Below are 57,671 nucleotides of genomic sequence, written 5' to 3' on the forward strand. Positions count from 1 at the left end.
ATCACCGAGATCAAGGCGTGTGACGGCAAAGTGTATGTCTCGCCCATGATCGACTGTTACGACGGCAAGATCGTCGCCTACACGAGGGGACTGCACCCGAACGCCCGATTGGCCGACACCATGCTCAGAAAGGCGATCGGAACCCTGCCCGATGATACCAGGGTGATCGTGCACTCGGATCGTGGCTGCCACTACCGGTGGCCCGAGTGGATCCGGATCTGCCAGGAGCACGGTATCATCCGCTCCATGAGCAGGAAGGGCTGCTCCCCGGACAACTCCGCCGCCGAGGGATTCTTCGGCCGCATGAAAACCGAGGCGGTCTACCCCGAATACTGGGAGAAACTGACCTGCGCGCAGGTCGTGGAACACGTCGACACGTACATGCACTGGTACAACCACCAACGCATCAAACAATCCCTGGGATGGAAAAGTCCCGTACACTATAGAATGCAACAAGGGCTAGTGGCCTAAACCATCTCCAAGAAAACGTCCGCAGCCCCTTATCTGCCTTTTTCTGCCATTGCCACGGCCTATAGACTTCTATCGATCTGGCGTCGATTGTGTGCGACCTTGTGGCGCGCGTCGATAAGCATATGCGCTGAAAATATTCAAGTCAAACTATTTAGTCATTTTAATAATAGTTTATTCATTTAATAACAATGTAATATGAGAAAGCCCGATGGGGGAAAGGTGAAAATCTCATGAGACGAGGCATCCGGCTGATGCCCGCGATCCGTCGTTCCTTCGCCGGTATTGATGGTGTCGTCGTGGTGCTGGATTTCTCCATCGTGCCGACGCTCGTCATGCGATTATCGGAATTCTGCTCTTCGCGCTCACGATTCCCGGGATTCCCGGATTGAGGGTTCTCACGGCAAGGAAGGATCCGGTCACGTCTCCGGGCATGGTCTGATCCGCAATCCCGCACGACGCGGTTTCGCCGCCCGCCTTCCGTAGCGGCCGATGCCTGTGGGGATCGGGACCACTCACAGATGTCGTGGGGTGCGATTCCATGCGATACCCACGATATCGAAGCTGCCTCCAAACCGGGAGTCATCAACGTCCGCCATCCCATGGTCGTTCATTCGCACCTCACGGGTGTTCCGTAGACGCTCACGAGTCGTGGGTCGCCGGAGGCGGCGATGGTCGCGGCGGTTCCGTTCCAGGTGACGATCCATGACGGGTCCGCGAACGGATCGTTATATGATCCGTCCAGATGGTCCCATCCGGCATCCGTCGGACGCGGCACGATGCTCCCGCTGGGAACGATGAGGAAATCGCCGCCGGATGCCCACATTCCCGTGGTGTATGTCGCGATGACGGTGCAGCCGGTGACGCTTGTCGGCGTGAGAATGTGGAAGTCGACGCCGATCGCAGTCAGTGCGTACGTGGCCGACTCGATGACGAGAACCGCTGCCGTAAGGATGGAAAGGAGGATCCGCAATGGTCTGGGCACCTGCCGCTGCGGTTTCGCGCCGCTGCGGGCGATGATCCACGCGACCCATGTGACGATAGCCGCGACCGGTATGAACCATGGGTTGATGAGCGTTCCATGGATGAGTAGGGGTCTTGGCGGGTGCAGTGGTGGCCAGACGTCCTCTCCTATGACGGCGCGTTCCGCCATGGGTGCAAGCACGAGAAGCATGGTGAGAAAGAACGCTAGTGAGAGCGTAATGCGGCGGCCGATGGCATGACGGGAACGTGGCGTTTGTTCATCGTCCGATTCTGATATGGACTCCACCATTGACCTCTTTCCCCGTTTTCTTTCCCTGCCGCCCCATGACTCGAATGCCGTCTCCGGTTTGGAACCGCCTTGGTCACCGCCGCCTGTCGCGCAGACGCAGCTCGGTGATGTTGCCGTTGCGGCGGATCTCCACCTGGCCCTGCCGTGATTCGACGAACTTCGTGAAGGTCGAGTAGCCGAGCGCGGACTCCTGGAAGGCTGGCTCCATGCGCAGGATCTGGTTCTTCACCTTCGAGGCGTTGTGCCATTCCTCCTCGGTCTTCGACGTGAAGTACGTCAGTGCACGCAGCAGCAGCTGCGTGGCGCGCGACTTCGAGACGAGCGCCGTGTTGCCGTTGTCGTCGGGAACCTTCTTCGGCGTCGCGTTCCTGGATGCCGCATCCCGCGCAGCTGAGACGGCGCCGGTCCCGGACGTCTTCCCGGCTTCGTCGGATGCGGGGGAGGGCTTCGGCCCGTTCCGGCGGGAGACATGCGAGTCGGTCGTCTCCGCGGTCGGATGCTTCGTCTCCGCGGACTTGCCCGTCATGCCCGCATGGTCGGATCGGCGCAAGTCGTGGTCCACGCACCCCGCTTTGTCGTTTTCGTCCGCCGCCGTCTCCTCGTCTTCACCGCCGTCGGTGTACAGCCCGGGCAGTTCATCGTAGTCGTAGAACTCGTCACAGGCGGCGGCGAGCAGGCGGCTGATGGATCCGGCCACGCCGATGCCGATCACCTTGCGTCCCATGCGGCGCACGCGCTGGGCGAGGGGGATGTAGTCGGAGTCGCCGGCCACGATCACCACGTCGGTGATGTCATGGAGAAGATAGAGGTCCTCGATGACGTCGATGGCGAGTCGGATGTCCGCAGCGTTCTTCACCTTGCCGGAGGTGGTGAACATCTGGATGGTGTCGACCGCCCGGCTGAGCAGGCGCTGGCGGTACGGCCAGGTCTCGGTGCGCGACCAGTCGCCGTATGCGCGGCTCGTGGCGACGATGCCGAACGACGAGCAGAAATCGATGATGGCGTCCAGATCGATGGACGGGTCCATGCCCTGATGCTCCTGCGCCTGGTTACGACGTGAGATGAGGATGTTGTCGAAATCGATGTACACGGCGACGCGATCATCGTCGGCAGGGGAGACTGAGGATTCCACGGATACCGCGGATGATGATGCACTTGTGGTCACTTCTCCAGTCTAGCCGCTATGCGTACTGAGCATACGTGCGTCCGATTCCCGTTGCTCAGGGTGCGGGCCGATCATAGATCGAGGCGTCGTCGACGGCGTCATCGCCAATTCCCGTCGTGCATACGGGAATTGGCGATGACGCGATCTGACGAAGTGTCGCGACTTTCCCGGGGTTCCGCCTGGAGTCCCGCGAAAACGCCCGGAACTTTATGAAAACGCCACGATATCTCCTGAACGTCCGAATTTTCTATCCGAATTTCCTAGAATGGATGGGGGAGCGGAGGCTCCCCGCGTGTACGCCGCAAACAAGGAGGTTTGCCATGGATGGCATTCATGTCGTCGCCAATATCGGATCGGGAACGATGGGTCATGCCACCGCCCTGCAGTTCGCCTGGTACGGGTATTCCGTGCGCATGCTCGACGTGTCGGACAAGGCGTTGAGCCATGGCATGGCATTGATCGACGCGGATCTGGCGACGTTCGTCGGCAAGGGCATCGTTGATCGGAAGGACGTCGAGGCCATCAGGTCGCGGATCGCGCCGACGACCGATTTCGGCGAGGCTCTGGGCGGCGCCGACTTCGTCGTCGAGTCGGTGCTCGAGGATCTGGAGGTCAAACGCGACGTGTGGAGGCATGCCGAGGAGTGCGCTCCCGAAGACGCCATCTTCGCCACCAACACCTCGGGGCTGAGCCCGACCTCCATCGCGCAGGTTCTGGACCACCCCGAGCGTTTTCTGGTCGCGCATTTCTACAATCCCGCGCATCTGATGCCGCTGGTGGAGGTGGTGCCCGCGCGGCAGACGGATCCGCGGATCGTGGAGCGTACCGTGGATCTGCTCGACTCCGTGGGCAAGCATGCGGTTGCCTTGGATCGGGAGGCGCCGGGGTTCGTGGGCAACCGTATTCAGGCGGCCGTCATCCGCGAGGCGCTGTACATCATCCGTCAGGGTATAGCGAGTCCGCAGGCCGTCGACGACATCGTCAAGTACAGCCTCGGACTTCGGTGGAGCGTTCTCGGGCCCGTGATCAGTGCCGATCTGGGTGGACTCGACGTGTTCGATACGCTGATGCGGTATCTGTCCCCCGAACTGAGCAGTGAGCGGGATGCCGATCCGCTGCTGGAGGAGAAGGTCCGCGACGGGAATCTGGGACTGAAGACGGGTCACGGATTCTACGACTGGACGGGCGAGAGGGGAGCCGAGATCGTGCGCGATCGCGACGAGCGGCTGCTCGACGCGATGAGCCGGGAGCTGGCCGATCGGAAGCCGCAGGACGGAGGCCGGAAGCCGGACCGGAAGCCGAAGGACGAAGGTCAGAAGCCAAAGGATGAGTCGTGATGTGCGGAACCCGTGAGATGAAGACCCCGCTGTGAGGATTCTGCGCTGTGGGGATCCTGTCGTGTGAGGATTCTGTCGTGTGAGGATTCTGCCGTGAAGGTGAGAGGACCTGGATGGATCGTCGGGCATGGCGTCGGGCGGTCCGTCCCGGGTCCTCCCTATCGGTTATCGCCAGTCTTCTTACCGGTTATCCCCATCATCCGCGCTGGTTGTAGTCCTCGGCCAGCTCGTTCATCGCATGAAGGAATTTGTACATGTAGATGAACGGGCCGATGATGATAAGCGATCCGAGAACGTTCCACAGCCAGTAGTCGGAGGCGGATAGGTTCCTTGCATGCCCGCGCCGCTCAAGCTCGTCGCCGATCCGGTTGCTGATCCTATGCCACCACACGAACCATGCGATGCCCGCCGTGATCCAGCCGACGAGGAAGAACATCAGGCAGTAGTGCATGGTCTTTTTGCCGTCATACCGGTCGGCTATCAGATTCACCGTGTTGGTCGACTCCGTCATGACCACGATGTCGTAGATGCCGAAGGTTATGAGGCCGAGGAGCAGGAATTTCAGAAGCCCTCTGTTGGTTTTGCGCTGTCCGACGGGTGCCTGGAGGGGTGGCAGCGCGGTTGATGCCGGCGGCTGGTTCTGCGTGTTCGGCTGGTTCTGCGTGTTCGATTGGTTCTGCGTGTTCGGCTGGCCCTGCGTCTGTGGATAGTATGGGAATTGTTGATTCTCCACGTTGTCCTCTTCCCCCATGGTGCGACGATGCCGTATCAGCATATCGTGCCGAGGGGACGGGGGCATCGGCGTGACGGCGGCTACGGGTGCCATGGTTCGCCGCCTCGGCCGCTGGACCGTTCGATCCGACGGCTTTCGGCCGTGCTCATCGGACGCCGGTTCGGATGGTCACGGTCCATACAACACGTGTGCGATACCATGAACGGGTCAACAACGCGGGCAACGCGGAGAGAAATCAGAGAGCAGCGAACGAAGGGTAGTGGAAGAGTGTACGACTTCACCACGGTGATCGACCGTCACGGCACGGGATCCGAGAAATGGCACCTCATCGACGAGAGCATGGGGAAGGGCAACGACGATGTGCTGGCTCTGTCCGTCGCGGATATGGAGTTCCGTCCTGCGCCGCAGATCGTGGACGCTCTGGTGGATTCATCAAGGAACGACATCTTCGGATACGACTATGTGACCGACGACTATCGCGATGCCGTCGTCTCCTGGATGTCCCGCCACCATGAATTCGAGGTCGACCCGGCGTGGATCAGCGTGTCCGACGGGGTGATGCCCGCCATCAACGTGGCGTTGCGTGCGTTCACGCATCCCGGGGACAGGGTCATCATCCAGCGTCCCGTGTACTACCCGTTCACGATGGCCGCCGAGCGCACCGGTCTGACCATCCTCGACAACGAGCTCATCCTCGGCGATGACGGACGATACGTGATGGACTTCGACGATCTTGAGCGGAAGGCGTCGGATCCGCGGTGCACGGCCATCATCGTGTGCAATCCCCACAATCCCGTCGGACGGGTGTGGACGCCCGATGAGCTGCGGCGACTGGGGGATATCGCCATCGAGAACGGTCTGACGATCCTGTGCGACGAGATCCATGCCGACTTCGCCCATCCCGGACACCGCGTGACCATGTTCTCCACCTTGGGGGAGCGGTACGCGCGGCACTGTCTCGAATTCACCGCGCCCACCAAAACCTTCAACCTCGCTGGTCTTCTGTGCTCCAACGTGATCATCCCCGATCCGGAGCTGAAGCGGGCTTTCGACGTCGCCGCCGAGAACATCGGAGGGCTGACGGTCAGCCATTTCGGACTCGTCGCATGCCGCGCCGCATACGAGTCGGCCGAGGGATGGCTTGAGCAGCTGCGGGGCGTCCTGTCGTCGAACCTCGCGATCCTGCGGGACATGGCCGGTTCATGCGACGGGCTGCGACTGATCGAACCGGAGGGAACGTACCTCGCATGGCTCGACTGCCGAGGACTGGGACTCGACGCCGACGGGCTGCGCGACCTCATGCGCGGCACCGGGCGCGTCTACCTCGACGAGGGCGTGCTGTTCGGTGCCTCCGGATCGGGGTTCGAACGCGTCAACCTGGCATGTCCGACGTCGATGATGGAACGCGCGGCGTCCGGGATACGTGACGCCGCCCTGGCTGCGTCCGTGGCCCGATGAACGGTTCGGACGGACGTCGGTCACGGTCCTTCTTCCGACTCGTATCGCGGCTGGCCTCATCGGACCGCGCGTCCGGGCTGATCATGCTCGCCTGCGCGGTCGCGGGGCTTCTTCTCGCCAATCTCCCCTGGACATCCTTGGGCTTCCGTTCCGTGGTCGACATGCAGCTGACGATGCCGAGACTTCCGTTTTTGCCGGAGTTCTCCTGGTCCATGACGGCAGGCGATGCCGTCCAGGACGGTCTGCTCACCGTGTTCTTCCTCGTGGTCGGACTGGATCTGCGCCAGGAGATGGCGACCGGCTCCCTGAACGACCCGCGCTCCGCCGCGGTCCCCATGCTTTCCGCCGTGGGGGGGATGCTGGCTCCACCGGTGGTGTTCGTCGCCGTCGTCGGCGCCTTCGCCCTGTGGGGTCCCGGGGACGTGGGGCAGGTGATCATCGAAGGGACCTCGGTCGACGTCGCCGGGGCGATGCGGGGATGGGCGGTGCCGACGGCCACCGACATAGCGTTCTCCCTCGCGGTCCTCTCCCTGTTCGCGGCATCCCTTCCGGGATCGATCCGCGCCTTCCTGATGACGCTGGCGACTGTCGATGATCTTCTCGCGATCGTGGTCATAGCGGTGTTCTTCTCGTCCCTCGGCCACTGGTGGTGGTTCCTGGGAATCGTCGCATGCGCCGCGTCATGGGCGTTCCTGGTGAGACGGCGTCGTGTTCCGTGGCCGGCCGTCGCGGTGGTCGGGATCCTCTCATGGATCATGATGGATCTGGCCGGCGTCCACCCCACTCTGGCGGGCGTCGTCGTCGGACTGTGCACTCCCGCCCGGGAGATTCACGGCGAGTCCACGCCGCGGGCGGGACGGTACAGGGATCGTCTTCAGCCGTTCTCATCGCTTCTGGCGCTGCCCGTGTTCGCCGTCGTGGCGTCCGGGGTGACGGTGGGGAACGTCACATGGACGTCGCTGTTCTCCCCGATAGTCGTGGCCCTCATCCTCGCTCTGGTCGTCGGCAAACCCCTGGGGGTGATGACGGTCGCATGGCTGTCGACCCACGTGGGCCGGCTGCGGCTTGCGCCCGGATTGCGCGTGCGCGATCTTGCTCCCATGGCCTGCGCGTGCGGCATCGGATTCACCGTCGCGCTGCTTCTGGCGTCGTTGGCGTATCCCGATGCGACGCTGTCCACGCAGGCGCGCGTCGGCGTGCTGGCGGGATCGCTGATCGCCGCCATCCTCTCCGCGGTGCTTCTGCATCGTCAGTCGGTGCGATTCACGCGGACGGCAGTGGAGGGCATGGACGCTGGTAGCGTGGAGCCCGGCGGAATCATCATCAGCATCACGGGAAGTCAGCATCACGGAAACGAAGGGACGGCATCCAATGACGGACACGACGAACGGTCACGCGGCTGACCACGCGGCCGGCCATGGCGATGATCATAGGGACGATCCCGCGGGCGATGGCCGCGAGACCGTATCGGATGGGCGCACCGTGGGCGAACCGGATGGGACGTATACGCGCGGTCCGATGATCATGCGCGGTCCCATGATTCCGCCCGACACCACGACCGGGAATCTGCTCAAACGCGGTCAGCCCGCCGAATGGCGGCATTCGGACGCGTGGCGGGTGCTGAGGATCCAGTCGGAGTTCGTGGATGGCTTCGACGCGCTCGCCGAGCTCGGTCCGGCGGTCACGGTGTTCGGATCCGCCCGGGTGGGTGAGGACGACGCCGCCTATGACGCCGCCCGTGGCATGGGGCGCGACATCGCGTCCCATGGTGTCGCGGTCGTCACCGGGGGAGGACCGGGCATCATGGAGGCCGCCAACCGTGGTGCGGCCGAGGCGGGTGGCGTCTCCGTGGGACTCGGCATCGAGCTGCCCCATGAGCAGGGACTCAACGAGTGGGTCAATCTGGGGATGACCTTCCGGTATTTCTTCGTGCGCAAGACGATGTTCGTCAAATACTCGTCCGGCGTGATCGTGTGCCCCGGAGGATTCGGAACGCTGGACGAGATGTTCGAGCTGCTGACGCTCGTGCAGACCCACAAGTCCACGTCCATGCCCATCGTCCTGTTCGATACCGCGTATTGGACGGGGCTTCTCGATTGGATCGAAACCACCCTGCGTCCGCGGAGGATGATCTCGGCGTGGGATCCCTCGCTTGTCGTCACCACCGACGATCCGCAGGAGGCCGTGCGGGTGGCGTTGCGCGATTTGCGATAGTATCCCGGGATCCCCGGATCGAAGCGTCAGCTTCGCAGACGCGCGATGAGCATTCCGGTTCCGATGGGCGCCAGAGTGCAGTCGAAGCGCTCGTCCGCACGGATGGCCTTGATCAGACCGCGCGTCTCGTCCGTCCTTGCGTCATGGTCGTCCGGATCGGGGATGCCGTGCTCGCCTCCGCTGTCGGCCATCGACATCGCGTCCGTGAGAACGATCACGCCTCCGGTCCTGAGGAGACGCGGCGCCTGATCGACGCTGCGTGAATAGTTCGATATGTCCCCACCGACGACGATGAGATCGTAGTCACCCGCGTTAAGGCGGGGGAGGAACACGCCAACCGGGGACTTCACCGCCCGAAGCGTGGTCTCGGTGGAGTCCTCGATTCCGGCGATCATCGCACGGATGGCGTTGATGCCCGCGTCCGAGGAGTCCACTGCGGTGAGCTGCCCGGTTCCATCAAGCCCATTGACAAGACGCATGATGTCCGCGACCGCGCCCGTCCCCACCGTGATCACCGACCTCGCGTGGAGCAGTCGGACGAGGAACTCCAGGAACTCCCCCTGCGCGACGCTGCCCTGACGAAGCCCGTGGGCGTTCGCGGCGGCCCTGATCTGCGACACGTCCTGCGGCTCGTGGGCTCGCGCGTCCTCCTCGACCGATGACCACATGAGGTCGATGTTGGCGTAGATGCTCGTGTTCTTCTCCATGGGTCCAACCCTAGCCTTCCCGAACCTTGGCGATGAGCTGCCACATCTCCTCGCCGACGTCTATCCCCTGCGGGCACTGGCGCGAACACGCTCTGACCGACTGGCATGAGGATATGCCGTCGTCGGTGTCGACGTCACGCTCGCGCTGCTCGGTGGCGTCGTCACGGGAGTCGTTGATGAACCGCGATGCCCAGATCAACGCGGCCGGTCCCATGAAGGCCTCGCCGCCGGCGTACACGGGGCAGCTTCCCTCGCACACGCCACATGCGATGCAGGTGGTCAGCACCTCGTAGGCGGACAGTTCCTGAGGGGTCTGTCGGTATTCCGATTCCACGCCGTCGGGGGATCCTGGATCCGATGCGGCCGTGTTGTGGATCAGATAGGGTTTGAGCCGTCTGATCTGGTCCAGCATCGGGTCGATGTCGACCACCAGGTCGCGGATGACGGGGAACCCCGGCAGCGCCGACAGTTCGATAACCGGCGGATCGTCCCGATCCGTCGGCGCGGATGCGTCTTCAACGCCGGGCTGGGGCTGCTCCGGGGCGGATCCCGTGCGGCGGAACCCGTCGGCGTTCGTCGTACGGGCCGAGTCATGGCTGGTCCATTGCGAGACCGTGGCCGAGCACAGGAGGGTGGGCGTCCCGTTCACGCATGCCGCGTCGGATCCGCACATCCCGTGTCCGCAGGAGTAGCGGAACGCCAGCGTCGGATCCTGGGTGCGTTTGATGGCAAGAAGACAGTCGAGAAGAGTGTCCTCGGGGCGTGCGGTGAGGGTGTAGTCCTGCGTCCATTGCCGTCCGCGCTGCCGTGCCCGGGGACGGGCCGGAGCGGCGCCGGATGTGCCGAAGGGGCTTGCGGACCGTCCGAAGGGGCTGGGCCGGCGTCCGCGGTCACGTTCCGGTCGGGGCGTGAATCGCGCCACGCGCAGGACCACGGTGAGGTCCGCGGTTCCGTCGCGCTCACCGGTGGCGGTCGCTGATGACGCCGATCCCGCGGATGCGGACGTCGACGGGTGTTCGGCGGATATCGTCGTCTCGGTGGTGATCGGGGTCGTCTCAGACCGCCCCGCGCGCAAGGGGTCGGTGTCGTTCATATTGTGCTCGGTCGTATCCATATGGCGATTCCGCTCCTTAGTAGTCCCGTGGCCGGGGCGGCATGTCGACGATGTGCACGGGCTGCCAGCTCGTCGCGTCATGGACGTCCGTCATTGCATGGGCCAGATAATGGTCGTCGTCCCGTCGGGGAAAGTCCCGGCGGAAAAGCGATCCTCTCGATTCGTGGCGGGCGGCTGTGGCATCCAGCATGGCGACGGCGAGCGTCAGAAGATTGCGAACCTCCCATATCGCGGTGATCTCCTGGTTGAACGCGGTGGTGGCGGTGTGCGCATGCAGGCCACGCGCGCGGGGGACGAGACCGTCGATGATGGCATGCCGGGCCTCGTCTATTCCCGCCGCGTCGCAGCTCACCGCGATGGCCCTGTCCATGATGACGCCCAAATCTCCAAGAAGCCTATAGGCATTGTCCGTGTCGTCCGTAGATTCCGTGTCGTCCGTAGCGTCGGGGTGGTCGGCGTATCCGGTGAGCATGGCTGTGATTTCAGCCGTGCGTCGCGCACAGCGCCTGTGGACGGGGTCGTCGTTGACGATCTCCTTGTCGTCGCCGGAGATTGAGGGGGACCGGAGGTCGTTGTCGTGATCCCGCGTGAGGTTCCGCTCGTAATCCTCCTCAAGATCATGGGCGATGCTCTCGCCCGCCCGCGTGCCGAAAAGGCAGGCGTCCAGAAGGGAGTTCCCGCCCAGACGGTTGGCTCCGTGAACGCTGACGCATGAGCATTCGCCGGCCGCGAAGAGGCCCTTGACGACGTTCCGCTCGGCGTTCTCCCAGCGATAGACGCGGCCTTCGGTGGTGATGGGGATTCCCCCCATCGTGTAGTGGGCCGTGGGCTTGACGGGGATCCAGTCGCGGGTGGGATCGAGACGTGCGTAACGGCGGATGGTGTCGAGGACCTGCGGAAGCGCCGTCCTCATTCGTTGCGCATCGATCGCGGTCATGTCCAGCCAGACGCAGTCGCGGGGGCCCTGCGGATCCTTGGGATCGGGAACTCCGCGTCCCGCGTCGACCTCGGACCGTATCGAACGGCTGACGATGTCCCGTGCGGCGAGATCGCCCTGCTTCGGGGCATAGCGCGACATGAAGGCCTCCCCTCGGGAGTTCCGCAGAACCCCGCCCTCGCCGCGCGCCGCCTCGGACAGAAGGATGCCGGTATGCGCCAGACCGGTGGGGTGGAATTGCATGAACTCGATGTCCTCGAGCTGCAGCCCTGCATTGAGGGACAGCGCCATGCCGTCGCCGGTGAGATCCCAGGAGTTCGATGTCGTGTGGAACAGCCGTCCCGCGCCGCCCGTGGCGAGAAGAAGATTGCCGGTGAGTATCGGATGGACGGTTCCGGACGCCTCATCGAAGGCAACAAGACCTTCGACCGTGGATCTGTCATCGGAGAGGACGATGTCGGTGACGTACCATTCCTCGGCGAAATCGACGCCTTGGGCCACGCACTGCTGCCAGAGCGAATGGAGGATCTGATGCCCGATCCTGTCGGCGGCGTAGGCGGCGCGTTTCACGGGAGCTTCGCCGAAATCGCGAGTGTGCCCTCCGAATCGCCGTTGTGCGATAAGCCCCTCCGCCGTTCTGGAGAACGCCACGCCGTCATGTTCCAATCCGATGACGGTGTCCCGCGCGTTCTTGGCCAGAATGGCGATCGCGTCCTGATCCCCCAGCCAGTCTCCGCCTTTGATGGTGTCGTAATAGTGCCAGGACCAGTCGTCGTGGTCCTCGTTCCCCAGGCTTGCAGCGATTCCCCCCTCCGCGGATCCGGTGTGGGATCTCAGGGGTTGGAGCTTGGACACCACCAGTATCGAGGGTTTGCGCCCGTCATGTTCCGCCATGTGATCCATTGCGGGGGATCGCAGAAGTCCCAGCGCCGCCGAGAGTCCCGCGGCCCCGGCTCCCACTATCACTGCGTCGTAGTGATCGTCCAATTCCTTCGAGCTCATACCGTCAATAATCCCACATGGGCGGACGTGCGGCATGGCTGGACGTGTGACGGGATCGGACGTGTGACGGGATCGGGCATGTGACGGGATCGGGCACGCGATGCAGGGGCGATGGACGATCACGCGGCATACTGGTGGTCATGAGTGATGAGTCCTTCGCCGAGGCAGTTTTCGATGTGGTCCGTCATATTCCGCGTGGCTTTGTGGCGACGTATGGTCAGGTGGCCGAATTGGCCGGACGTCCGCGTGCCGCCCGTGCCGTCGGGCGCATCCTTCACGGCAATCCTGAGCCGGGCGTCATACCGTGCCATAGGGTCGTTTTCCATGATGGTTCGCTGGCGCCCGGGTTCGCCTTCGGAGGCCCGGCTCGCCAGTATTCGCTTCTGTGCGCCGAGGGCGTGACGTTCCGCCCGCATCCGTCTGTGGATGTATCCCGTGGACATCCCGATGGCGGCGGCATCAATGGCGCTCCCGACGTTCGCGGCGGCGGGATTCCGGATCGCGTCGATCTGACCGCGAGCCAGTGGAGGCGGTGACGACGCCGGAATGGAACGTCACCATCCCCATCGCCTCCAGTCCGCCGATGACGGAAAGCAGCCGCCCCGTGTCGAGCGTCGTCCCCGAATTCCGGCGCAGGTGATGGCGTATCACGTCGACGCTGGCGGGGACATGGTCATGCGCGCATCCTGCAATCGCCTCCAATACCAGCATGGCATGGTCGTTCAGCCGTCGTTCCGGTGGGACGGTGGTCCCGGCGTCTTCCGATGCCGGTCCCGTTTTGGACGCGGCCAGGCGCGATGGCGTTGTCGGGTCGTGGCATTCGCCGCGCATATCCGGTCCGTTATGGCGGTCAGGGGCGTTATAGATGCTATGGACGGCGTGAGTGCCATGGACGTCGCGGACGAGCTCGTCGAGTTCCCTCGTCGAATGAAGAAGGATGGCCTGTCCGTTACGGATGAGCTGATGGCAACCCCCGTTTCTCGGGGAGTCTATCCGGCCCGGGACCGCATAGACGGGGCGCCCCAGCTCATTTCCCCATCCCGCGGTGTTGAGCGCTCCCGAACGTATCCGCGCCTGTGCGACCACGATGCTGGAGGAGAGGGCGGCGATGAGTCGGTTGCGTAGAAGGAACCGTCGGGCGACGGGTATCGTGCCCGGGGCGAGTTCGCTGATGAGGGCCCCATGCGCGTCGATGATCCGTCGGAACAGCGAGGTGTTGCATTGCGGACCCGCGTGGTCAAGACCTCCGGCGAATATCGCCACGGTACGCCCGGGAGAAGGCTGCGTCGCGTCGTCCGAGCGCGCTCTGATCGATCCCCAGTGGGCGGCGGCGTCGGTTCCCATCGCTCCACCGGATATGACGACATGGCCATCGGAAGCCAGAGTCTGCGCGATGGTCGTCGCGGTGGTTCTTCCGTAGTCGTCGCACCCACGGGAGCCGACCAGCGCGACGGGGTTCGCGCATGCCGTCAGACACGTCGGGTCACCCTGACCCCAGAGGCACAGCGGCGTGGCCCAGTCCCTGCGCCGTGAAAGGTCGTTCATCTGCGTCGGCCACAGAGGGTGTTTCGCGGTGATGATCCACTGCGTCCCATTGTGGGTGAGAAGCCGGCGCAATCCGTCGGGATCGTCCCGTGGAAGACCCCGCATGCGATCGCTCCAGCGGGCGAGGGAACGGTGGAACGAGCGGAATCCCGCGTCCGTCGGTTCCGCACCCCAGGACGTGACGCCGTGGGCGAACGCCTCGTCCAGACGCGTCAGGACGCGTGAGTCCTTCGAGGGCATGCGTCCATGGTCATGAATGATCCAGAGGTCCTCCACGACGGCGGATGCGTCCGATGCTCCGCCCAGAAGCGCCTGCATCAGCGCGTCGGGACCATCCGCGCACCATGCCAGAGTGGCGATGCCCAGGGTCTCCTCGTCCGGATCGTCGACGGCCGCGCGCGTCGTTGCGGTGGTGCTCATGTTTCCGCTGTGCTCCCTTCATCTACCGTGTTATTCACCTCAGCGTGCCGTTCAGCGTGCCGTTCACCACATGCGCCGCGGTTCACCGTGTTCTTGTGCGCAGCATCAAACCCTGCAGGACGTCGTCGTCATTGGGAGAGTCTCGCCCCTCGAGGTCGGCCAGTGTCCATGCCACCCTGAGGGCGCGGTCGGCGCCCCGGAGACTCAGCCTCTGGTCCTGCACGGCCTGGGCCACCGGCCGTCGCGCCTTCGCGGGAGTGTGCTCGCGCAGCCATCCTCCTGATGCCTGGGCATTGCGGTCCCAGCCCCAGGCGCGGAACCGCCGCGAGGCCGCGTCCCGGGCCATGATCACCTTCTCGCGCATATGGGCGCTTGCCGTTCGGGCATCGTCCTCATCAGGGGAGAGCCGTCTTGCGGGGCCCATGTCGAGTTGGATGTCGATGCGGTCCAGAAGAGGGCCGGACAATCTGGCGAAATAGCGGACCCGATCGCGTTCGCGGCACACGCACCGCTCACCGGTCCCGTAGTCGTATCCGCAGGGGCAGGGGTTGGCGGCCATCACCAGTTGGAAGCGTGCGGGATATCGCGTGAGCGCTTTGGCGCGCGACAGGCTGACCGAACCTGATTCCAGCGGTTCCCGCAGCGTTTGAAGCGCCCGTGGTGAGAACTCGGGGGCCTCGTCCATGAACAGCACGCCATGGTGCGCGCGCGTCACGGACCCGGGTTTGGCGGTTCCCGACCCGCCGCCGATGAGGGCCGCCGTGGATGCCGTGTGGTGCGGCGCCTCGAATGGAGGAACGTCGCTGACTCCATGGTCCGACAACGTCCCGCAGATCGATCGTATGGAGGCGACCTCCAGTTGCTGGTCGGCGTTCAGAGGAGCCATAATCGAGGGCAGCCGGGATGCGAGCATGGTCTTCCCGGCTCCTGGAGGACCGGTCATGAGCAGATGGTGGCCTCCGGCGGCCGCGACCATCAACGCGTGCTTCGCATGGCTCTGACCGAGGACCTCGTTCATGTCGCCAGGCCTCGTCCCCTCCGCAACGGCCTCGGTGGAGTGCCGGTGCCCGATGGAGGACATGGCCGGTCGCGGATGGCGTTTCGCTCGTCCGCCCATAAGGTCGATCAGTTCGCTGACATGGGAGACCGTGGTCGTTTCGAGACCGGGGACGAGGCGGGACTCGGACACGTTGTCTTCGGGAATGACGACATGCGTGATGCCCTGTCCCCGCGCATGCAGCAGCATGGGCAGCAGACCGGTGATGGGCAGCACCGAGCCGTCGAGATTGACCTCTCCGAGAACGACCGTCCGTGCCAGCCGGTCATGTCCGATCTCACCCGACGCGCTCAGGACGCTTGCCGCGATGGCAAGGTCATGCGAGGATCCCCGTTTGGGGAGTGAGGCGGGTGAAAGGTTCACTGTCACCCGCGTCTGGGGCCAAGAGAATCCGGTCGCCTGACACGCGGATCTGACCCGTTCCCTGGCCTCGCTGAGCGAGGCGTCGGGAAGTCCGATAATCGAGAAGTAGGGAAGCCCGGGGGAGACGAAGGACTGTATGTCGATAATGAAGGCCTTGAGTCCCAGAAGGCCTACGGACAGGGCGTTGCCTATGGCCATCAGAACGCCCCCCGCAGAAGCGTCGCGCGGGGGAGCCCACCGCTCACCGTGATGGACATGACGTCGAACCGGATCCCATGGTGATGCGTTCGACCGAGTCGCCCCTCCGCCAGCCATTCGCATGACGCCAGACGCAGATGCCGTTGCTTTCGTGGCGTGACCGCCTCCGCGGGAGTGCCGAAGCGGGTGGAGCGTCGTGTTTTGACCTCGACGAAAACCAGATACCCGTCGTCGTCGAGGGCGATGATATCCAGTTCGCCGTGGCGGGATCTCCAGTTACGCTCGATCACCCGCCATCCACGGTCGACGAGCAGATCGCAGGCCAGACTCTCCCCAAGAATCCCCAGATCGCGCCTTCCGAGGCGGGGATCGGCGAAACCCGTTCCGGGGCTTGTGGATGCGCCCGCACCGTCAGCGGGGGCGTCGGCTCCCGGACGGTTTGGATCACGTCGTATGGCCGCCCGGAAGCCGTCGGATGATTCGGATGATTCGGATGAGAAAGACATATCCCCACCACACCACGATCGGATGCTCGTGACGAGGTGGGGAGGGAATGTGGTCGAACGCCCGTGTCACCGCACCAATGAGGTCAGATCGGCGAGATCAAGCTCGAAGTTGACTCCGCGCTCCTCGAAGTTGGGCTGATTGCGGGTGTGCTCCATCGCGTGGCGCACGAACTCGCCCGCGATGCGCGCGGATTCGGCCAGACCGCGTCCGGCGAGCACGGCGCCGCACAACGCCGAGGCGAAGGCGTCCCCGGTGCCGTGGATCATATAGGGCAGCTTCACATGGCTGAGCTCGACCTTCCCCGCGCCGCCGGATTGGGTGGTGGCGACGTAGTTGCGCAGCGTCCCGTCGTCGCGGTCGATGCCTTTGAGGACAACGCTCATGGCTCCCAGGGCCAGCAGAGAGTCGAGGATCTCCGTCACCGTCGCGTCGTCGATGTTCTGTCCGGGATAGTCGCGTTTGGTGAGGATGCTCGCCTCCGTGAGATTGGGCATCAGCACGTCGGCGCCATCCGTGAGCGCGGCCATGGCATCGCAGAGTTCCGTCGTGTATGTGGGGTACATGGCTCCGCCGTCGCCCATGACCGGATCCACCAGACGCAGGGCGTGGGGGTATTCGCGGTACAGACGCTGGATGATCGCGACCTGATCGGCCGAGCCGAGGAATCCGCTGTAGACGCCGTCAAGATCGACGTTCTCCTTCTGCCACGCGTCGAGATAGCCGGAGAGGATGTCCGTGGTGTCGTGGAAGGTGAACACCTTGTATTTCGTATGAGCGGAGAACAGTGCGGTGGGGACGGGGCACACGTCGCATCCCGCCGCCGAGAGGATCGGGATGGCTGCGGTCAGTGAGCATTTGCCGTATCCGCACATGTCGTGCACCGCGGCCACTCGGGGTATGTACTGCGGATCTCGCTGGTAAAGAGCTGCATCGCTGGACATGGCTGTTGTGACATCCTTTCGACGGGATTGCGCCAGGGAACGTGATGGGAAGCGCACGACGCGCAGGATTCGCGTCCCGTGATGGCGGTCGGAGACTGTGGAACGATACCGACTCTAATACGTCGCTGTGTCAAAGGTGCATCGGACGGCTCTGCGTGGACGACCATGATCGTGAACCGGCCCACATGGCGGAACACCCGTTTCCATGGCGATGAGAGCGGGCTATAGATAACCCCGATAACATGACGGTGGCATCATGGGACGATTGCCGCTACTGTCTCAATCAGCACCACGGATTGCGGCGGTTGGATGGGCGGCGATCATGGAGGCCAAGGCGCCCAGGAGGCGTCACATGAACCCAGAAGGAGACATCATGACGGACAATTCCCACAAGTATCGTTTCGAGACGCTGCAGCTCCACGTCGGTCAGGAGGAGGCGGATCCGGCGACGGATTCCCGGGCCGTCCCGATCTACGCGACCACGAGCTACGTCTTCCATGACTTCGATCATGCGGAGGCGCGCTTTGGTCTCGCCGACCCCGGCAACATCTACGGCCGCCTGACCAACTCCACGCAGGGCGTGTTCGAGAACCGCATCGCCGCCCTCGAAGGCGGCACCGCAGGCCTCGCGGTGGCCTCGGGCGCCGCGGCCGTCGAATACTCGGTGCGCAACATCACCCAGTCCGGGGATCACATCGTCGCCTCCAAGAACATCTACGGCGGAACCTACAACCTGCTGCGTCACACGCTGCCGCGCGACGGCGTCACCACGACCTTCGTCGACCCCGAGGTCCCGCGGAACTTCGAGGACGCGATCCAGGACAACACGAAGCTCGTCTATTTCGAGACCTTCGGCAATCCGAACGCCGACCTTCCCGACTTCGAGGCCATCGCCGAGATCGCGCACCGTCACCATCTGCCGGTGATCGTCGACAATACCTTCGCCACCCCGTACCTGTTCCGTCCGCTGGAGCACGGCGCCGACGTCGTCGTGGAGTCCGCCACCAAGTTCATCGGCGGCCACGGCACCACGCTGGGCGGCGTCCTCGTCGAGGGCGGCAAATTCGACTGGAACCAGGTTCCGGGCAAGTTCCCGACCCTCACCGAGCCGGATCCCTCCTACCACGGCCTGAACTTCTACGAGGCCCTCGGCCCCGTGGCCTTCGTCACCCGCGCCCGCGCCATCCTGCTGCGCGACACCGGCGCCACCATCAGCCCCTTCGCCGCGTTCCTGCTGCTGCAGGGCACCGAGACCCTGTCGCTGCGCGTCGAGCGCCACGTGGAGAACGCCCTGAAGGTCGTCGAGTATCTGCAGACCGTTCCCGAGGTGGAGTCCGTCTCGCACCCGTCCATTCCCGGACGCCGCGACCACGAACTCTACAAGAAGTACTTCCCGAAGGGCGCCGGTTCGATCTTCACCTTCGACATCAAGGGAGGCAAGGACGCGGCCCGCGTCTTCGTCAACAACCTCCACCTGTTCAGCCTGCTGGCGAACGTGGCGGACGTCAAGAGCCTCGTCATCCATCCCGGTTCCACAACCCATTCCCAGGAGTCCCCGGAGGAGCTCGAGGACCAGGGCATCCACGCCGGAACCATCCGCCTGTCGATCGGCACCGAGAACATCGAGGACATCCTCGACGACCTCAAGGGCGCCTTCGCCGCGGTCAAGGAGTCCGGTCTGGCCAAGTAGCGCTGATCATGCGCGCTTCGGCGTAGTCCCTTCCCGTTTCACCATCCCCTCTCGTCCTCAAGGATGAGAGGGGATTTCCATCGTGGGCATGATGTCCGTGGAACCCCCGCGCACATAAGCTGAGGGTATCCGTCGGGCATGGTGCGCGACGCGTCGTGAAGTGGAAGGGAAGACCTATGACGGCTCAGGCTCAGGCTCAGAACAGTCCCGTGGCGGTGGAGGCCATCGATCTGGTGAAGGATTACGGCGAGGCCGACAATGTGGTCCACGCGCTGCGTGGGGTTAACGTCAGTTTCGAGCGGGGTCGCTTCACCGCCATCATGGGTCCCTCCGGATCGGGCAAGTCGACGTTGATGCACACCCTCGCGGGGCTGGACAGCGCCACCTCGGGCCGGATCCTCCTCGACGGAGCCGACATCACCACGATGAACGACAAGCAGCTGACGCTTCTGCGCCGCCATCGCATCGGCTTCATCTTCCAGAGCTTCAATCTGCTGCCGATGTTCACCGCCGAACAGAACATCGTCATGCCTCTGACCCTCGCCGGCGAGAAGCCCGACAGGAAATGGTTCGCCCTGCTCGTCGACACGCTTGGTCTGCGCGACCGGCTCAACCATCGTCCCTCCGAGATGTCCGGAGGCCAGCAGCAGCGCGTAGCCATTGCCCGCGCGCTGATCTCCAAGCCCGCCGTCGTGTTCGCCGACGAGCCCACCGGCAATCTCGATTCCTCGTCCAGCGCCGAGGTCCTCGAGTTCCTCCGACGGTCCGTCCGCGACCTCGGCCAGACGATCATCATGGTCACCCATGACGCGGTCGCCGCCTCGTACGCGGATCGGGCCATCGTCTTTGCGGATGGCCGCATCGTCGCCGACGAGACGTCTCCCAGCGCCGAGCGCATGAACGATCTCCTGACGTCGCAGCGCCGTCGTTCGGCGGCCATGGCGCCCGCTCCGACGATGGCCCAGCTGATGGACGTCCCCGTTCCTCCCCAAGGAGCCCCGGCCCGCCATATGCGTCAAAACGACCGCTGAGACGGCCATAAGGAAACGGAGGAAACCATGTGGGCAATAACCCGTAAACTCATGGCGCGAAGCTCGAGGATGCTCATCCCCGCAGGCATCGCCATTCTCATCGGCACGGCGTTCATCGCGTGCACGCTTTTGTTCGGCAACACGATGAACGATTCGCTGCGCACCCAGATGACCGCGCAGTTCGGCGACGCCGATTACGTCGCCACGGTGGACTCGTCGAAGGACGCGACCGTCGGCTCGCTCAACATGGACGAGCTGTCCGGCGTCGACGGCGTCACCGGCGTCCGCGCCGATGTCACCGAGTCCGTGCGTCTGGTCTCGGATGAGGGCGGCGTGTCGGGCGTGATGGTGTCGACCGCGACGCAGTCGTCGCTGCTTCCGGTGACCATCATCTCCGGATCGCAGCCCACCGGTGACGGCCAGATCGCCGTTCCCGATTCCGTGGCACGCCAGCTGAAGCTCAAGGTCGGATCCAGCGTTTCCGTCGATCTGGCCTATACGGGTTCGGGGTCCTCCTCCAAGTCGGTCAAGGTCACCGGCATAACGAAGGACAATGCGGGAGCCTTCACCTACTACGGCGGGGCCTCGGTCGCTTCCGACGACGTCATCGCTGCTGTCGGCGGATTCGCCGGCGTCGACGAGGTGCCGTCCTCCGCCGTCTATCTCACCGTGGATTCCTCGAAGGCGGATTCCGCCATCGCCTCGGTGAAGAAGATCCTGCCCTCGGGGACGACGATCACCACTCGTCAGGCCGCGGCCGACAAAGCCGTGGACTCACTCAGCTCATCCGGCGTCAACGTCACCACGATGTTCCTCATGTGCTTCGGCATACTCGCGATGGTCGTGGCGGCCCTCGTCATCGCCAACACCTTCCAGGTTCTGGTGGCCCAGCGCCGTCGCACGCTCGCCCTGCTGCGCACCATAGGCGCGACGACCGGGCAGCTGTACAGATCCGTCCTCGTCGAGGCGTTCACGCTCGGACTCATCGCATCTGCGCTTGGAATCGGAGCCGGAATCGGCATCATGGCCATCGTGTGCGGCACGGGCGCGCTGAGCTCGATGGGGTTGACCGCCCGATTCGTGTTGTCCCCGTCCGCGATCATCGTTCCGATCCTGTTCGGCGTGATCATGACCGTACTGGCGTCCATAGGGTCGGCGCGCTCGGCGACCGCGGTGACGCCACTGGAGGCGCTGCGTCCTATAGAGCTCACCGAAACCCGTAAGTCCGGTCGTGGCCGCAAGGTCGTGGGACTGCTCAGTCTGTTCCTCGGTCTGGCTCTGGCGGTCTGGGGATTCTGGAGCGTGTGGCGTTCCGTCAATGGCGGCTCCGAGCTCGACCAGAACATGTATAGCGTCGTCCTGCTTTCCGCGATCGCCGGATGCGCGTTCACCTTCCTCGGACTCGCGGTTCTCGCGATCTCGTGGATGCCCCAGGCCATGAGGCTTGGCGGATGGATCGCCTCGGCCTTCGGACCTTCCGGCAAGATCGCCGCGGCGAACATCCGTCGTAATCCCCGCCGTGTCGCCGCCACTGGCACCGCGCTGCTTATCGGCGTCACTCTGGTCTCCTGCATCGCCACCGGCGCCCAGAGCTCGAAGGCCACCATGGCCGAACGTCTGGACTCCGGATACAGCGTCGATGTGGTCGCCGAAGGCGGCAGCATCAGCGATGCGGCCAGAAGCAAGGTCGACGCGGTCGATGGCGTCAAGACCAGCGTGCTCGCGCCCACGGCGGTGGCCACGATTCCCTCGATGAAGCAGGCGGGGACGGATGCCGACTTCCAGGTCCTTCTTGTCGGCGTCAAGGACTCCGGGACGCTGTCGTCGGTGATTCACTCGAATCTCAAGGGAGCGACCATATCGGATGGGATGTCGCTTGTTCCCCAGTACTCCGGGTGGACGGGCAAGGAGCTGTCCTTCCCGAAGATCATGTCGGTGAATCCGGAAGGGTCGTCCACATCCATCAAACTCGCCACCCAGCGTGTCGACTACCGTCAGGTGTCCTCCAACTATCCTGCGGTCGTCTTCGTGGACTCGGCGCTGTTCGACAACGGATCCCTGACTAAGTCGGGCAATCTCCTTATGGTCAGGCTCAACGCGTCCCAGGATGCGCTGTCGACTACTCTGGAGGGCATTCAGAAGGCCCTGGGATCGCAGTCCGGAGTCAGCGTCACGGGTCCGGTGGCCGAACGGCATCAGTGGGAGACCACCATCAACTCCATGATGGCCATTCTGGTGGGTCTGCTCGCCGTCGCCGTGCTCATCGCCCTGATCGGCGTGGCCAACACCCTGAGCCTGTCGGTGATCGAAAGGACGCGTGAATCCGCCACCCTGCGCGCCATCGGCATGACGCGGGGGCAGCTCAGACGTTCGCTCGCGGTCGAAGCCCTCGTCATATCCCTCGTATCCGGCGTCGCCGGGGTGCTGCTGGGCATGGTATTCGGATGGCTGGGGACCTATATGGTCTTCGCGACGATATCCACTCCGGTGATGAGCGTGGACTGGACGATGACGATCACCGTCCTTCTGGTGGCCGCCCTCGCGGCGGTGCTCGCCAGCGTCATCCCCGCACGCCGCGCGGTGTCCACTCCACCGGTGCGTGCCCTCGCCGAGGCCTGACGATCATCCCGCGCCGTTCCGCCGACCGCATCACGCGGGGGCGGGACGGCACAACAGGACAAGACGCCCGTCGGCTTCCCTTCGATCACACTGAGGGGAAGCCCGATGGGCGTCTTGATGACTGGAGGTGATGATTGGAGGATGCCATGGTTCCGGGGATCAGTGACTCCGAGATCGAGCGGCACGACGGCATATGTAGCGTATGTCAGATGTATGCCATGTGCGCGGCCCCGTCACGTCGTCAGGGCGTCACAAGCGCGTTGTCATAGGCGAAGACCACGGCCTGCACCCTGTCGCGGGCGTGTATTTTGGCGAGGATATGCGCCACATGCGTTTTGACGGTGGGCAGGCTGATGAACAGCTTGTCGGCTATCTCCTGATTGGATAGTCCGTGGGCGATCTCGACCAGAACCTCACGCTCGCGTTCCGTCAGGTCGTTCAGCTCCGGATCGGTGTACGTGCCGGACGCGCCTTTGCCCTGATCCGAGGAGCGCTCGCCGGAATGGGGCGTGTACCCATCCTCGAGCATCTTCTCGATGAGTCGTTTTGTGGCGCTGGGCGCGATGATGGCGTTCCCCTGATCCACCGTGCGTATCGAGGTGAGCAGGGTCTCAGTCTCCGTGTCCTTGAGCAGGAAGCCGGAGGCGCCGGCGTTGATGGCCGACATCACGTATTCGTCCAGATCGAAGGTCGTGAGGATGATGACGCGGGTGCTATGCCCGGTTCCCGCGCACGGGGGGTCTTCGGTCCCGGATCCCGGCGACGTCCTGCCGACGCGTGATCCGTCGCCTGACCCCGTGATGATTCCCGTCGCCTCGATGCCGTCCATCCCCGGCATGCGCACGTCCATAAGGACGACATCCGGATGGAACTGTCGGCTGAGCCTGACGGCCTCCGCACCGTCGCGGGCCTGGCCGACCACGGTCATATCGTGTTGGGAGTTGATGACCATCGAGAATCCAGCCCGGACGAGGTCCTGATCATCCGCGATGATCACGCGGATACGTTCCTGATTCATGGTCACCACTGTAGTGGACGGTGGGGCAGAGACATCGGATGCCGTCCTCGCGGGGTCGGACGGCATCCTTGCGAGAAGGTCACGATTCCTTTCTGAGCTGGTCGTCGAGCGGCGCGGCGGGGGAGAGCCTTGGTCCGGTCTCGGTCCGGCCTTGCGTGGACGCGCCACCCGTGTCGCGCAGCACGCCCAGCAGCTTTCTCATCTGGGACAGGGCCTTACGCCCGCGCTCGCCGATGGCCGAGAAGGACCGCTCGATCAGCTGGGGATCGGGATCCGTATGCGCGCGACGGGCCTCATCCAGCAGGTCGATGCCATGGTCGGCCTCGTCTATCACCCCCGTGAGCGCCTCGCGTATCTGCGATCTGATGGACGAGCCTATGCGCTCGCGCTCGATGTTGGCGGCCAGAATCCGCTGCTCGCGCCTTTCGATTTCCAACGCCTCCTGACGGGCGCTCAGAACCAGCGCGTTGGTTCCGCTCGATCGCGACCAACGGGCCATCGCGATGGTGGCGAGGCACGCCATCATCACCGTCACGAAGGATGTGATGAGACTCGCCATCACGCCCGTAAGGCTCAATGATGTGGTCGTCGTGTTCCGGTTCAGAATGATCAGATCGATGATGGTCGAATATCCCATGGATCCCGCCGTGGCCTTGACCGCGAACAGGACCGCGTTGATGATGGCCGCCACGGACGTCCACCGCCAGGCCTTGTCCCGGCCATAGAGATTCGCCGAATACAGGGACAGCAGGGCGATGATGTTGAAGAAGAGGACGTGCGGGAACACGATCAGCTGGAGGGCGCACACGGTGGCGATGATCGCGGCGCTTGTCTCCGGGAAGCGGCGCCGAACGCAGAGGGGAAGAAGAAGCGTCGTCACCATCAGGGAATCGGCTCCGTCTCCTTGCGTGGACGCGAAGTCCATCGCGTACCCCGATCCCATGAGCACATATCCGGAAGGTGGAAGGAAACCGATGAGGACAATCGCCGCCAGCGTTCCCAGCATGTCCATGAACCAGTAATGGCGCTGGGTCCATCGTGAAAGTCTCTCCACGCCGTTGGCGCGGATCCGGCCGCGGGGATCATCAGTGGTGCCATCTGGTCTTGGGACGGAATCGGACCTGGCGGTGCTGTCACGCTCGGAGATGCCGTGGGGGTCGTCGAGAGCCATGACGTTGCGTTTGGCGTCGATGGCGCCACGCGTGAGGCGGGTGAGGAGGGAGTGCGCGCGATTCAGCGGCGAACGTAGAGGTGTCATCGACGTTCCGTCCGCGGAGGAATGGCCGCCGTCGGATGCGCCGGGACCGTCGTGGTGGGTGAGCGGCATGGCCGCGGAGTAGGGGACGGAGGCTTGGACCTCGAATCCTCCCTGATTCCGGGGGCCCGCGTCAACGGTTCCATGCACTGCCTCGATCCGCTCGCGCATGCCCATCAGACCGTATCCGGGTTTGTGGCCATCCCGCGAGGACGAGGTGCCCCTTCCGTCGTCGATGATGTCCACGCGCAATCCATCGTCCGTCCAGGTCTCCCGTATGGTCACGCGCACATCCGGACCCGCGTATTTGCGGACGTTCGTCAGCGCCTCCTGGACCACCCGGTACATCGCCGTGCTCGCCGTCGGGTCAAGCCGCTCCGTGGCGGGTGTTCCCTCGACGATTCTGCCGATCGTCAGGCTTCCGGCGGACGCCTGACGCGCCTGCTCGATCACGTCCGCGACATGCGTGTAGTCGCAGTCGTGGGACCCGCCGAACACGCCGAGGAGGATGGTCATATCATGCAGGGCGCGGCGCGATTCGTGCCGTATGTTCTCCATGGACTCCCGTGCCAAGGCCGGATCGTGCACGCCGGCGTAGCGTCCCCCGTCAGCCTGGACGATGATGATCGACAGCGTATGGGCGACCACGTCATGCATATCGCGGGCGATCCGGGCCCTTTCGGCGCTGGCGGCGTTGCGGCTGCTCTCCTCCTCGCTGGCGGCCAGAGCGTCATTGCGTTCGGCGATCATGCGTGCCGTCTGAAGGCGCGCGCGTTGCCAGTAGGCGAGGGTGACCGCGGAGAGCAGGCAGACCGCGATGACGCCGTACCCCCACAGGAGGTTCAGGCCTAGCGTCCGGGCGCATCCTGCGTCGATCGACATCGACCATGCCGTGGGGCACTGCTGGACCGCGGCGACGTCGAGATCGGTGAGCACGGGCCATGCGGATCCCGCGATGTTCGTCCATGAGGTCACGACTATGGCGAGGAAGCCCATGATGAACGCCGTGAGGATGAAGCGGCGCGTGTGCCGTGGACTCCCATAGACGATCACCGAGTACAGCATCACCAGCGACAGGGAGTCCGTGAGGGTCAGGGACGGGCCCAGGATGAGCTGGAGGATGGCGATGACGATGAAGGCCACGGCGGCCTGATCGGGGCTGCGGCGGCGCCAGATGGCGGGGAGGATGACGGCCCCGGACCACAGCGACATCCAGAGGAAGGATGAGTACGAGAACAGCAGTCCGTTGCTTTGCGCGTTCATGGCAAGTGAGAGCAGCAAAACGGCGATGGCCAGGGCTCCGTCCGCGATGATGGTGTGCGAGTGCAGCCATCCAGCCGATCGTCCTATCGTTCCCATGCCGTCTAGGCTAGCGTCAATGCGTCCGCGTTCCCCGCAGTGGGTGTTGGCGGGTGTCGGGGGTGTCGAGGGTGTTGTCTGAGGTGGGCGGTGGCCGAGGAGGCGACGAGGCGACGAGGTGCGGGGTCGGCGGGACGCGGGACGTCAGGGATGCGGGGTGCTGCGTGATGTCCGCGCCGGAGGCTGTCATGGGAATGCCGTGTGCGCCGTTGGCGCCCGGATGCGATTCCTCGTGGAAAGGCAAGGATCTATGACTCGTCTCGCGCACTATTACATTCCTGGTGTGGACGTGGAGGACCATCGGATCGAGGTCCCTCTGGACTGGCGGGGGAACGTTCCGGGACGGGGTTTCTCGGGAGAAAGCATCGGTCTGTTCTATCGCGTGCTGACCGCTCCGGACAGGATCAATGACGATCTGCCGCTTCTGGTGTTCCTCCAAGGGGGGCCCGGTGGCTCATGCCCGCGTCCGACGTCGCCGTCCAGCGATGGATGGATCGCCGAGGCCATCCGCCATTTCCGTGTCGTTCTTCCGGACCAGCGAGGAACCGGTAGATCAAGCCGGATCGACTCGCATGTGATGGCGCGTCTGGGATCCGCGGATCGTCAGGCGGAGTATCTGAAACGATTCCTCGCGGATTCCATCGTGCGGGACGTGGAGCATCTGCGGCTGACCGGGTTCGGGGGGCGCCGGTGGGTCTCGCTGGGGCAGAGCTATGGCGGGTTCCTCACGCTGACCTATCTGTCCCTGTTCCCCGAGGGACTCGCCGCGTGCTTCACAACCGGGGGGATCCCGCATGTGCCGTCCGACGCCGAGGACCTCTACCGGCACACGTTCCCCAAGATGGTGTCCAAAACGCGGCAGTACTACGCCCGCTATCCGCAGGACGTGGATCGTGTCGCCGCAGTGGCCGATCATGTAGCGTCCGAGGATGTCCGGATGCCCAACGGGGATCGTCTCACCGTCGAACGGCTGCAGACGCTGGGATCGGATTTCGGGATGAAACCGAGCTTCGAGCGCCTGCACTGGCTTATGGACGAGGCCTTCGTGGATGGTGCCGGCGAGGCGACGGCGCGTGGTGATCTGTCGGACGAGTTCCTCGATGGCGTGATGCGGGCGACGTCCTCGCGTCCTTTGTACTGGCCCCTTCAGGAGTTCATATACGCCGACGGCGAGCTGGACCGTCCGCTGCGTTGGGCAGCCGACAGGGTTCGTCGGTCCATGCCCGTCTTCTCGCCGGACGGTCGCCCGCTGATGTTCACGGGGGAGGCGGTTTTCCCCTGGATGTTCGAGCAGGAGTCGGCTCTTCGTCCCTTTGCTGCGGCCGTCGGCATGCTGATGGAGGATACGCGCTTCGGGAGGCTTTACGATCCCGAGAGGCTTCGTGGCAATGAGGTCCCGCTTCAGTCCGCGGTGTACGTCGACGACATGTATGTGCCGAGCGATCTGCAGCTTGACACGCTTTCACGCGTCGGCAACTCCCATTATTGGGCGACCAACGAGTTCGAGCATGATGGCGTGCATGGCGACGCGGTGTTCCGCCGCCTCTATCAGGAGGCTCGTGGACAGGGGGGATCTCGCCGGAGTCCTGTAGCGGGTGGCCCGTAGCGGATGGACGGTGGCCATGCCTCGTGGGGACGTTTCGATGTGGGCGTCTGGTCTACGATGGAGGCGGTCGTGACGTCGGTGGCGAGGTATGGAGCCGCCGCGGCATGGCGGGTATCGTGATGGTGCAGTATCGAGGCTCCGGTTGATGCGTCGGTGGATTGTCAGAATGAATCGTCGGAATCGCCGGATTGTTGACGGAAGGCGGGATGGGTCTTATGGCGGAGGACGTCACCATCGGTTTCATCGGATATGGGAACATGGCCCAGGGCGTGGCCCAGGGCCTGGTGGATCAGGGGGTTGTGGATGGAGGACGCATCGTCGCGTGCGCCGTCCATCCCGACAAGCTGCGCGAGTCGACGGCGCGGATCGGGGCGAGGGCTCTCGCCAATGCCGAGGAGGTCGTCGCGGCCGCGGACGTGGTCGTCGTCGCGGTGAAGCCCACGGTGGTGGCTTCGGCGATTGACGGCGTCGAATCCGCATTGTCGGATCCGGATCGCATGGTCGTGTCCATCGTCAGCGGCTGGCGTCTTGACGATTATCGGAAGGTGCTGGGCGCGGATGCGCATGTGCAGTGCGCGATTCCCAACACCCCCATAGCCGTGGGGCAGGGCGTGCTCATCGCCGAGACCGCGAACACGCTGACGGACGCGCAGTCCGGGCTGTTCGAGCGGCTGTTCTCTCCGGTGGCCCTGATCGAGCGCGTCGATTCCGACCATCTCGACGTCGCGACGGTTCTTGCGGGATGCGCTCCCGCCTTCGCCGAGATGTTCCTCGAGGCTCTGGCCGACGGCGGAGTCGAGTTCGGGCTTCCCCGTGCGACCTCGTATCGTCTGGCCGCGAAGATGATGGAGGGGACGGGCGCCCTGCACATAGCCACCGGTCAGCATCCCGGGGCCATGAAGGACGCCGTGTGCTCGCCGGGAGGAACCACCATCCGGGGCGTGTCGGCGTTGGAGAAGGCCGGGTTCCGGGGCGCGATCATATCCGCCGTGGAGGCCATCCAGGGCTGAACGATTCCGGAATACGGCTGGAATACGATCCCACGGCTGATCGGTGCCGCGCCGGGGCGTCGGGCGGTCGGATTCCGATGGGCGGTCGGCACGGCGGCGGACCCAAGGATGGACTCAGATCGGCATCATCCCGAGGAACTGAATGATCAGATGAAGGCCGTAGGCCATCATCACCGCGGCGCATGCCACGTTGAGGATGGTGGTGGCGGTGCCGCTGATGCGGTCTCCGACAAGCATCATGGACACGGTCAGGACGCTGAACCACAGACATGACGCCAGCATGATGCCGAGAAGGAAAGCCGGGGCCTGAGACGCGACAACGTCGAGCGGAAGGCTCCAAGCATAAGGTCCCGTCGATGATGGCCTGCGGATTGCACCAGGTGACGGCGAATCCGGCCGCGACGGTCGACGCCATCCATGAGGCGCGCGGATGGCGTTTCGCCCACGCGGAGGAGGTGGCCGTCGCAGGCCTGCCCGACCGCCATGACCACCGTCGGGACGTCGGAGCGGTTGCCGGCGAGATGGAGTCCGTGTCCGCGCCGTCTTCTGAGGCGACGCATTCCACGGCAGTGCTCCGACGGTCCGCATGACGGTGAGGGCCGCGGTTTCGTGGTGCGCGGAGGCTGCTGCATGCCAGGACCACGCCCATGACGATCACCAGAAGACCACCGAGAAGTCTGACGGCTGCCTCCAGCCCGCTGTGCCGCTCGAGGACCACGCCCATTCCCCAGAAGGCCGATGCGGAGAGGGAAAGGTCGAAGAGCAGGACGACGACCATTGCGGCGAAAGCCCTGCGTCGCGACTGCCGCAGCGCCGAATTTGCGAGGTACATGTTCTCCACGCCGATGGGCGCCACGTATGCCAGGCCCATGCCAAGCCCCTGCGCGAGGGGGAGAATGATGATCGGATCCATGTCTGTCTCTTGTCCCTGTTCCTTGCCCGTTTCCTACGTTCCTGCGTCCGTCGTTCTTGGCCGGGACGACGCTGACGCGCCTCGCAGATGGGCCGTCCTCCAATTCCGCGCATATCCGTGAGTCCGTCGTGCGCTCGTGCTCCCGCGCCTCGCAGATGGGCCGTCCTCCAATTCCGCGCATATCCGTGAGTCCGTCGTGCGCTCGTGCTCCCGCGCCTTACGGGCTGTCGCCCGAACGCGCCTCCGCGTGGTCGAGGTCCCTGCATGGCCGGCCATCCGCATAAGTGGAAACCAGCCAAAACGACGCCTTCTGACATGCGTCCGGCATCGCAGAAACATCAGCGAGAAGGACGTTTCCGCGATATCTGATGTATTCTCTGTGAAGAGAGTCTATGAGAATCACGACGATCCGCATCCAGCCAAAAACCGTGTGGGAGCCATCCAAGACCGCGAACCAGGGTGGAGGCGGAGGACCAGCGCGAAGATCCAGTACGGAACTCAGACCATGCTGGAGATCATGCATGACGTGCCATCCACCGTTCCGTGGACGCGTTGCGGACACGCTTCGGCGGTGGGGCGTGGCGGTCGGCGGCCGTGCCATCGTGTGGTGTGGTGTTGGCCGCGCGTCGTTTCGCGTGCCGTGTCGTACGTCGAGGAGGCGATGATGCCATATTCCGATGGGCCGGCGGATGAGGACTGGGCGTCCTGGACGCCCGACCGATCGTCATCCGTGCCCCTGACCGAGCAGGTCGTGGACATGGTGCGTTCGCGCGTCGCCCAGGGGCGGTGGGGCATAGGGACCACTCTTCCCTCGCAGCGGGAGATGGCCCGCCGCTTCAACCTCAACCGCAGCACCATAGGCCAGGCGATGAGGGATCTCGCGGCTTTGGGAATCGTGGATGGACGACGTGGGGGCGGAACCACCGTCGTCGGGAACACCTGGTCCACCCTTCTGCCGCGGTCGTTGGACTGGACGGGATACGTCTCCTCCGGGTCGTTCCGTGCCAACAGCTCCGTGATCCAGCGCATCAACAGTCTCGAATTCGAGTCCGGCATGATCCGTCTGGGAACCGGTGAGCCCGATCCACGCCTGTTCCCCCGTGATATGTGGACGGCGGCCTCGGCGTCGGTTATGGAGCGCATCCCGTCCCTGGGATATCCCGAGCCAAGAGGACTGCTGGGGTTGCGCGAGGCGCTGTGCGCGAGACTGGTCGACGTCGGGATCGACGCCACGCCATCGCGCATGCTCATCACATCGGGGGCGCTGCAGGCGCTGCAGCTCGTATCCGTGTGCCTGCTCAAACCGGGGTCGTTCGTGTATACGGAGGAGCCGTCATACGTCAAATCGCTTCAGGTGTTTCCCTCTGCTGGCATGACGCTGCGGGGGATCCCGATGGACGCCGACGGACTCGACGTGAGGGCGCTGGAGCGTATCCTGTCGTCCCAAAGCAGGCCGTCGATCCTGTATACGATCCCCACCAATCACAATCCCACCGGCGTGACCATGACCGCGCGCCGCAGAGCCGACCTCATGGAGCTGTGCTCGCGGTATCGGCTGCCGATCATCGAGGACGCGGCCTATGAGGAGCTGTGCGACGGGCCCCGCCCGCGATCCCTCAAATCCCTGGACAGCACCGACAGCGTGATCTACGTGGGAACGGCGTCGAAGTCCCTGGCGCCGGGACTGCGCGTGGGATGGGTCGTGGCGCCCGAGGCGATCGTCGCGAGGCTGGGTGACGTCAAGATGCAGATGGACTATGGCGCGAGCGCCGTGTCTCAATGGCTGCTGGCGGAACTGCTGCGCGACGGGTCGTACGACCGGTGGCTCGGCGTTCTGACCCGTGAGCTGCATAGGCGCAGGATGGCGGCGCTGGAGGTTCTCAGACGGCGGTGCCGGAGTCTGGCGACGTGGAATCTTCCGCACGGCGGATTCTACATCTGGATGACGCTCAACCATCAGCTCGACATGACCGAGCTCTTCCATCGCGCCGCCGACGCCGGGGTGCTGCTCAATCCCGGTGACCTGTATGACTACCGGTCCACGCGCAGTCTGAGGATGTCCTTCGCGTATGCGAAGCCGGAGGAGTTCGACCTGGGAGTGGCCAGAATCGTCGACATAGTACGGGACATGGCCGCGACGGATGACGGGCGGAGATCATCTCGTCCCGGTCGGCCGTAGACTGGAGGGCATGTCCCTCACCATCGGAATCGTTGGGCTGCCCAATGTCGGCAAGTCCACCATGTTTAACGCATTGACCAGAAACAACGTCCTCGCGGAGAACTATCCCTTCGCCACCATCGAGCCGAACACCGGCGTGGTTCCGCTTCCCGACGACCGGCTTCCCGTGCTCGCCGAGCTGGTGCATACGGAGAAGATCGTTCCCGCCACCGTGACGTTCGTCGACATCGCGGGAATCGTCAAGGGCGCGTCGCAGGGGGAGGGGCTGGGGAACAAGTTCCTCGCCAACATCCGCGAGGCCGACGCCATCTGCGAGGTCGTGAGGGCCTTCGACGACGACGACATCGTGCACGTCAACGGCCATGTCGACCCGGCCGACGACGTGGACACCATCAACACCGAGCTCATCCTCGCCGACCTGCAGACGATCGAGGGCGCCCTTCCCAAACTGGAGAAGGACCTTCGCGGAGGAAAGATCACGGCCGGCCATCTGGACGCCGTCGGCAGGGCCAGGACGATTCTGGAGTCCGGCGAGACGATCGACCACGCCGCCGCCGAGGGGAGGATAGACAAGACCGAACTAGCCGACCTCCATCTCATGACCGCCAAGCCGTTCATCTACGTCTTCAACGTCGACGACTCGCAGCTCACCGACGATGGCCTCAAGGCGCGTCTCAGCGAATCCGTCGCGCCCGCTCCCGCCATCTTCCTCAACGCGCAGTTCGAATCGGATCTCACCGACCTCGACGAGGCCGACGCCCGCGAGATGCTGCAGGACGCGGGGCTTGCGGAGTCGGGACTCGACCAGCTGGCGCGCGTGGGATTCGACGTCCTAGGTCTGCAGACCTTCCTGACGGCCGGTCCCAAGGAGGTGCGCGCCTGGCAGATCCATCAGGGGTGGACGGCTCCGCAGGCGGCGGGCGTGATCCACACGGACTTCGAGAAGGGCTTCATCAAGGCGGAGGTCGTGTCGTACGACGACTTCGTCGCGGCCAAGGGGTCCATGGCGGCGATCAAGGAGCAGGGACGGCTGCGCCTCGAGGGACGCGACTACGTCATGCAGCCCGGCGACATCGTGGAGTTTAGGTTCAACGTTTAGCGTCGCCGGGCCGGAAAAGGGAGATTTCGCCGCCGATGCCGCGCATCGCGCCAGCCGCGTCGAACCCCAGCACGCCGATTCCCTTGGGAGGGGAGGAACGTCGCACCTTCACATCCACCGGGTTCACCGACACCGCTCCGACCGCGACAAGGAGGACGCGCGGCGGACGTCCTCCGCCGTCCGTCGTGGCCGTGAGGCATCGTGGTCTCGACGGATGTCTCCGACGAAAGGACCGCAGATGAACGACGCGCGAACCGTCATACTCCATGCCTCGCAGAACCCGCATGACGTGACGAGGGCGGTGAATTCGGCGCGGCATCTGCACGCCGCGCATCCTGAGCTTGACGTGCGCGTCATCGTCAACGGCTCGGCGCTTGATGGTCTTCTCGCGTCCGGCGCCCCATCCGCGCCTGACGGCGTGCGCGTGCAGGCCTGCGCCGTGGGGCTCGGAAAGCGCGGAGCGGACGCCGACGCACTGCCGCGAGGGGTGGAGACCGTCCCGGGGGCGATCACCACCATCGTCGAGGCGGAGCTTGCCGGAGCGGTCTACGTCCGCATCTGAGGCGTCCACGCGCGATTCTCGCCGGAGGGTGTCTTCCGGGAAGCGGACGACCGCCTATGCGGTTCCCCGCCGCCCGTCGCCGCTGGGCGGGCGGCGGCCGACGAAGGACGACATCGATTCCCTGAGACGGGACCCGCGGGGCGGGGTGGATGACGTCCTGCCCGCGGACGGCTCCTCTCCTCGGCTGCTCATCGTCGGCATCAATCCCGGCCTGTGGACCGCGGCCGTCAACGCGCCCTTCGCCCATCCCGGCAACCGCTTCTGGCTGTCCCTTGACCGCGCCGGCATCACTGACGGACTCGTCGACGTCTCCCGTGGGATGAGCCCGGAGCAGGCCGATATGCTCGTGCGGCGCGGCGTCGCCATGACGAATCTCGTGGCCCGGCCGACCGCCCGCGCCGACGAGCTGGGCCGCGAGGACCTGCGGACCGGGGGAGAACGGCTTGTGCGGCGCGTCGCGGCCATGCGGCCACGGACCGTCGCCATCGTCGGGATCACCGCCTTCCGCACGGCGTTCCGCCGTCCGCATGCCCGTCTGGGGCTTCAGGGGACGGACGGAATCGCCGGTTGGCCTCCGGACGTCGCCCTCTGGGTCGTTCCCCAGCCCAGCGGGCTTAACGCCCATGAGACGGTGGACTCGCTGGCGGCGAAATGGCGTGAGGTGTGGGGGATGACCCGGACGGATTCCGCACGGAGGAGCCAGCGCACCGGGGCATGACATCCGTGTTCTCCTGCGTCAAGCGAAACGAGGGATGTGACGTGGTGGACATGCCGTCGGCATCGTCTATGGTTGACCCATGCAGTTGATGACGCGAGACGACATCGTCGGAGATCTCCGCGCGCTGGGCGTCCGAGAGGGCATGGTACTGCTCGTGCATGTATCGATGTCCCGTATCGGTCCCGTGGTCGGCGGTGAGCAGACCATGGCCGAGGCCCTGCTTGAGGCGGTCGGTGAGACGGGGACGCTGGTCATGCCTTCGCAGTCATGGCAGCTGTGCGATCCCGCCTATCTCGCGGATTCGTCGGTATCGTCAGCTCAGTGGCCGACGATCCGCGGGAACCTGCCGGCCTACGACCCGGCCGTCACGCCGACGCGCACGATGGGGAGAACGGCCGAACTGTTCCGCACCATGCCGGAAGTGCTGAGAAGCTCTCATCCCCATCGCTCCTTCGCCGCTCGAGGGCCTTTGGCCGAACGCGTCCTCGCCGTGCACGATCTGGACGATCCGGTCGGTGAGAGATCGCCGCTCAGCGCCATCGAGGCGTGCAACGGATGGTCGCTTCTCATCGGGGTGGGATACGAGAAATGCACCATGCTCCATCTCGCCGAGCATCGCAGCGGGACCCTTCGCCGGGTCGTTCGCAACGGGGCTCCGCTGCTGGTCGATGGGCGACGTCGATGGGTGGCGTTCGATGAACACATCGTCCATGACGAGGACTTCCCCGATGTCGGGCGTGCCTTCGCGCAGGAGACGGGGCTTGAGCGCTCGGGGCACGTCGGGTCGGCGGTCTCCCGACTCGTTCCCGATTCCGAGCTTGTCCGTTTCGCGTCGGCATGGTTTCGCAGGCACAGGATGCCTTCCGCGGGCGCGTACCAATGAGATTCGTTCGCCGTGGGGTTCACCCCGTGTTCACCATGATGGTCGTCGTCCGACATGCGTCCGACATCCGCGGGTAACGGCGTGCGTCTAGCCTCGCTGTGGTCATGCGGAGGAGAAGGAATCCCCCGCCCGGCGGGAAGGCGGAGGCATATGGCACGCGTCGCGGGGCTTACGCAGGGGCAGCGGCTCACCGAGGAGCAGCGCAGAATACTCGACAATCCACGGGTCCGCCGCGTGGCCGGCGTCCTCGCCGACGAGCGGGTCGTCGGTCCGATCATCGCTCTGCACGAGTCGGCACGCACCGCCGCGGAGGCCGCCGCGGCCTGTAGCTGTGACATCGGCGCCATCGCCAATAGCCTCATCTTCCGATGCGATGACCGGCCGCTGCTCATCCTCACCTCCGGTGCGCATCGTGTCGACGTGAAGAAGGTGCAGAGGCAGCTCGGCCGCGGGCATCTTCATCGGGCCGACGCCGACTACGTCCTTCAGGTCACCGGGCAGGTGATCGGGGGAGTGGCCCCCGTCGGCCATCCCGACCACATCGAGACGATCGTGGACACGGCGCTCGCGGGCTATCCCGCGATATGGGCCGATGCGGGCCATCCGCATGCGCTGTTCCCCACGACATACGAGGAGCTGATCCGCATCACGTCGGGAACGCCCATGCAGGTCGCGTGACCGGTGCCGTTACGGGATCCGTGACGCGCAGCCCGACCTTTCACTCACCTTTCACTCACGGCAAAACGTCGGAATATGCGTCCTCCCGATCTGTTGCTCCAAGTGACGGGACGACGGAAGGCCCGGGGGAGGGCCGTCCGGGGCGCGGCGCGTCAGACTGGCGCGTGTGACGCCGTGGCGTTCCGATGGTTTTCAAGGAGTGTGCATGATGGCTATGTTTCCCGCTGTGATGAATGACTCGATGTTCGCGGATCTGTTCGACGATCCCTTCTTCTCCGGACTGCGCAGCGTCGCATCCAGTGAGTCCTCGTCGCCTACAAGCATGATGAGCACTGACGTCCGCGAGACGGACGGATCGTATGAGGTCGCCATCGATATGCCGGGGTTCAACAAGGATGACATCGCCGTGGAGCTGCATGACGGCTATCTGAGCGTGTCCGCGCATAAGGACGAGAAGCGCGACGACAAGGACAAGGACGGACGGTGGCTTCGTCGCGAACGCTATGTCGGTTCGTGTAGCCGCAGCTTCTACGTCGGTGACGACGTGAAGGATTCGGACGTGAAGGCGTCCTACAAGGACGGGACCCTGTCTCTCAGCGTCGCGAAGGTGACGCCGAAGGCGCAGGTGGAGAACCGTCAGCGCATCGCCATCGAGGGATGACCATGTGACGCATGGTTTCTCGGGCGGCCGGTCTCTCGCGGGATGCCGGTCGGTTGCGGGGTTCGATGTCGGGGGCGTCGCGGAATGGCGACGCCCCCGACATTTTCCTGTTTCCGGATCCGCCGTTTTCCGGATCCGCACCGTTCCCTGATCCGACGACGGTTTCGTGGTTCGGACGGATCGGCCCCGCATGGATGCGCTCTAGTGATGCGGGATGGTGATGACCTCGATGGCCTTTCCGTTCCTTCCCGTGATGGTCACGGTCCCTGGTGAGGGGCTTGACCATGTCAGGGAGAAGGACTTTCTGCCCCCCGGGAAGTTCTCGGTCGTGGTGAGCGTCTTGTCGTCATGGAAGACGGCGGAAGCCGACACGCCCACTCCGAGAACCGACAGAGACACCTTCCATGTGCCCACGGGGGAGCCGTCGCCTTGCGATTTGGGCAGCGTTATGGTCGGCTGCGCTGATCCCAGGATCACTTTGAGTTGGGATGCGGATATCCCCAGAGACGGCATGGTGGCCAGCAGGTTGGTTGCGGTGTCGCCGGTCATGGTGATGTCCGACGCGATGAACGACACCCCATCGCTGGGTCCGGCGGTTTTGCTGAGTGTGGCCGTGATCTTCCCCTCATGACCGGGGAATTCGATGGCGATGGCTCCCTTGGACAGGACCGCCCGGGCCAGAGGACCGTCGCTGCCGGCCATCCGAACGGTGTATGTTCCCTGGACGTCGGCGTCGGCATGCAGATGACGAAGGCGAGGAACTATCAGAATCGCCGCGACGACGAGAGCCGCGACGACGATCAGTGCCAGCGTTGCGGTGAGGATGGGATGGCGTCTTCCCTTGTGCGGCCGATGGTCGGTCCCGGGTTCCCGGGTCGTCTGGGCGCCCACGTCGTCGGTTGTTATGTCTTCGGTTGTTATGTCGCCGGCTGTTGCGTTCGACGCATCGGCGACGGAAGCCGTGTCCATGGCCGTGCCTGCGACCGGTGATGATTCTCCATGGGGGCTGGTCTGGGGGCTGGTCGATGGTGTCATGGTCTCTCTCCTCGCTGCTTTTGTCGTGGATGGCGTTACGGCGTCGTGGCGTTACGGCGTCGTGGCGTCATAACGCCACGATGGCCGCGTACGGTCGGTGGTTCCGACGTGGCTCCGCCGGGTTTCGCGACCTGCCTCGAAACCGGCGTCGACGACCCTTCCTGATGCGGGGGGCTGCTCTCCCCATGCCACGTCTTGCTCTCAACCGCCACGTCTTGCTCTCAACCGCCACGTCTTACTCTCAACCGTGGAGACCGTCAACTGCCATGGAAACCGCCAACTCGCCCATCCTATCCACGATGCCGTCCTTTTCACGATGCCCTCTTTCCCGAGCCCGATTGACGGCCGCGTCCATCGCGCTCCGGCGGCGATGACGGGAAGCGGATCGAGGCACGCGTCATGGTAGCGTCGATGGCGGTTGTCGGCTGGCGGATCGCCGTGAGGGCGGCGCTCGCCGGCGAGAGGAGATGCGACCATGGGTATGCCTTTGAACATGTACGTCATCCGGCACGGCGAGTCGGAGGCGAACGTCATCGTCAAGGCCGGCGAACGCGGCGACGACTCGCTGTTCACGCAGGACAACGTCACGGTTCCCGATCGTTCCTGGAGGCTGACGGCGACGGGTCGAAAGCAGGCCGATTGCATCGGGAGGTGGCTAGTCGCCCAGCAGCAGCTCTTCGACCGCTATCTGGTGTCGCCGTATGTCCGCACGCGTGAGACCGCGGCCACCATGGCGCTTCCCAAGGCCAAATGGGAGGAGACGCGCGTCCTCCGGGAACGGTCGTGGGGCGAGATCAGCACCATCACCCAGCAGGAGTTCCGGACGAACTACGGACGCAACTGGATGTTCAAGCGTACCGACCCGCTGTACTGGCGACCGCCGGCGGGCGAATCCATCGCCGATGTGGCGGAGGATCGCGTGCATAACCTGCTCACGTCGCTCAACCGTCGCGCCGAGGCGGAATCCGTGGTCATCGTCTCCCACGGCGATTTCATGCAGGCTCTGATGCTGACGTTGGAGGATCTGTCGGACGAGGAGTTCCTCCGCCGTGCGGACAGTCCCGACTGGACCATCACCAATTGCACGTGTCTGCACTATTCCCGCATGGATCCGGTGACGGGCCGCACCTCCCGGCGTCTGCGGTGGGAAAGGACCGCCCGGCCGGTTCTGGACGCGGCGACGGGGAAGTGGGAGGTCAGGGTGGAGCCGTGGCGTGAGTTCCAGCGTCCGATGCTGTCCAACGGGGATCTGGTGGACGTCGTCCAATCCGTGGACCCCCATCTTCGGGACTACACCCGCTGAGCGCGGCCCGTCGTTCTTCCGGCCGTGTCGGGCTGATCATGATCCCCGGGCGCGCCGGGCGAGGCCATGGCCGCCGGGCGCTGCGCATGCCCGATACATGGGCTGTGGGGAAACCCGGTACAATGTCCTGCGGCGCGGTGGCGTTGGTCCTCCGCGGAGTTCCAGAAGGAGAAGACGGATGAACGATCTGTTCACGTGGAAACTGCATGGTGATGGCAAGACTTTGAGACCAGGGGAGGTGGTGGAGCCCGATGAGCGTCTCACCTGGGGGCGGACGGCGGGCATAGGAGCCCAGCACGTCATAGCCATGTTCGGCGCGACGTTCCTCGTGCCGATCCTGACGGGGTTCGACCCGTCGACGACATTGTTCTTCACGGCGATGTCGACGGCATTGTTCCTCCTCATCAACAAGAACAAGCTTCCCAGTTATCTGGGAAGCTCTTTTGGTTTTATAGCACCGATCCTTGCGGTGACCACGGCGCATAAGGGCATCGCGGTGGCCAGCTTCGGCATCATGGTCACGGGAATCCTTCTGGCGCTTGTGGGTCTGCTGGTCCATTACGCCGGCGCCAAGTGGATCGACATTATCATGCCGCCGGTGGTCAACGGCGCGATCGTGGGCATCATCGGATTCAACCTTGCGCCGTCCGTGTGGACGAACTTCAAGGCGGCGCCCGACACGGCTCTGGTGACGCTGCTGGCCGTTCTTCTGATCGCCATGCTGTTCCGGGGGCTGCTTGGGCGGCTGAACATCCTTCTGGGCGTTCTGGTCGGATACGCGTATGCCTGCGTTCGTGGCCAGGTCGACTTCGGCGCGGTGTCGAAGGCCGCGTGGATCGGTCTGCCGCAGTTCCATCTTCCCCAGCCGGACTTCTCGATTCTCGGGATGTTCATCCCCGTGGTTCTCGTGCTGGTCGCGGAGAACGTGGGCCATGTCAAGTCGGTGGCGCAGATGACCGGACGCGATTATGACGATCAGATCGGCACGGCCCTGATGGCGGACGGCATCGGCACGGCTTTCGCGGGATTCGGCGGCGGATCGGGAACTACGACCTATGGGGAGAACATCGGGGTCATGGCCTCGACGAAGGTCTATTCGACCGCGGCGTATTGGTGCGCCGCCGGCTTCGCGTTGGTACTCAGCCTCTGCCCGAAGTTCGGCGCCATCATCAACACGATTCCCGCGGGCGTCCTCGGCGGCGTGACGACCCTTCTGTACGGCATGATCGGCATGATCGGCGTGCGCATCTGGGTGGAGAACAAGGTCGATTTCGACAAGCCTCTCAATGTGATGACGGCCGCCGTGGTCATGATCATCGGCATCGCCAACTTCACCTTCGCCTTCTCGGGGATTCAGTTCAACGGCATCGCCATCGGCACCATCGTGGTGCTCGTCATGTACCACGGGCTGCGGGCGATCGGACGGGCCACCGGGGTGGTCTCGAAGGACGACTGATCGCCGCATCGCGTGCCCCCGTGCGGTCGACTCCATGAGCAATGGGGCCGGCCGCCGTCGTTATGGCCGCAGGTTATGGCCGCGGCGGGAATCGGGATCCTCGGGACGGATAGGAGTTCGTGGGTGCCCGATAGGCTGAGTGCATGGCCAGTGACGATTTGTGGAAGATGCTCATCGACAGCTTCGGGGACGGTGCCGGACGAGGACGTCATGGGGGGGATGATCCCATCGTGACGGATGTGCATGTGGATGGTGACGCCGGCGACGCCCGATCGGGCGTCCACGGCGGGGGCTCTCGTCCTCCTCGTGGGGGCGGAAAGTCGCGATCCCCGAGGAAGCCGCACTCGTCGCGGATAACGAAGGTGGTTATGGCGGTCGTCGCCATCCTTGCCGTGGCCATCGGGCTTCTTTTCGGTCTGACGCGTTTCATCACCGATCTCATGTGGTTCGGCCAGCTTGGCTTCGCCAGCGTGGTATGGACCCAGCTATGGACCAAGGTCGGTCTATGGGTCATCTACGCCCTTCTTATGGTCGCCGTTAGCTACGGCGCCGCATGGCTGGCCATCCGGGCTCGTCCCGATTCGTCCGACGGATCGACGATACGCGTTCGCGGCGACGTCATCGAGGTCGGACGTGGAATAAGCTCGCGGTCGGCACGGCGCACGACGATAATCGTCTCCCTTGTCGTTGGCGTGCTTTTCGGATCACGCTTCAATGCGCACTGGGCTCAGATCCTTCTGATGACCCACGCGCAGTCGTTCGGGACCAGGGATCCACAATTCGGTCTGGATACCGGATTCTACGTCTTCGTCCTCCCCGGATTGCGGCTTGTGGCCTCGGCCGTCTTTCTGCTTCTCATCGTCGGTCTGGTGTTCTCCGTCATCATGCACGTGCTCATGGGCGGAATCCGTCTGACGATGCCCACCCGCGGCCGTGGTATCTTCGTCATGACCGGACGCGCCCGTCGGCAGATCGCCATCTGGATTCTCCTCATGATGCTGACGTGGTCGGCCACCCAGGTCCTTCGCGTCTTCGGCACGCTGACCCAGAAGGGGGACAGGATCACCGGGGCGACCTACACCACCGTCCATGCGACCATCCCCCTGAGTTTCGTCATGGCCGGGCTCACCGCCGTGCTGGGTGTCGTCCTTGCCGTATGGCTGATGAGATCGCATCGGATCGACGGCCCGGCTCCGATGGGCGTCCGGGCCGTGGCCACGGCACGGGCGTGGCGAACGCCTGTCGTGGCGTTGGCGGCGTTCCTCGCCATCAGCGTGCTGCTCACCAATCTCTGGCCCGCGCTTCTTCAGCGATTCCGCGTGGATCCCAACGCCCAGGAAGCCGAATCCTCCTACATCCAACGCAATATCAGCGCCACCAAGCAGGCCTACGGACTGACGAACGTCGTGACCGAGCAGTACAAGGCCACGACGACGGGTAAGTCGGGGGCCTTGTCGCAGGACGCGGAAAGCACCGCGCAGATCCGTCTGCTCGACCCCCAGGTCGTGTCGTCGACGTTCAAGCAGCTTCAGCAGTCCAAGCAGTACTACACGTTCGCGGACACCCTTGCGGTGGACAAATACGATGTCGACGGCGTCAGCCAGGACACGGTGATCGCCGCGCGCGAGCTCAATCTCGCCGGAAACGACAACCGCAACTGGGTGAACGACCATACCGTGTACACCCATGGGTACGGAGTCGTCGCGGCCTATGGCAACAAGGTGACATCCGACGGGCAGCCGGAGTTCTTCGAATCGGGGATCCCCACCCAGGGCAGACTCACCCAGTCCGAGAAATACGAGCCCCGCATCTATTTCTCGCCCAATGCGCCGGAGTATTCCATCGTCGGCGCGCCGACGGGCACGACGTCATGGGAGTTCGACTATCCCACGGGTTCGGATGGCGCGACGACGACGTTCTCGGGCAAGGGGGGACCGAAGATTGGCAATCTCTTCACCCGCCTCCTGTATTCGATCCGTTTCGGATCGGATCAGATACTCTTCTCCGACCGCGTCAACTCGGATTCCCAGATACTCTATGACCGCAACCCCAAGGAGCGCGTGGCCAAGGTCGCCCCGTACCTGACGCTGGACGGCAGAGTGTATCCCGCAGTGGTCGACGGGCGCGTCAAATGGATCGTGGACGGGTACACCACCTCCGACGCGTATCCCTATTCCCAGATGACCGATCTGGGATCGGTGACGGAGGATTCCACGACGAAGTCCTCCAGCACCGTTTCCGGACTCAAATCCGAGAGCGCGAACTATATCCGCAACTCGGTGAAGGCCACGGTGGACGCCTATGACGGCTCGGTGACCCTCTACGCATGGGACACCTCGGATCCCATCCTCAAGGCGTGGGAGAGCATATTCCCGGGGCAGTATCACCCGATCTCGGAGATATCGGGCGATCTGATGAGCCATCTGCGTTATCCCGAAAGCCTGTTCAAGGTTCAGCGCGAGCTGCTTTCCCAGTACCACGTCTCCAACGCCAGCCAGTTCTTCTCCGGCGAGGATTTCTGGCAGGTTCCCGTCGACCCGACGGAATCAAGCCAGGAGCAGAGCGAGGACGTCCTCCAGCCCCCCTACTATCTCACCCTCAAGACGGGAGGCGCCAGCAAGCCCGTGTTCTCCCTGACGTCCTCGTACATCCCGGCCGGCACCTCGACGCGCGAGATACTCACGGGATTCCTTTCGGTGGATTCCGACGCGGGCTCCACCGCGGGCGTGAAGGGCAAGAACTACGGGACCCTGAGGCTGCAGGAGCTTCCCAAGGACTCGAACGTCCCCGGCCCCGGGCAGGCGCAGAACAACTTCAACGCCAACGCCGACGTGTCCAAGGAGCTCAACCTCCTCGAGTCCGGGTCGACGAAGGTCACCCGCGGCAATCTCCTCACGCTGCCACTGGGAGGAGGGCTGGTGTACGTCCAGCCCGTGTACGTGCAATCCAGCGGGTCCACGCGGTTCCCCCTTCTCAAGAAGGTTCTTGTCGCGTTCGGCGATCAGGTCGGTTTCGCGGACACTCTTGACGAGGCGTTGGATCAGGTGTTCGGCGGTGATTCCGGGGCGTCCGCCGGAGACGCGGAGAACAGCTCGGCATCCTCCGCCGCGGGGAAGAGCTCGGATGATGATTCGGACTCGTCGCAGGGATCCGGCTCCTCGACCGGAGGCGCCACTGGGAACACGGAGAATCAGGAACAGCTCAGGAAGCTTCTTCAGGAGGCAAGCCAGGCCATGAAGGACTCGCAGTCGGCCATGAAATCGGGGGATTGGACCGCTTACGGGCAGGCCCAGTCCCAGTTGGACGAGGCCCTGAGCAAGGCCATGGAGCTCGAGCAGGAGTAGCAGGAGTAGAGGGTGGCGCATCGCCGCGAACAGGTCCACGTCGGTCTCGTTCGCTAGCATGTGCGGCTGGAAGCCGGGTCGATGTGTGGATTCCTCCATGCACCGACCCGTTGGTCCGATGGCCATACCTGATGGCCATATGAGTGGAGAACCGAGAGCGGAGAGGGAAGAAATCGGATGGTTTCGGAGTTCTGGCTGATCGTGGGGTTGGGAAATCCCGGAAGGACCTATGACGGAACACGTCACAACATGGGATTCATGACCGCCGATGAGCTCGCCCGGCGTTGGGCGGTCTCGTTCTCCGACCATAAGGGACTGGCCGAGGTGGGGCGGGGAATCATGCGTCTGAACGGCGGAAGCGTCAAATTCCTGCTCGCCAAGCCCCTGACGTTCATGAACGATTCCGGCGATGCCGTCTCATCCATCGCCACCTACTACTCCATCGCCGTCAACCGGATCGTGGTCATCCACGACGACATGGATCTCGATTTCGGCCGCATCAAGGTCAAGGCCGGTGGTTCCAGCGGCGGTCACAACGGCATCAAGTCGATCGACCGGTCCCTGGGGTCCAATGCGTACGCGCGCGTCAGAATGGGCGTCGGCCACGCCGATCGTGGGTCGCATGCGCGCGACAACGTCGTCGGATGGGTTCTGGGAGGATTCGACGCCGATCAGCGCAAACGGCTTCCCGACTATCTTGCCGACGGCGCCGATGCGGCGGAGACGATAGTGATGGATGGTCTGGCTCAGGCACAGGAGAAGTTCAATGGCCGGTGACGCGCGGAGGAATATGGCGCGGTCAGGGGATTCGACGTCGCATCGTCAGGATTCCCCGGCATCCCATGGATCCCATGAATCCCATGAATCGCTGGAGGGATCGCTGGAGGGATCGCTGTCGCGGTTGCTGGCGGCTCTTGAGAAGGATCCCACGATCCGCGGTCTCGTCGCGACGACGGAATACGACGATGAGAATCTGGTGATTCAGGCGGTCGAGGGTATCCGCCCGGCGTTGGCCGCAGGCGCCGCGTCGCGGCTGCCCATCGTTCTGGTCGTCCCCTCGGACCGTCAGGCGCAGGACATGGTCGTGGCGCTGCGCTCATGGTATGGAGGCGACCCCCATAACATCGCGTCGCTGCCTTCGTGGGAGACGCTTCCCCACGAGCGCCTCTCCCCGCGGGCCGACACCGTGGCCACGCGCATGGAGGTTTTCCGGCGGTTGCGTCATCCGAAGGACGGCGATCCTCTTTTCGGCCCCATCCGCGTCCTCGTCCTCCCGGTGAGGTCTCTGATACAGCCGGTTGTCCGAGGTCTGGGGGACGTCGAACCGCTGCTGTTCTCACGCGGGCAGACGATCGCCTTGGAGGATGCGCAGCGGCGTCTGGTCGAGAACTCGTACACCCGCGTCGATCTGGTCATGGACAGGGGGGAGTTCGCCGTCCGAGGCGGGATACTCGATGTCTTTCCTCCGACGTCCGCGTTCCCCGTCCGCGTGGAGTTCTTCGGCGATGATGTGGAGTCCATCCGCGAGTTCCATGCGGCGGACCAGCGGACCTTCAGGGATGCCGATCCGGTCGTCTGGGCGACGCCATGCCGCGAGCTGCAGCTGACCGAGGCCGTGCGTCGCAGGGCGAGCTCGCTGGTGGGGTCGATCGCGAACGCCGACGACATGCTGGAATCGATCGCGGATGCCATTCCCGTCGAGGGCATGGAATCTCTCCTGCCCGTTCTGGTCGATGATATGGAGCCCGTATCATCCCTTCTGCCGCCGAATGCGGTGGTCATGTTGTCCGATCCCGAGAGGCTGAGACGCGCCGCGTCGGATCTGAGCGCCACCGCCAATGAGTTCCTGGCCGCGAGCTGGCACGTAGCCGCCAGCGGGCACGGAGCCGGAGCCCCCCTGAGCTTCGACCAGGCCAGTTTTCTGGATGTCGACGAGGTCGTGTCCGCTTTGGAGCTGTCCCGTCATCCGGTGTGGAGAATAACCGATTTCGGGGTCGATCCCCAGATTCCGGGGCATCTTGTCGTGGACGCCCATCAGCCCGAGGAGTTCCGTGGCGACGAGAAGCGCGCCACCACGGGTCTGAGCGGACTCATCGACGAGGGCTATGACGTGACTCTGACGGCCGCCGCTCAAGGCACGCTGAGTCGATTGTCGCGGGTGATGTCCGTCACCGTGTCGTCGCGATTTTCCGCGATCCGCTCGCAGGCGACCGACGGGTTCGTCGATCCCACCGCCCATGTGGCCCTGCTCACCGAACGCGACATCACGGGACGCAGCGGTGTGGCGGGAAAGGTCTCGGCCCCCAAGCGCAGGCGTCATGCGATCGACCTCATGGAGCTGAAGCCCGGCGACTACGTGGTGCATGAGCAGCATGGCATCGGCAGATTCGTCGGGATGAGGCAGCGCGCCGCGGGATCGTCGTCATCCACCGCCACGCGGGAGTACCTGGTCATCGAATACGCGCCATCCAAGCGCAACGCCCCGGCGGACAAGCTGTTCATTCCGACGGACCAGCTCGATCAGGTCAGCAAGTACATCGGTTCGGACGCCCCCAAGCTCAATCGTCTGGGGGGATCGGACTGGGCGGCCACCAAGGCCAAGGCGCGCAAGCATGTCCATGAGATAGCCCAGGATCTGGTTCGCCTGTATTCCGCCAGACAGCGTACGCAGGGATTCGCCTTCAGTCCCGATACCCCCTGGCAGCGGGAGCTGGAGGACGCGTTCCCCTATCAGGAGACGCCCGATCAGCTGACCACGATCGACGAGGTCAAGGCGGATATGGAGAGGCCGATGCCCATGGACCGTCTCATCTGCGGTGATGTGGGGTTCGGGAAAACGGAGATCGCGGTCCGTGCGGCGTTCAAGGCCGTCCAGGACGGCAAGCAGGTCGCGGTTCTCGTCCCCACGACGCTGCTCGTCCAGCAGCATATGGAGACGTTCGGGGAACGCTTCGAGGGATTCCCCGTCACGGTCGCAGCCCTGAGCAGATTCCAGACGCCCGCCCAGATACGCGAGACCGTCGCCGGGCTGAAGGAGGGATCGGTGGATGTCGTCATCGGCACCCACAAACTCCTGTCGCCGAAGATCGCGTTCAAGGATCTGGGGCTGCTCATCATCGACGAGGAGCAGCGCTTCGGTGTCGAGCACAAGGAGAGCCTCAAGGCGCTGCGGACCAACGTGGATGTGCTGTCCCTCTCCGCCACGCCCATTCCCCGGACCCTGGAGATGGCGGTGACCGGCATCCGCGAGATGTCGACGCTCGCCACGCCTCCCGAGGACAGGCTTCCCGTCCTGACCTACGTGGGTGGATACGAGGACGCGCAGGTCACGGCGGCCGTCCGCCGTGAGATGCTGCGTGGAGGGCAGGTCTTCTACGTGCACAACCGCGTCGAGGACATCTCCGCGGTGGCTGCGAAGATCATGGCGCTGGTCCCCGGCGCCCGGGTGGGGATCGCCCACGGAAAGATGGGGGAGAAGCAGCTGGATCAGATCATCCGGGACTTCTGGCACCGTGACATCGACGTGCTCGTGTGCACGACCATCATCGAGACCGGTCTGGATATATCCAATGCCAATACGCTGATCGTGGACAACGCCGACCGATTCGGACTCAGTCAGCTGCACCAGCTCCGTGGCCGTGTGGGACGTGGCCGGGAGAGGGCGTACGCCTATTTCCTGTACGATCCCGCCCGTCCGATGACGCAGCAGGCGCACGATAGGCTGGCGACCATCGCCCAGCACACCGCGTTGGGATCGGGGTATGACGTGGCGATGAAGGATCTTGAGCTGCGCGGCACCGGAAACCTTCTGGGCGACGAGCAGAGCGGCCATATCGAGGGCGTGGGGTTCGATCTGTATGTCCGTATGGTGTCGCAGGCGGTCGAGGAGTACAAGAACCCCGGCAGGGTCGAGCCGGTTTCCGTCAGCGTGGATCTTCCCGTCGAGGCGTCGATCCCCGTGGACTACATCGATTCGGACAAGCTCCGGCTCGAGGCGTACCGAAAGCTGGCGTCCGCCCGCACCGAGGACGATCTCGCCGACCTGCGCGAGGAGCTTGCGGACCGTTACGGGCCACCGCCGCACGAGTTCGAGGATCTTTTCGCCATAGCCCGCGTCAGGGCCCGGGCGCGCGATCTGGGAATCGAGGAGATATCGACCCAGGGGACGCGCGTGCGTGTCCGTCCCGTGGACGTTCCGGACTCGGTGAGAATGAGGATCGAGCGCATATACCATGGCGCGCAGTATCGTCCCGTCACTCGGACGCTTCTCGTTCCCGCGCCTTTCGGCGGATCGTTCGGATCGAAGCCGATGGACTCGGCGTCCGTGATCCATTGGGTCGACGTGCTGATGGATGATCTGATGTGGAAGCCCGCGCCACGGTCCTGAAGGTCTGGACCCGATGCGGACAGGCAGTGGCGGGTATTCTGGCGGGGAATCCAGAGGAGGGGAATATGGCCGATGGCGATGACAATGACGCCGGGGATGACGCCGGGGATGACGCAGTGAGGGGAGACGATATCGGTGCGGTCATCCGACCGTGGCATCGGACGACGGCCCCGACGGCCCCGACGTCCGCGACGGGGTCGGCGCCCGCGTCCGACCGTCCGGTGGGCCATGCGCTGGTGATGCCGGGAATCGGATACACGGTGGATCGCCCGCTGCTGTACTGGGCCGCCCGCGCGCTGTCCTGGCGTGGATGGCAGGTGGACAGGCTGTGGCTTGATCTCCCGGCAACCGTTGATTTTCCCAGGACGATCGCGCGGATGAACGCGATGGTCGATTCGTGGCTTGGTTCCCTGGACGATTCCGCGGCGTCGGGTGGCGGAGGGAATGATCGTCGCGTCCCCCGCATGGCGGTGACGAAATCCCTTTCCACGCTGACCTACCCGCATCTCGCCGAATCGGGCATGGCCGCGGTTCTGCTTACGCCGGTCCTCAACCCGCCTCCGTGCGATCCCGCGCGGTCGGTGATCGAGACTCCCGTGCGTCGTGGCGCGTCCGCGTCCCCCATGCCCCTCATATGCGCGGGCGACGCCGATCCGTATTTTGATGCGGGCAGGGCCCGGATGCTGACGGATCGCGTCACCGTGTGCTCCGGCGCCAACCATTCCGTCGAGGTGGTTGGCGATTACTCGGCGTCGATTCGGCATCTTGCCGATGTGACGTCCGCGATCGTGCGTTATGCCGACGACGTGGCCGGATGCCGTGTGGATGACGAGGAGAGGGAGTGCCGGTGATGGTGGATGCCGATTCGGTTCAGGAGCGTGCGGAGCGCAATCGCGACGTGGTCAGGCGGTATCTGGCGTCGGGCCATGGCGATGCGCTGCTTGACCGTCATAGGTTGTTCACCCGGGACGGGGTGTCGGGCCTGTGGACCTCAGATTCCGGTGAGCCCGTCTTCGTGGAGGGCAGGGATCTGATCGCGCGCTACGACCTGTGGTCTAGCAGGCATTTTCCCGATTGGACGTGGAGGAACGTGCGCGTGTGGACCACGGACGATCCCGACTGGCTGTGGGCTGAGGCCGACGGCGGCGGGACCCTGATCCTTCCCGGTCATGATCCCGTGACGTATGACAACCATTTTCTGTATTCGTTCGAGATGCGCGGCGGCCTCATAGCCAGGGAGAGGGAGTTCATGAATCCGGTGGTGGAGATGCGGGCTCTGGGACTGCGCGTGCCCCGGATCGATCTGGGAGATTTTCCGGAATGACGGATGATGGCGGTGATCGTCCGATGACGGCGACAATGAGTGCAGTGGATGGAGGAGTGCGGAGATGACGGTTCTGGCGGGATACGGGATCGGTCGCATCGGTCTGGGAACGATGGCGCTTGCCGTTGAAGGGCGTCCGTCGCGCGACGTGGCGGTCGATGTCATTCATGCGGCCCTTGATGCCGGGGTCCGGTATCTCGACACGGCGTGGTCCTATTATCGCCCGTCGGTTCCCGGATGCGGTCTGGCGCGGGATCTGGGGTACGGCGAGCTGCTCGTCCGCGATGCGTTGTCGACGTGGGACGGTCCCCGTGACGAGGTGCTTGTCGCGACGAAGACGGGATGGCGGCGGACGCTCGACGAATCGGGCCATTATGGATGGCTCGCCGATGCACGGCCCGAGACCATGATGGCGGACGTGCGCCAGTCGCTGCGGAGATTGGGCGTGGATTCCATTGCGCTGCTGTATTCGCATTGCGATGATCCGCAGCTCCCCTATGAGGATCAGATGACCGCCCTGCGCTCCCTGGTGGACGAGGGCCTGGTGCGTTATGTCGGCATCTCCCGCGTGGGCGTGGAGGACATCGATATCGCTCGATCCGTCCTGGGGGATCGTCTGGTCGCGGTGCAGAACCAGTTCTCTCCCATATGCCCGGATCCGGAGGGGACGATGTCCCGCGTGTGCGACATGGGGCGTCGATTCGTGTGCTTCTCGCCTCTGGGCGGCTTTCTTGATCCGATCGACGTCTCACGTCTGGAGCCCTTCCACCGCGTCGCGCGGAGAAGGGGATGCTCATATCAGCGCGTGGTTCTCGCGTGGGAGCTCGCCAGGGATCCCGGTGTGGTCGTCATCCCCAGCGCGCGCACCGTCGATGAGGTTCGTGACGATGTGGCCGCGGCCTCCCTGCGGCTCGACGCGGCGGAGCTCGCATATCTGGACGAAATGGCATTGTGAGCGTTCACGAACCGCCGCGACGGCGAACGGTCTAGTCCATAAAGCCCGGTATCCTTAGAACCGTTATCGCAACCTACGTTGTAAGGAGCAGTTGTGGCAGCTATTGAAAGCGTCTATGCGCGCGAGATTCTTGATTCCCGTGGCAACCCCACTGTCGAGGTCTTTCTGGAGACCGAGGATGGCGCGGCCGGTCATGGACTTGTTCCGTCCGGTGCGTCCACTGGTGAGGCCGAGGCGTGGGAGCGCCGCGATGGCGACAAGTCCCGCTATATGGGCAAGGGCGTCCTTGATGCGGTGAAGGCGGTCAACGAGGTTATCGCGCCGAAGGTCATCGGCATGGACGCGAGCGACCAGCGCGCGCTCGATGACGTCATGATCGAGCTCGATGGAACGGCCAACAAGGGCAAGCTTGGCGCCAACGCCATCCTGGGCGTCTCTCTCGCCGCTCTGTACGCGGCGGCCCAGTCGGCCGAACTGCCGCTGTATCGGTACATCGGCGGAACCAACGGACACATCCTTCCCGTCCCGAACATGAACATCATGAACGGCGGCGCACATGCCGACTTCGCGACCGACATCCAGGAGTACATGATCTCCCCGTACGGATTCGATTCCTACAGCGAGGCCCTCCGCGCCGGCGTCGAGGTCTACCACACCCTGAAGAACGTTCTGAAGAAGGACGGACTGGCCACGGGCCTTGGCGATGAGGGCGGCTTCGCCCCCAAGATGAAGTCCAACGAGGACTCCCTCAAGTACATCGTCGACGCGATCTCCGCCGCCGGCTACGAGCCCGGGCGTCAGATCGGCATCTGCCTCGATGTCGCGTCCTCGGAGTTCTACAGCAAGGAGACGGGCAAGTACCGCTTCGATGGCGCCGATCGCGACGCCGAGTACATGCTCGACTACTACGAGAAGCTCATCAACGAGTATCCCATCGTCTCCATCGAGGATCCCTTCCAGGAGGAGGGCTGGGATGACTGGGCGGCCATCACCAAGCGTCTGGGAGATCGTCTTCAGTTCGTCGGCGACGACCTGCTGGTGACCAACCCCAAGCGCCTGCGCAAGGCCATCGACATGGGTGCGGCGAACTCGCTGCTCGTCAAGCTCAACCAGATCGGCACCGTCACCGAAACCCTCGACGCCATCGAGCTGGCCACGGCCAACGGCTACACCTCGATGGTCTCCCATCGTTCGGGAGAAACCCCCGACACCACGATCTCGGATCTCGCGGTCGCCAAGAACACCCGGCAGATCAAGACCGGGGCCCCGGCCCGCGGCGAGCGCATCGCGAAGTACAACCGCCTGCTCGAGATCGAGGAGGAGCTTGGCTCGACGGCGGAGTATGCCGGATACGCGGCCTTCAAGGCGTGCGCCCAGTATGTGAAGTAATCCGTAATCTGCAGTGACGGTGACGGTACCCGCCGCGTTCGCAAGTCGAATGCGGCGGGTACCGTCGTTTGCATGAGAAGTTCCCGACGCTCCCGATCCACGACGCCGCCGCGCCGTCAGTCCCGCGGCTCAGGGCCTCTGGCCTTTTTCGTGTCGGTGATCATTCTCGCCTTGGGGGCCATCCAGCTGGTGTCCGCCTTCCACACATACGCGCTGAATCTTGCCGAGCTCAACGGGTTGCGCCGTCAGGAGGCCGCGCTTGTCGCGAAGAAGCAGTCCCTGGAGAACGAGATCTCGCGCTGGGATGACAAGGCCTATGTCACTGCGCAGGCACGGGAACGGCTGGGATTCGTGTTTCCCGGAGAGGTGTCAGTGCACGTGAAGAACTCGCAGGCCGTGACCGGCGAGGACTCCGACGCCCAATCGCTCGACGAGGATGAGTCGTCCGTCTCGACGGCGTCCGTGCCGTGGTACAGCGAACTGGCCTATGGCATTCGCAAGGCCGATGAGCCGTCGAAGAAGGCGACGAAGACGGCGGTCGATTCGGGTACGGGAACCACCGGGACCGACGCTTCGACGCCGTCGGGGTCCTCCACGGCGACCACCAACGGCGATGCCGACGGCACGGATGGCGATCAATGACCCGGCGAACCGCGGAGGACACCGTTATGGACGCTCATGATCCGACCGAGGAGGAAGCGGGCGTCGTGGTCGGTCTGGCCCATCGTCTGCTGTCCCACGAGCTGTCGCAGAACGACGTGGACGTCGTCCACCGGCAGCTGGGTCGTTTTCCCCGTGGCATGCTGGCCGTGGGCGCCCGGTGCGTGTGCGGACGGCCCGTGGCCGTGATCACCAGGCCGCTGCTTCCTGGCGGGATTCCCTTTCCCACGACCTGCTATCTGACGGGTCCATCGGCGGTGAAGGCCGCCTCGCATCGTGAGGCCGCCGGGGATATGCGTGAGCTGACCACGCGCCTTGAGACGGATGAGGATCTTCGCGTGGGATACGAGCGCGCCGATCGCCTCTACAAGGCCTTCCGGCATGAGATAGCCCTGATGGTCGGCGACGGGGAGGACCACGTCGCGGCGGTCAGTGCCGGGGGGATGCCCACGAGGGTGAAATGCTTCATGCTCTGGTGGCCCAGAGTCTGGTGATGGGTCCCGGAGTCAATCCCATCGGTGATCTGGCGTTGGAGTCGATGCGCGACGAGTTCGATCCGACGGTATGCCGGTGCCCGCGGCTTGCGGAAGATTGAGCGCCGTCCGAGCGCGCCGTCCGATGCATGTCGCATGATGACGTGTCGCGTGGTCTCATGTCGTGGTGAAGTCGTGGTGAAAGGAAGAAGATGGTGTCCGACTCGGTGACGGTGGCGGGGATTGACTGTGGAACGAACTCGATCCGGCTCAAAGTGGCCAGAGTCCACCCGGATGGCCGTATGGACGATGTCGTTCCGCGGATGCTGCGCGTCGTGCGTTTGGGGCAGGGGGTGGACCGCACGCATCGGTTCGCGCCGGAGGCGCTGGAGCGCACGTATGCCGCGTCCCGCGAGTTCGCCGCCGTTCTGGCCGGCTGCCGGATCGACGGTCTGCGCTTCGTGGCGACCTCGGCGACGCGTGACGCCGACAACAGGGACGAGTTCGAGGATGGGGTGGAATCCATCCTTGGCGTTCGGCCCGAGGTCATATCCGGGACCGAGGAAGCGGATCTGAGCTTCCTTGCGGCGACGGGCATAGTGCGCAGATCCGAGCTCAGGCCGCCGTATCTCGTCATCGATCTGGGCGGGGGGGTCGACCGAGATGGTTATGGGCGGCGATGGCGTCGCATCGCCGTCCACGAAAGTCAGCCAGGCTTTTTCCATGGACGTCGGCTCGGTGAGGATGACCGAGCGCCATCTTCTGTCGGATCCCCCCACGGAGGATCAGATCGGATCCGCCCGAAGGGATGTGGACGAGCACATCGATGAGGCCTTCGAGCATGTCGAGGCGGCGCGCGCACGCAGCATCATCGGCGTGTCGGGGACGGTCACCACGATGGCCGCGCTGGCGTTGGGACTGAGGGAATACGACCATGCTGCCGTCGACGGCCGATGCATTCCGCTGACGACGGCCTTCAGTGTCAACGATCGCTTTCTGCGGATGACACGCGCCGAAAGAGCCACGTACAAAACCATTCATCCCGGGCGCGTCGACGTCGTCGGCGGCGGCGCCCTGGTGTGGAGCCGTGTGCTCGAGCGTGTCTCCCAGGCGGCGCTTGAGGACCATGGCGAGGCCATAACCTCGTTCATGGCCAGTGAGCACGGTCTTCTTGACGGCATCGTCCTCGATTATGGCAGACGGCTTCTGGCGCGGACGGTGTAGGTGACGCCCCGAACCGAACCGACCGCCGTGGGCCACCGCGTCCGGCGGCGTGACGACATTCTGGATGCGCCGGGGCATACCAGTGCGGTACAGTGACAACGTCAGGCCGTTGGCCATGGCTTATCCGCCCCCTTGGCGGAACTGGTAGACGCTGCGGACTTAAAATCCGCCGCCGCAAGGCATGCGGGTTCGATTCCCGCAGGGGGCACGGGATCGGGTTGTAGGGGAGTCGGTGGTCCGTGTCCCCGGACGGCCGTGCCGACGTGGGTGACGTATGGCGTTGCCGACGGCTGGCCCGTCACGATAGGCCTTCGCATCCATCGGACGCATGGTGTGTTGCGGGTGGCACGACGTGTGCGAGGGTGGAGCGGTGTCGTGGATAGCATATGTTATGGATGGCGCAACGAAAGGATCATCATGTCGTCTCGCATCGAGGAGCCTCGGCCGACGGGGGAATCCGCCCCGGTGATGGTCGCCCAGAACGTCATCGCCGCGGCCGTGCTCTGCATCGGTGAGGTCATCGCGGCGCCGCTGTACATGATCATGGTGCACGGCGGCATCGCGCTGGTGCCATGGATGATGGTGGCGTGCATGCTCGCCGTCGCCTTCTGCGCCACGGCGGGTTTCGCCCTGCTCTGGCTCGCCCAGTCCCTTGTCTCCCGGATGTCGGGAGTTCATGCGGTCGTCGTGTACGCCGTGACGGGCTTCGTGGGATTCGGACTGTGGGGTTTTCTGGTGGTCGTATCGTTGATCGACTCGTTGACGGTGGCGCAGGGGCTGGCGGCCTTGGTGGCGGGGCAGGCCCTGTCGGTCGCGTTCAACAGCGCGGTGTGGGGTTTTCTCGGATATGGAGGGGCGCAGGCCGTCGGGGAGCGTTTCGCGCGCCATCGCCGTGCCGTGTATGTGACGGGCGCCGTTCTGGTCATCGTGGCCGCCGTCGGCCTGTTCTATGCCGTCAGCATGTTCTCGGTCGTCTACTGACGGGCGTCGGGCGCGCGGGACGCATTCGGCGGTTCGTGGTTCGTGCCATGCACTTCGCGAGGGATGCTCGAATATATGGTGATATTCTGGTGGGCATTGTCCGAAAGGAGACACGATGGAAAAAACCATGCCTGAGGTGAACGCCGAATTCGGTGCGGCCCCTGTTGTCGCTTTCCCGGGTGAACAACCTCCCGCGGGACTGCGGGTCGTCGAACTTGTCGAAGGCGATGGCCCCGTCGTCCGTCCCGGGGACACCGTCACCGTCAACTACCATGGGGTGGTGTGGGGCGGATCCACGCCGTTCGACTCGAGTTTCGACCGTCACAGCCCCGCGAGCTTCGGCATCGGCGTCGGCCAGGTCATCAAGGGATGGGATCGTACCGTTCCCGGACATAACGTGGGCTCGCGCCTCGTGGTGTCCATCCCCCCTGAATATGGGTATGGTTCACGTGGCGTTCCCCAGGCGGGAATCGGCGGAACGGATACGCTGGTCTTCGTCATCGACATAGTCTCGACCCGGTGATCCGACGCGGGGCGAACCGTTGTGGTGTCCCGTCCCCGGACGGCCTTCCGCCGGACGGGATCGAGTGGACGGAACCGATGACGTGGTGCGTGCGCGTCGCGGGCATCGATGCGACCGCGAACGTCGTCGCACGTATGTGTCATTGAATGATTAGGAGGTTTGTCATCATGGCTGATGAGAAGGTTGTGTTTCTGACCCAGAAGGCATACGACACCCTGAAGGATGAGCTGGCCCATCGGGAGGGTGAGTACCGTGAGGAGATCACCGAGCGTATAGCCGCCGCACGCGCGGAGGGGGATCTGTCGGAGAACGGCGGATACCAGGCTGCCCGTGAGGAGCAGGGCAAGAACGAGGGCAGGATCAACGAACTGATCGTCAAGCTCCGCAACGCCAAGATTCTCCATGCGCCCGCCGCCGGGACGGTGGGAAACGGCTCCGTCGTCGTTCTGGAACTCGCGGGACGCGAGATGACGTATGTTCTGGGATCCCGCGACATATCGGTGGCCACGGACTATGACGTCGTGAGCACGGATTCACCGATGGGTGCGGCCATCGTCGGAGCCCATACCGGGGATACCGTCACCTACAAGGCTCCCAACGGTCGTGACATCTCCGTGCGCATCAAGGACGCGCGGCCGCTCGAATAGGGTTTTCGCCGGATGTCGGTCCGGTAGGTTGTCGGTCGGCCGGATGCCGTATCCGGCTACCCCATATGACATGGCGTGTGCATGACGGTTCCGACGATGGTGATCGCACCTCCGATGGGGGGGCGGATGCCGTCGCCGGAACTCTTTTCTTTCCCTGTTTCGGGGTCGGAAACGGTATTCTGGCGTGGCCGCCCCGTCCGATCCTCTTGTTTCCTTACTTTTCCTACTGCAGTTGTCGTACTGCGGTTGTCGTTTCCTTACTGCAGCTGGATGATCACCATATAGATGGCCACCATATGACAGGCGAATCCGGCGACCGTGCCGAGATGGAAGATCTCATGGAACCCGAATACGCGCGGCCAGGGGTCGGGCCTGCGAAGCGCGTAGACGATCGCGCCGGCGATGTAGCACAGGCCTCCGGAGGCGATCAGGACGACCACCGCGGGTCCTGCGGCGGGGGACACCCAGAACATCCCCATGAAGGCTACGCCTGAGACGCCGAAGATGATGTACACCAGCACATACAGCCATCGCGGGGCGGTGATCCATATCACATGGATGATGAGGGCCACCAGGGTGCACGACCACATTCCCGTGATGATTCCCTCACGCCACGGCCGTGGCAGCGCGAACGCCACGGGGGTGTAGGTTCCGGCTATGAGAAGGAAGATGTTGACGTGGTCGATCCGACGCAGGATTCCCGTGGTCCTGGGAGACCAGTCTCCCAGATGATAGGCGGCCGAGTTGCCGAAGAGGATAAGCGACGAGGTCATGAACACCGCGCATGCCCATTTGAGTCCGGCGCCTTGGGCGATGCAGATCAGGACGATCCCCGCGGCCAGCGCCAGCGGCGCGGTCCCCGCATGTATCCAGCCGCGTAGGAGCGGTTTGGGGCGGCCATGCACGTCAAGACGTATTTTCCGTGGTGCCTTCGCTGCGTCGGGGTTGGCGACGCGATTCGCCTTGGCGTCGTACTTCGCGAGAATCCGTGCGACGCGGAGCCGCGATTTGCGTGTCACCTTGTCGGCCTTGAGCCTGCCCTGGGCCCGAATCTCGTCGGCCTTTCTGCGGCGGGAATCGACAAGCGCGCGCTGGACGTCGATCATGGTCCCGTCCGCTGCGGGATTCGTTGTGGGACTGGGCCGATTCGTCGGCGGAATGTCCGATTTCCCGTCGGGGGCCTGCCGGTCCTCCGCGACCGATGCCGGGGTGTTGCCGTGGGAGGTCATGACGCCGTCGGATGACGGTGT

47 protein-coding genes, 1 tRNA gene and 3 pseudogenes are annotated in these 57,671 nt (G+C 64.3%); 35 read left to right on the forward strand and 16 right to left on the reverse strand.

Annotated elements, in window-relative coordinates:
- Both BMIN_RS02180 and BMIN_RS08520 read left to right on the forward strand, forming a co-directional pair.
- Positions 1–471: IS3 family transposase (locus tag BMIN_RS02180; protein ID WP_156097295.1), on the forward strand; the 471-nt coding region annotated here is incomplete at its 5' end.
- A 230-nt stretch (positions 472–701) separates the two neighbouring features.
- A complete protein-coding gene (locus BMIN_RS08520; protein ID WP_022861309.1) occupies positions 702–860 on the forward strand; it encodes a hypothetical protein in 159 nt (52 codons plus the stop codon).
- Positions 861–1,078: 218 nt separating this feature from the next.
- Here the strand turns inward: BMIN_RS08520 and BMIN_RS02185 are convergent, their stop codons facing one another.
- Complete coding sequence (locus tag BMIN_RS02185) at positions 1,079–1,642, reverse strand: hypothetical protein (RefSeq protein ID WP_162138762.1); 564 nt, start codon at positions 1,640–1,642, stop codon at positions 1,079–1,081.
- A 172-nt stretch (positions 1,643–1,814) separates the two neighbouring features.
- On the reverse strand, positions 1,815–2,906 hold the full coding sequence (locus tag BMIN_RS02190; RefSeq protein WP_051126345.1) for an NYN domain-containing protein: 1,092 nt from the start codon (positions 2,904–2,906) through the stop codon (positions 1,815–1,817).
- A 320-nt stretch (positions 2,907–3,226) separates the two neighbouring features.
- Between BMIN_RS02190 and BMIN_RS02195 the strand changes: the two genes are divergently transcribed.
- Complete coding sequence (locus BMIN_RS02195; RefSeq protein WP_022861313.1) at positions 3,227–4,243, forward strand: 3-hydroxyacyl-CoA dehydrogenase family protein; 1,017 nt, start codon at positions 3,227–3,229, stop codon at positions 4,241–4,243.
- Positions 4,244–4,439: 196 nt separating this feature from the next.
- Here the strand turns inward: BMIN_RS02195 and BMIN_RS02200 are convergent, their stop codons facing one another.
- Positions 4,440–5,069, reverse strand: coding sequence for a DUF4234 domain-containing protein (locus BMIN_RS02200; protein ID WP_022861314.1), 630 nt, complete (start codon positions 5,067–5,069; stop codon positions 4,440–4,442).
- A gap of 174 nt (positions 5,070–5,243) precedes the next feature.
- Between BMIN_RS02200 and BMIN_RS02205 the strand changes: the two genes are divergently transcribed.
- The 3 genes from BMIN_RS02205 to BMIN_RS02215 are packed head-to-tail and all read left to right on the forward strand — an operon-like array spanning position 5,244 to position 8,648.
- Positions 5,244–6,434: a MalY/PatB family protein gene (locus BMIN_RS02205; protein WP_022861315.1), complete on the forward strand. Its 1,191-nt coding sequence runs from the start codon at positions 5,244–5,246 to the stop codon at positions 6,432–6,434.
- A complete protein-coding gene (locus BMIN_RS02210) occupies positions 6,431–7,837 on the forward strand; it encodes a Na+/H+ antiporter NhaA (RefSeq protein WP_022861316.1) in 1,407 nt (468 codons plus the stop codon). Before BMIN_RS02205 ends, BMIN_RS02210 begins: the two co-directional genes overlap by 4 nt.
- On the forward strand, positions 7,806–8,648 hold the full coding sequence (locus tag BMIN_RS02215; protein WP_022861317.1) for an LOG family protein: 843 nt from the start codon (positions 7,806–7,808) through the stop codon (positions 8,646–8,648). Before BMIN_RS02210 ends, BMIN_RS02215 begins: the two co-directional genes overlap by 32 nt.
- Positions 8,649–8,674: 26 nt before the next feature.
- Here BMIN_RS02215 and BMIN_RS02220 read toward each other — a convergent pair whose 3' ends face one another.
- Genes BMIN_RS02220 through BMIN_RS02230 form a run of 3 tightly spaced genes read right to left on the reverse strand, consistent with a single transcriptional unit; the run spans position 8,675 to position 12,408 of the window.
- Positions 8,675–9,355, reverse strand: coding sequence for an O-methyltransferase (locus tag BMIN_RS02220; protein WP_022861318.1), 681 nt, complete (start codon positions 9,353–9,355; stop codon positions 8,675–8,677).
- A 10-nt stretch (positions 9,356–9,365) separates the two neighbouring features.
- Positions 9,366–10,469, reverse strand: coding sequence for a succinate dehydrogenase/fumarate reductase iron-sulfur subunit (locus tag BMIN_RS02225; RefSeq protein ID WP_022861319.1), 1,104 nt, complete (start codon positions 10,467–10,469; stop codon positions 9,366–9,368).
- 16 nt (positions 10,470–10,485) lie between these two features.
- Entirely contained in the window at positions 10,486–12,408 is a 1,923-nt protein-coding gene (locus BMIN_RS02230) for an FAD-binding protein (protein WP_022861320.1), read from the reverse strand.
- Positions 12,409–12,548: 140 nt separating this feature from the next.
- Here BMIN_RS02230 and BMIN_RS08305 point away from each other — a divergent pair, with 140 nt between their 5' ends.
- Positions 12,549–12,944: an MGMT family protein gene (locus tag BMIN_RS08305; RefSeq protein ID WP_081648033.1), complete on the forward strand. Its 396-nt coding sequence runs from the start codon at positions 12,549–12,551 to the stop codon at positions 12,942–12,944.
- Here BMIN_RS08305 and BMIN_RS02240 read toward each other — a convergent pair.
- The 4 genes from BMIN_RS02240 to BMIN_RS02255 all read right to left on the reverse strand — a co-directional run bounded on the left by BMIN_RS02240 (position 12,868) and on the right by BMIN_RS02255 (position 17,439).
- On the reverse strand, positions 12,868–14,373 hold the full coding sequence (locus BMIN_RS02240) for a DNA-processing protein DprA (RefSeq protein ID WP_022861322.1): 1,506 nt from the start codon (positions 14,371–14,373) through the stop codon (positions 12,868–12,870). The two genes, BMIN_RS08305 and BMIN_RS02240, sit on opposite strands and share 77 nt — an antisense overlap.
- A gap of 82 nt (positions 14,374–14,455) precedes the next feature.
- Positions 14,456–15,991, reverse strand: a complete 1,536-nt coding sequence (locus BMIN_RS02245) for a YifB family Mg chelatase-like AAA ATPase (RefSeq protein WP_022861323.1) — start codon at positions 15,989–15,991, stop codon at positions 14,456–14,458.
- A complete protein-coding gene (locus BMIN_RS02250; RefSeq protein ID WP_022861324.1) occupies positions 15,991–16,497 on the reverse strand; it encodes a YraN family protein in 507 nt (168 codons plus the stop codon). The genes BMIN_RS02245 and BMIN_RS02250 overlap by 1 nt, the downstream gene beginning before the upstream one ends.
- A gap of 66 nt (positions 16,498–16,563) precedes the next feature.
- Positions 16,564–17,439, reverse strand: coding sequence for a pyridoxamine kinase (locus BMIN_RS02255; protein WP_022861325.1), 876 nt, complete (start codon positions 17,437–17,439; stop codon positions 16,564–16,566).
- 373 nt (positions 17,440–17,812) lie between these two features.
- Between BMIN_RS02255 and BMIN_RS02260 the strand changes: the two genes are divergently transcribed.
- The 3 genes from BMIN_RS02260 (at position 17,813) to BMIN_RS02270 (ending at position 22,779) form a co-directional block, all read left to right on the forward strand.
- A complete protein-coding gene (locus BMIN_RS02260; protein ID WP_022861326.1) occupies positions 17,813–19,129 on the forward strand; it encodes an O-acetylhomoserine aminocarboxypropyltransferase/cysteine synthase family protein in 1,317 nt (438 codons plus the stop codon).
- A 176-nt stretch (positions 19,130–19,305) separates the two neighbouring features.
- Positions 19,306–20,160 (forward strand): ABC transporter ATP-binding protein, encoded by an 855-nt coding sequence (locus BMIN_RS02265; protein WP_022861327.1) that lies wholly within the window; start codon positions 19,306–19,308, stop codon positions 20,158–20,160.
- A gap of 27 nt (positions 20,161–20,187) precedes the next feature.
- Positions 20,188–22,779, forward strand: coding sequence for an ABC transporter permease (locus BMIN_RS02270; RefSeq protein WP_022861328.1), 2,592 nt, complete (start codon positions 20,188–20,190; stop codon positions 22,777–22,779).
- A gap of 241 nt (positions 22,780–23,020) precedes the next feature.
- On the opposite strand, the gene BMIN_RS02275 is transcribed toward BMIN_RS02270, so the two are convergent.
- Together BMIN_RS02275 and BMIN_RS02280 are read right to left on the reverse strand one after the other, a co-directional pair.
- A complete protein-coding gene (locus BMIN_RS02275) occupies positions 23,021–23,797 on the reverse strand; it encodes a response regulator (RefSeq protein WP_026647499.1) in 777 nt (258 codons plus the stop codon).
- A gap of 79 nt (positions 23,798–23,876) precedes the next feature.
- Positions 23,877–26,411, reverse strand: a complete 2,535-nt coding sequence (locus BMIN_RS02280) for a sensor histidine kinase (protein ID WP_022861330.1) — start codon at positions 26,409–26,411, stop codon at positions 23,877–23,879.
- A 250-nt stretch (positions 26,412–26,661) separates the two neighbouring features.
- Here BMIN_RS02280 and BMIN_RS02285 point away from each other — a divergent pair, with 250 nt between their 5' ends.
- Entirely contained in the window at positions 26,662–28,017 is a 1,356-nt protein-coding gene (locus BMIN_RS02285; RefSeq protein ID WP_051913484.1) for an alpha/beta fold hydrolase, read from the forward strand.
- A gap of 215 nt (positions 28,018–28,232) precedes the next feature.
- Positions 28,233–29,027 carry a pyrroline-5-carboxylate reductase gene (gene proC, locus BMIN_RS02290; RefSeq protein ID WP_026647500.1) on the forward strand — a complete coding sequence of 265 codons (795 nt, stop codon included), beginning with the start codon at positions 28,233–28,235 and terminating at the stop codon, positions 29,025–29,027.
- Positions 29,028–29,141: 114 nt separating this feature from the next.
- Here proC and BMIN_RS08870 read toward each other — a convergent pair whose 3' ends face one another.
- Both BMIN_RS08870 and BMIN_RS09160 read right to left on the reverse strand, forming a co-directional pair.
- Positions 29,142–29,309 (reverse strand): hypothetical protein, encoded by a 168-nt coding sequence (locus BMIN_RS08870; RefSeq protein ID WP_238565587.1) that lies wholly within the window; start codon positions 29,307–29,309, stop codon positions 29,142–29,144.
- A gap of 130 nt (positions 29,310–29,439) precedes the next feature.
- Positions 29,440–29,940, reverse strand: a pseudogene (locus tag BMIN_RS09160) (LysE family transporter); the annotation flags it as partial.
- Positions 29,941–30,604: 664 nt separating this feature from the next.
- Here BMIN_RS09160 and BMIN_RS02300 point away from each other — a divergent pair.
- The 7 genes from BMIN_RS02300 to BMIN_RS02335 all read left to right on the forward strand — a co-directional run bounded on the left by BMIN_RS02300 (position 30,605) and on the right by BMIN_RS02335 (position 36,720).
- Positions 30,605–32,119, forward strand: coding sequence for an aminotransferase-like domain-containing protein (locus tag BMIN_RS02300; RefSeq protein ID WP_022861335.1), 1,515 nt, complete (start codon positions 30,605–30,607; stop codon positions 32,117–32,119).
- Positions 32,120–32,129: 10 nt separating this feature from the next.
- Positions 32,130–33,218, forward strand: coding sequence for a redox-regulated ATPase YchF (ychF, locus tag BMIN_RS02305; RefSeq protein ID WP_026647501.1), 1,089 nt, complete (start codon positions 32,130–32,132; stop codon positions 33,216–33,218).
- A 238-nt stretch (positions 33,219–33,456) separates the two neighbouring features.
- Positions 33,457–33,780 (forward strand): DsrE family protein, encoded by a 324-nt coding sequence (locus BMIN_RS08785; RefSeq protein WP_022861338.1) that lies wholly within the window; start codon positions 33,457–33,459, stop codon positions 33,778–33,780.
- A gap of 28 nt (positions 33,781–33,808) precedes the next feature.
- Entirely contained in the window at positions 33,809–34,498 is a 690-nt protein-coding gene (locus BMIN_RS02320; protein WP_022861339.1) for a mismatch-specific DNA-glycosylase, read from the forward strand.
- A gap of 79 nt (positions 34,499–34,577) precedes the next feature.
- Positions 34,578–35,381: an AAC(3) family N-acetyltransferase gene (locus BMIN_RS02325; RefSeq protein WP_022861340.1), complete on the forward strand. Its 804-nt coding sequence runs from the start codon at positions 34,578–34,580 to the stop codon at positions 35,379–35,381.
- A 150-nt stretch (positions 35,382–35,531) separates the two neighbouring features.
- A complete protein-coding gene (locus tag BMIN_RS02330) occupies positions 35,532–36,059 on the forward strand; it encodes a YbaK/EbsC family protein (protein WP_022861341.1) in 528 nt (175 codons plus the stop codon).
- 208 nt (positions 36,060–36,267) lie between these two features.
- Positions 36,268–36,720, forward strand: coding sequence for an Hsp20/alpha crystallin family protein (locus tag BMIN_RS02335; RefSeq protein ID WP_026647503.1), 453 nt, complete (start codon positions 36,268–36,270; stop codon positions 36,718–36,720).
- A 201-nt stretch (positions 36,721–36,921) separates the two neighbouring features.
- Here the strand turns inward: BMIN_RS02335 and BMIN_RS02340 are convergent, their stop codons facing one another.
- The gene (locus BMIN_RS02340; protein WP_152595198.1) at positions 36,922–37,755 is read right to left on the reverse strand and encodes a hypothetical protein; all 834 of its coding nucleotides are present in this window, start codon (positions 37,753–37,755) and stop codon (positions 36,922–36,924) included.
- Between the two features lie 475 nt (positions 37,756–38,230).
- Here BMIN_RS02340 and BMIN_RS02345 point away from each other — a divergent pair, with 475 nt between their 5' ends.
- From BMIN_RS02345 to BMIN_RS02420, 16 genes and pseudogenes are all read left to right on the forward strand, one after another.
- Positions 38,231–39,058: a histidine phosphatase family protein gene (locus BMIN_RS02345; protein ID WP_022861345.1), complete on the forward strand. Its 828-nt coding sequence runs from the start codon at positions 38,231–38,233 to the stop codon at positions 39,056–39,058.
- Positions 39,059–39,236: 178 nt separating this feature from the next.
- Positions 39,237–40,514, forward strand: a complete 1,278-nt coding sequence (locus tag BMIN_RS02350) for a uracil-xanthine permease family protein (RefSeq protein ID WP_022861346.1) — start codon at positions 39,237–39,239, stop codon at positions 40,512–40,514.
- A 143-nt stretch (positions 40,515–40,657) separates the two neighbouring features.
- A complete protein-coding gene (locus BMIN_RS02355) occupies positions 40,658–43,858 on the forward strand; it encodes a UPF0182 family membrane protein (RefSeq protein WP_022861347.1) in 3,201 nt (1,066 codons plus the stop codon).
- A gap of 177 nt (positions 43,859–44,035) precedes the next feature.
- The gene (pth, locus tag BMIN_RS02360) at positions 44,036–44,635 is read left to right on the forward strand and encodes an aminoacyl-tRNA hydrolase (protein ID WP_022861348.1); all 600 of its coding nucleotides are present in this window, start codon (positions 44,036–44,038) and stop codon (positions 44,633–44,635) included.
- Positions 44,636–44,648: 13 nt separating this feature from the next.
- Positions 44,649–48,245: a transcription-repair coupling factor gene (mfd, locus tag BMIN_RS02365; RefSeq protein ID WP_081648034.1), complete on the forward strand. Its 3,597-nt coding sequence runs from the start codon at positions 44,649–44,651 to the stop codon at positions 48,243–48,245.
- A gap of 65 nt (positions 48,246–48,310) precedes the next feature.
- The gene (locus BMIN_RS02370) at positions 48,311–49,096 is read left to right on the forward strand and encodes a hypothetical protein (protein WP_152595200.1); all 786 of its coding nucleotides are present in this window, start codon (positions 48,311–48,313) and stop codon (positions 49,094–49,096) included.
- A complete protein-coding gene (locus BMIN_RS02375; RefSeq protein ID WP_026647505.1) occupies positions 49,096–49,569 on the forward strand; it encodes a PhzA/PhzB family protein in 474 nt (157 codons plus the stop codon). Before BMIN_RS02370 ends, BMIN_RS02375 begins: the two co-directional genes overlap by 1 nt.
- 64 nt (positions 49,570–49,633) lie before the next feature.
- A complete protein-coding gene (locus BMIN_RS02380) occupies positions 49,634–50,524 on the forward strand; it encodes an aldo/keto reductase (protein WP_022861352.1) in 891 nt (296 codons plus the stop codon).
- A gap of 93 nt (positions 50,525–50,617) precedes the next feature.
- Positions 50,618–51,913: a phosphopyruvate hydratase gene (gene eno / locus BMIN_RS02385; RefSeq protein ID WP_022861353.1), complete on the forward strand. Its 1,296-nt coding sequence runs from the start codon at positions 50,618–50,620 to the stop codon at positions 51,911–51,913.
- 72 nt (positions 51,914–51,985) lie between these two features.
- Positions 51,986–52,555, forward strand: coding sequence for an FtsB family cell division protein (locus BMIN_RS02390; protein WP_022861354.1), 570 nt, complete (start codon positions 51,986–51,988; stop codon positions 52,553–52,555).
- A gap of 26 nt (positions 52,556–52,581) precedes the next feature.
- Positions 52,582–53,168: pseudogene (locus tag BMIN_RS02395) on the forward strand (DUF501 domain-containing protein).
- A 90-nt stretch (positions 53,169–53,258) separates the two neighbouring features.
- A pseudogene (locus tag BMIN_RS02400) lies at positions 53,259–54,270 on the forward strand (Ppx/GppA phosphatase family protein).
- A 126-nt stretch (positions 54,271–54,396) separates the two neighbouring features.
- Positions 54,397–54,478, forward strand: a tRNA-Leu gene (locus BMIN_RS02405).
- Between the two features lie 209 nt (positions 54,479–54,687).
- The gene (locus BMIN_RS02410) at positions 54,688–55,251 is read left to right on the forward strand and encodes a hypothetical protein (protein WP_152595201.1); all 564 of its coding nucleotides are present in this window, start codon (positions 54,688–54,690) and stop codon (positions 55,249–55,251) included.
- A 115-nt stretch (positions 55,252–55,366) separates the two neighbouring features.
- Positions 55,367–55,774, forward strand: coding sequence for an FKBP-type peptidyl-prolyl cis-trans isomerase (locus BMIN_RS02415; protein WP_022861356.1), 408 nt, complete (start codon positions 55,367–55,369; stop codon positions 55,772–55,774).
- 167 nt (positions 55,775–55,941) lie between these two features.
- Positions 55,942–56,421, forward strand: a complete 480-nt coding sequence (locus BMIN_RS02420; protein ID WP_022861357.1) for a GreA/GreB family elongation factor — start codon at positions 55,942–55,944, stop codon at positions 56,419–56,421.
- Between the two features lie 257 nt (positions 56,422–56,678).
- Here BMIN_RS02420 and trhA read toward each other — a convergent pair whose 3' ends face one another.
- Positions 56,679–57,527, reverse strand: coding sequence for a PAQR family membrane homeostasis protein TrhA (trhA, locus tag BMIN_RS02425; RefSeq protein WP_026647508.1), 849 nt, complete (start codon positions 57,525–57,527; stop codon positions 56,679–56,681).
- Between the last annotated feature and the right edge of the window lie 144 nt (positions 57,528–57,671).

The sequence above is a fragment of the Bifidobacterium minimum genome (genome assembly GCF_000741645.1).
Taxonomy (GTDB): Bacteria; Actinomycetota; Actinomycetes; order Actinomycetales; family Bifidobacteriaceae; genus Bifidobacterium; species Bifidobacterium minimum.

Bases quoted from the DNA above. Each gene is read 5' to 3' on its own strand.
- BMIN_RS08520 (WP_022861309.1), top strand. From the start codon at position 702: ATGAGACGAGGCATCCGGCTGATGCCCGCGATCCGTCGTTCCTTCGCC.
- BMIN_RS02185 (WP_162138762.1), bottom strand. From the start codon at position 1,642: ATGCTTCTCGTGCTTGCACCCATGGCGGAACGCGCCGTCATAGGAGAG.
- BMIN_RS02195 (WP_022861313.1), top strand. From the start codon at position 3,227: ATGGATGGCATTCATGTCGTCGCCAATATCGGATCGGGAACGATGGGT.
- BMIN_RS02200 (WP_022861314.1), bottom strand. From the start codon at position 5,069: ATGGCACCCGTAGCCGCCGTCACGCCGATGCCCCCGTCCCCTCGGCAC.
- BMIN_RS02210 (WP_022861316.1), top strand. From the start codon at position 6,431: ATGAACGGTTCGGACGGACGTCGGTCACGGTCCTTCTTCCGACTCGTA.
- BMIN_RS02215 (WP_022861317.1), top strand. From the start codon at position 7,806: ATGACGGACACGACGAACGGTCACGCGGCTGACCACGCGGCCGGCCAT.
- BMIN_RS02220 (WP_022861318.1), bottom strand. From the start codon at position 9,355: ATGGAGAAGAACACGAGCATCTACGCCAACATCGACCTCATGTGGTCA.
- BMIN_RS02225 (WP_022861319.1), bottom strand. From the start codon at position 10,469: ATGGATACGACCGAGCACAATATGAACGACACCGACCCCTTGCGCGCG.
- BMIN_RS02230 (WP_022861320.1), bottom strand. From the start codon at position 12,408: ATGAGCTCGAAGGAATTGGACGATCACTACGACGCAGTGATAGTGGGA.
- BMIN_RS08305 (WP_081648033.1), top strand. From the start codon at position 12,549: ATGAGTGATGAGTCCTTCGCCGAGGCAGTTTTCGATGTGGTCCGTCAT.
- BMIN_RS02240 (WP_022861322.1), bottom strand. From the start codon at position 14,373: ATGAGCACCACCGCAACGACGCGCGCGGCCGTCGACGATCCGGACGAG.
- BMIN_RS02245 (WP_022861323.1), bottom strand. From the start codon at position 15,991: ATGGCCATAGGCAACGCCCTGTCCGTAGGCCTTCTGGGACTCAAGGCC.
- BMIN_RS02250 (WP_022861324.1), bottom strand. From the start codon at position 16,497: ATGTCTTTCTCATCCGAATCATCCGAATCATCCGACGGCTTCCGGGCG.
- BMIN_RS02255 (WP_022861325.1), bottom strand. From the start codon at position 17,439: ATGTCCAGCGATGCAGCTCTTTACCAGCGAGATCCGCAGTACATACCC.
- BMIN_RS02260 (WP_022861326.1), top strand. From the start codon at position 17,813: ATGACGGACAATTCCCACAAGTATCGTTTCGAGACGCTGCAGCTCCAC.
- BMIN_RS02265 (WP_022861327.1), top strand. From the start codon at position 19,306: ATGACGGCTCAGGCTCAGGCTCAGAACAGTCCCGTGGCGGTGGAGGCC.
- BMIN_RS02270 (WP_022861328.1), top strand. From the start codon at position 20,188: ATGTGGGCAATAACCCGTAAACTCATGGCGCGAAGCTCGAGGATGCTC.
- BMIN_RS02275 (WP_026647499.1), bottom strand. From the start codon at position 23,797: ATGAATCAGGAACGTATCCGCGTGATCATCGCGGATGATCAGGACCTC.
- BMIN_RS02280 (WP_022861330.1), bottom strand. From the start codon at position 26,411: ATGGGAACGATAGGACGATCGGCTGGATGGCTGCACTCGCACACCATC.
- BMIN_RS02285 (WP_051913484.1), top strand. From the start codon at position 26,662: ATGACTCGTCTCGCGCACTATTACATTCCTGGTGTGGACGTGGAGGAC.
- proC (WP_026647500.1), top strand. From the start codon at position 28,233: ATGGCGGAGGACGTCACCATCGGTTTCATCGGATATGGGAACATGGCC.
- BMIN_RS08870 (WP_238565587.1), bottom strand. From the start codon at position 29,309: ATGCTGGCGTCATGTCTGTGGTTCAGCGTCCTGACCGTGTCCATGATG.
- BMIN_RS02300 (WP_022861335.1), top strand. From the start codon at position 30,605: ATGCCATATTCCGATGGGCCGGCGGATGAGGACTGGGCGTCCTGGACG.
- ychF (WP_026647501.1), top strand. From the start codon at position 32,130: ATGTCCCTCACCATCGGAATCGTTGGGCTGCCCAATGTCGGCAAGTCC.
- BMIN_RS08785 (WP_022861338.1), top strand. From the start codon at position 33,457: ATGAACGACGCGCGAACCGTCATACTCCATGCCTCGCAGAACCCGCAT.
- BMIN_RS02325 (WP_022861340.1), top strand. From the start codon at position 34,578: ATGCAGTTGATGACGCGAGACGACATCGTCGGAGATCTCCGCGCGCTG.
- BMIN_RS02330 (WP_022861341.1), top strand. From the start codon at position 35,532: ATGGCACGCGTCGCGGGGCTTACGCAGGGGCAGCGGCTCACCGAGGAG.
- BMIN_RS02335 (WP_026647503.1), top strand. From the start codon at position 36,268: ATGGCTATGTTTCCCGCTGTGATGAATGACTCGATGTTCGCGGATCTG.
- BMIN_RS02340 (WP_152595198.1), bottom strand. From the start codon at position 37,755: ATGACACCATCGACCAGCCCCCAGACCAGCCCCCATGGAGAATCATCA.
- BMIN_RS02345 (WP_022861345.1), top strand. From the start codon at position 38,231: ATGGGTATGCCTTTGAACATGTACGTCATCCGGCACGGCGAGTCGGAG.
- BMIN_RS02350 (WP_022861346.1), top strand. From the start codon at position 39,237: ATGAACGATCTGTTCACGTGGAAACTGCATGGTGATGGCAAGACTTTG.
- BMIN_RS02355 (WP_022861347.1), top strand. From the start codon at position 40,658: ATGGCCAGTGACGATTTGTGGAAGATGCTCATCGACAGCTTCGGGGAC.
- pth (WP_022861348.1), top strand. From the start codon at position 44,036: ATGGTTTCGGAGTTCTGGCTGATCGTGGGGTTGGGAAATCCCGGAAGG.
- mfd (WP_081648034.1), top strand. From the start codon at position 44,649: ATGGCGCGGTCAGGGGATTCGACGTCGCATCGTCAGGATTCCCCGGCA.
- BMIN_RS02370 (WP_152595200.1), top strand. From the start codon at position 48,311: ATGGCCGATGGCGATGACAATGACGCCGGGGATGACGCCGGGGATGAC.
- BMIN_RS02375 (WP_026647505.1), top strand. From the start codon at position 49,096: ATGGTGGATGCCGATTCGGTTCAGGAGCGTGCGGAGCGCAATCGCGAC.
- BMIN_RS02380 (WP_022861352.1), top strand. From the start codon at position 49,634: ATGACGGTTCTGGCGGGATACGGGATCGGTCGCATCGGTCTGGGAACG.
- BMIN_RS02390 (WP_022861354.1), top strand. From the start codon at position 51,986: ATGAGAAGTTCCCGACGCTCCCGATCCACGACGCCGCCGCGCCGTCAG.
- BMIN_RS02410 (WP_152595201.1), top strand. From the start codon at position 54,688: ATGTCGTCTCGCATCGAGGAGCCTCGGCCGACGGGGGAATCCGCCCCG.
- BMIN_RS02415 (WP_022861356.1), top strand. From the start codon at position 55,367: ATGGAAAAAACCATGCCTGAGGTGAACGCCGAATTCGGTGCGGCCCCT.
- BMIN_RS02420 (WP_022861357.1), top strand. From the start codon at position 55,942: ATGGCTGATGAGAAGGTTGTGTTTCTGACCCAGAAGGCATACGACACC.
- trhA (WP_026647508.1), bottom strand. From the start codon at position 57,527: ATGATCGACGTCCAGCGCGCGCTTGTCGATTCCCGCCGCAGAAAGGCC.